A 54,895-nucleotide genomic window follows, 5' to 3' on the forward strand; every position below is an offset into this window, starting at 1 on the left:
AAGGATCGGGATGGACATCGACGCGACGAGGGGCATCAGCATGCCCGCCGGGAGCCACCCGGAGCCGGTCCGAGCCGACAAGGCTCAGGCGACCGGCGAGTTCGCGAAGGTGTTCGACCTCGCCGAGGCCCGCAGGCGGCGCCTGACCGGCCCCGATCGCATCCCGGACGAGGTCTGGGATGACATCACCCGGGCCGGGCAGCTGGCCGACGACCTCTCCGCGCGCGGGCAGAGCGTGCGCTTCGACACCCACCGACTGACCAACCGCGTCGTCGCCTCGCTGGTCGACACCCACGGACGCACGCTGCGCCCCGTCGACCTCGGCGAGATCTTCGGCGGCGACTCCGACCCGGATCAGGCGGCCTAGGACTCCCATGGCAGGAATTCAGCTCAGCGGTCTCGTCTCCGGCATCGACACCCAGTCGATCATCGCGCAGCTGATGACGATCGAGCGGGCGCCGCGGACCAAGATCACGCTCGATCAGGACGCGACGACCAAGCGCCAGAGCCTCCTGCAGGACCTGTCGACCAAGGTCACCACGCTGAAGTCGGCCAACGACGACCTCAAGTCGGTCCTCAGCTGGCTCGACACGCAGACCGTCGAGACCGGCGACGCGACGAAGGTCACGGTGTCGCGGACCGGCGGCGCGCCTCCCGGCGGCTATGACGTTGCGGTCAACCAGCTCGCCTCGGCCGAGCGCCAGACGTTCTCGTTCGTGAGCCCGTCGGCCGACGGCACGCTCGACATCGCCAACGCCGACGGCTCGGCCCGCACGTCGGTCGCCCTGAAGGCCGGCGCGACCGTCGACGACGCGGTGTCGGCCATCAACGGCTCCTCCACCTCCCAGCTCTACGCGGTCAACGTCAACGGCAGCTTGGTGCTGAGCGCCAAGACGACGGGCGACACGAGCGGCTTTGCGATCACCGGTGCCGGCGTCGGCACCCAGACCGAGCGCGTCGCCGGCCAGAACGCCAAGGTCACGATCAATGACGTCGCCTACGAGCGCCAGAGCAACACGATCACCGACGCGCTCCCCGGGCTGCAGCTGACGCTCAAGGGCAAGACGGCGGTCGGCTCGACCGTCGGCGTCACCGTCGGGAGCCCCGGGCCCGACAAGGACGCGATCGTCACGAAGGTCAAGGCGTTTGTCACCGCCTACAACGACGTCGTCAAGACCGCGCGCGCCGACCTCACCGAGAAGCCGGTCATCAACGGCTCGACGACCGCCGACGTGCAGACGGGCACGCTCTTCGGCGACTCCGGCCTCAACATGATGCTGTCGCAGTTCCGCTCGACGATGTCGGCGCCGATCGCGGGGCTGACGGGCCTGACGTCGATGGCCGACCTCGGCGTCTCGACCGGCGCGGCGAACACCGGCTCGACGATCAACCAGGACTCCATCGACGGTCTCCTGACGGTTGACGAGACCAAGCTGCGCACAGCGCTGGACACCAACCCCAACGGGGTCCGCGCGCTGCTCGGCGGCGTGAGCGGCACGACGGGCTTCGGCCAGACGTTTGCCAGCGCGTTGTCCAACTACCAGGGCAGCGCTGGTCTCGTGCAGTCGCGGATCCTCTCCGCGACCTCCGACCTCTCGGATCTGGCCACCAAGCTCACGAACTTCGACGCCCGGATGGACGCCAAGCAGGATCTCCTGCAGAAGCAGTTCACGGCGATGGAGACCGCGCTGAACGCCAGCCAGTCGGCTGGCAGCAGCCTCGCGGGCCTGATCTCGTCGGATTCGTCGAACTAGCCTCAAGTACTGCACGAAAACAGCGAATACTGAGATGTCCCCCCTCCCTCGGAAGCGAATCGCATGAACCCCTACGCCAGCCCGCAGGCCTACCGCGACTCCGCGGTGCTCACCGCGTCGCCAGAGCAGCTCGTGGTGATGTTGTACGACGGCGCCGTGCGCTTTCTGCGCCAGGCCGAGGTCGCCATGAGCGAGGGCGCCTGGCTGCACAGCTTCGAGAAGCTCAGCCGCGGCGAGGCCATCCTCGACGAGCTGCTGGCTACGTTGAACATGGACACCGGCGAGATCGCCGAGCGCCTCCAGGCCATCTACATCTTCTGCAAGAAGACGCTCATCGAGTCGCGCGTGCAGCGCAACGCCGAGAAGATCGGCCAGGTCATCGCGCTGCTGGTCAACCTGCGCGAGGCGTGGGCCCGGCTGGCCGAGCAGGCCTCTGCCACCGCACCCGCGTCAGCATGAGCGCTCAGCTGTTCAGCGCGCTCGTCGCGCTGGGCCGCGAGGAGCACGCCCTGGTGACCGATGGCCGCTGGGAGGACTTGGCCGACCTCAACGCGCGCCGTGAGCGCGTGCTGGCCGCGCTGCCCGCCAGCGCGCCGGCCGAGGCGATGAACGACCTGCGCGAGGCCGCGCGACTGCAGGCGCTCAGCGCCGCCGCCCTGCGCCAGGGCATCGCCGAGACGGGCTCCGAGCTGCGCCGCCTGGGCACCTCTCGCACGGCCGTCGCCGGCTACGCCGCCGGCACCGGTGCGCTCGCGCCGCTCGGCGCCTACGACCACGTCGGCTGAGCCCGGTGGGTGGGCCAGGTCCCGACCTGGACGCATTCTGGACGAGGCCCTCAAGCGCCCGTCGGTTCGGCCGAAAACCGTGAGTGGGTGGCCAAGGCCGGCGACCTTTCTCAGAGCCCAAGGACGGGCGCGTTGAACTTCCGCACGTCCCCATGGATCTCTTCGACACCACCCAAATCGGCCTCGAGCGCGCCCTCTCGGGCTCCTCGCTGCGCCAGCAGGCGATCGCGCAGAACCTCGCGAACGTCAACACCCCCGGCTACCGCCGCCAGGACGTCGACTTCGCGTCGGCCCTGCACGCGGCATGGGACCAGGGGACGAGCAAGGTGGAGTCGGTCGACCCGACCGTCCAGACCGATCAGAGCGCGGTCATGCGCGCCGACGGCAGCTCGGTCGACATCGACACCGAGGCCGCGGCCCAGTCCAAGAACGGCCTCCAGTACGAGGCCGTCTCGACGGTCATGAAGACCCGCGTCGCCATCCTGCGCTCCGCGATCGGCGTCGGCTGATGGGTCTCTTTGACGCCATCGACGCCTCCGGCTCGGGCCTCTCGGCCGAGCGTCTGCGGATGGACGTCACCTCCGAGAACCTCGCCAACGCCGAGACGACCAAGGGCGCCGATGGGCAGCCTTACCGCCGCAAGGAGGTCGTCCTCCAGCAGGCCGGGGAGACGGCTTCCAACCAACCCACGTCGTTCGCGTCGATGCTCTCCTCGATGCAGGGCGCCGGCGGCGCCAAGAGCGTCAACGGTGTGAAGGTCTCCGGGATCGTCGAGGACTCCTCGGCGCTCAAGCGCATCTATGACCCCGGCCACCCGGACGCTGACAAGGACGGCTACGTGACGATGCCCAACGTCAACACCGTCACCGAGATGACCGACCTGATCTCCTCGTCGCGGGCCTACGAGGCCAACGTCACGGCGATGCAGACGGCCAAGCAGATGTTCTCCAAGACGCTGGACCTCTTGCGCTGATGCCGACCATCCCCTCCATGGGCGGCATCTCAGGCGTTGGCGGAATCGGACCCACCCAACCCGGCGGCGACTGGAGCATCGGCGCGCTGGACGGCACGCCGACCACGGGCGCAACGTCGGGCGGCGGGAGCTTCGCCTCCGCGCTGGGCGATCAGCTCAGCGCGCTGGAGAAGACCCAGAACAGCGCGGCCGACGCCTCCCGGTCGCTGGCCGACGGCACGGCGACCGACCCGACCCAGGCGATCGTCTCCGTCGAGCGCGCGCAGTTGTCGATGCAACTGGCATCGCAGTTGCGCACCAAGGGCGTCGAAGCCCTCCAGGATCTCTTCCACACCCAGGTTTAGGCCTCACCCTCCGACCCGGAGCCCCTCCCTCCAATGGCTCTCTTCAACTCCATGTCCACGCGCGGCAAGATCACGCTTGCCGCCTGCGCCCTCGGCTTCCTCGCCGCCGCGCTCTTCATCGTCAAGATGGCCGGCGCGCCGTCCTACACGACGGTGATGACCGGCGTCGACCCCGCCAAGACCGCGCAGATCACCACCGCGCTGACCGCGGCGGGCGTCCCCTTCGAGCTGCAGAACGGCGGCACGGCGGTGGGCGTGCAGAAGGGCAAGGAGACCGCGGCCAACGTCGCGCTCGCCGCCAAGGGCCTGAACTCGGGCACCACGCAGCCGGGCTTCGAGATCCTCGACAAGCAGAAGCTGGGCGCCTCCAGCCAGCAGCAGCAGATCGCTTACCAGCGCGGCCTCGAGGGCACGATCGCCAACACGATCGGCCAGATCGACGGCGCCGGCGGCGCGCAGGTCCACCTCACGCTGGGTCAGGACAACCTCTTTGCCGACGAGTCGCAGCCCGCGACCGCGGCCGTGCTGCTGCCCCAGGACGCCAGCGGGATGGACCCCGCCTCGGTCAAGGGCATCGCCAACCTCGTGGCCGCCTCGGTCCCCAACCTCAAGGCCAGCTCGGTGACGATCACCGACGGCTCGGGCGCGATGCTGTGGCCCTCGGGCGGCGGCGCGAGCGGTGACGGCGGCGCCGACGGCCTGCCGAGCAAGACCGCGGCCGAGGCCAAGTACAACGCCTCCACGGAAGCCAGCCTGCAGGCCCTGCTGGACCGCACGCTCGGCCAGGACAAGGCGCAGGTCGTCGTCCACTCCGACCTCAACGTCGACAAGATCGATCAGCAGGCGCTGACCTACACCGGCAAGGTCGTCCCGCTCGCCGAGAAGTCGACCACCGAGTCGCTGAAGGGCACCGGCAGCACGTCGGGCGGCACCTCCGGCACGGCCAGCAACCTGCCCAGCTACGCGGCCAACGCCACGGGCGGCAGCGGCACCAACAACTACAAGAACACGACGACCGACAAGACCAACGGCGCCGACAAGACCATCACCAAGACCCAGAAGGCGACGGGCGGGATCAACCGCATGGACGTCGCGGTCTTGTTGGACAAGTCGGTCACCCTGCCGGCCGCGCAGATGACCGCGCTGAAGGCCAGCCTCGCCTCGGCCGCCGGCCTGCAGATCGCCCAGCGCAAGGACACGCTGAACGTCACGACCGGCCTCGCGTTCGCCAAAGTGCCGGCCACGGCCGCCAAGGCGGGTCCGATCCCGGCGGCCTTCGCCGGCATCCTCAAGGGCGTCGGCATCGGCCTCGGCGCGCTGCTGTTCCTCTTCTTCGTCACGCGCCACCTGCGCAAGCGGGAGCGCGGCGAGCTGATCGACGAGCCGTCGTGGCTGCGTACGCTCGAGGCCACGCAGCCCAAGGAGCTCATGGCGATGCCCGACCTCTCCGGCAACGGAGCGAGCGCGGCCGAGGTGTCGATCGCCAACGCCGACCCGCGGCGCCAGCAGCTCGACACGATCATCCAGGGTGAGCCCGAGCGCGTCGCCGCGCACCTGCGCTCCTGGATCACCGAGGACAGCAAGTGAGCGTGGTCGCCCGCACCGGCTCGGCGGGCCTGACCGGCCGACAGAAGGCCGCGGTCTTTCTCATCACGATCGGCAGCGCCCGCGCCGCCGAGGTGCTGAAGTTCCTCAGCGAGCGTGAGATCGAGGCGCTGTCCTCGGAGATGGCGTCGCTCTGGCGCGTCAAGGCCGAGACGGCCGACGCGGTCGTCCAGGAGCTCGCCGAGCGCTTTGACGGCACCAACGAGTTCGCGCTCGGCGGCCCCGAGTTCGCGCGCGAGGTCCTCGAGCACCTGCTCGGCCCCCAGCGCGCCGAGGAGATCCTCGGCCAGATCACCTCGACGGCCGAGCTGCGCCCGTTCGACTTCCTGCGCCGCACCCCGCCGGAGCAGATCGCGACCTTCCTGGCCGACGAGGCCCCGCAGACCATCGCCTTGGTCGTCGCCTCGCTGCACACGACGCTGGGGGCCAGCGTGCTCGGCGCGCTACCGCCCGAGACCCAAGCCAACGTCGCGATGCGCATCGCGACGATGGAGGACACCAACCCGGGCGTCGTCGAGGACGTCGAGCGCGGGCTGCGGCTCAAGCTCTCCAACGTCCTGACCCAGGAGTTCTCCCAGGCCGGCGGCGTCGACTCGCTCGCCGAGCTGCTCAACCGCGCGGGGCGCTCCACCGAGCGCACCGTGCTGGAGGCGATCGCCGAGACCGACGGCGAGCTCGCCGACGAGATCCGCCAAAAGCTCTTTACCTTCGACGACATCGTGGTCCTCACCGACCGCGACATCCAGCTGCTGCTGCGCGAGGTCGATCAGAAGGACCTCGGGCTGGCGCTGCGCGGCGTCACCGAAGAGGTCAAGGACACCATCTTCCGCAACATGTCCACGCGCGGCGCCGAGATGCTCCAGGAGGACCTGGACACCGCCCAGCCGCAGCGCCGGTCGGTCGTCGAGGAGGCCCAGAGCCGCATCGTCGGCGCGATCCGCCGCCTCGAGGATGCCGGCGCCATCACGCTCGGTCGTGGCGGCGAGGACGGCGAAGACTCCGAGGACGACATCATCTGATGGAGGCCTTCGAGCTTCCCACCCTGAAGGCCCCGCCGGGCCTGCGCGCCTACGCGGCGCCGGTCTCGGCCGAGCCCGCGATCGACCTGGAGGCCGAGGCGCGCGCGGCGCGCGACGCCGGCCACGAGGCGGGCTTTCAGGCCGGCTTGGCCGAGGCCCAGGAGCAGATGGCGGCAGGGGTCGCCGCCCTGCAGGCCGCCGTCGAAGAAGTCGCCGCCGAGCGCGGTCGTGTTGCAAATGCGGTGGAGGCTGCCGCCGTCGAGCTGGGGCTGCGGATCGCCGAGCAGGCGCTCGCTGCCGCCGTCGAGGTCCGGCCCGAGGCTGTCGTCGACGTCGTCCGCGGCGCGCTGCGCCGGCTGGTCGAGCGCGACCGCGTCACGATCCTCGTCAACCCCGAGGATCTCGATCTTGTCCGTGGCGCGTCGGACGCGCTGATGGCCGAACTTGGTGGCATCGAGCACTGCGACGTCCAGGCTGAGCGCCGGGTGGCGCGCGGTGGCGCGGTCGTCCGCACGGTCGAGGGCGAGGTCGACGCGACGCTGCAGACCAAGCTCGCGCGTGCGCGCGAGAGCCTTGAGGAGGAGCTACGCAATGCCTGAGCTCGTCCTGGAGCAGGGCGGCGCGGTCATCGCGCCGGAAGCGGCGGTGCTCGAGCGGATCTCGGATCTCGGGCGCGCCGTCTCGCGTGCCGATCTGCATCGCCGCCACGGCCGCGTCATGGACCTGATCGGGCTGATCGTCGAGGCGACCGGCCTGGAAGCGGAGGTTGGCGAGGTCTGCGAGGTCCGCACGGGCCGCGACGCCGCCACCGGCGGCTGGACGACGATTGGCGCCGAGGTCGTGGGCTTCCGCTCCGGTCGCACGCTGCTGATGCCGCTCGGCGAGATGCAGGGCATCGGGCCCGGCGACATCGTCACCGCGACCGGCCGCAAGGTGTCGGTCGCGATCGGCTCCGAGTTGCTCGGGCGCGTGCTCGACGGCCTCGGCAACCCGATCGACGGTGGCCCGTCGATCGAGGCGCTCGAGCAGCGGCCGATCGTCGGCTCGCCCCCTTCGCCGCTGGAGCGCCCGCGGATCACCGACCGCGTGACGCTCGGCGTGCGCGCGCTCGACTCGCTCGTGCCCTGCGGCCGCGGCCAGCGCCTGGGCATCTTCGCCGGCTCGGGCGTCGGCAAGTCATCGTTGTTGGGCATGATCGCCCGGTCGACCTCGGCCGACATCAACGTCATCTGCCTGGTCGGCGAGCGTGGTCGCGAGGTCAAGGAGTTCATCGACCGCGATCTCGGACCGGCGATCGGCCGCTCGGTCGTCGTCGTCGCGACCTCCGATCAGCCGGCGCTCGTGCGCATCAAGGCGGCGCTGGCGGCCACGACGATCGCCGAGCACTTCCGCGACCAGGGCGCCGACGTCATGTTGATGATGGACTCGGTGACGCGCTTTGCCATGGCCCAGCGGGAAGTGGGGTTGGCGATCGGCGAGCCGCCCGCGACGCGCGGCTACACGCCGTCGGTCTTCGCCCTGCTGCCCAAGCTGCTGGAGCGGTCGGGCACCAGCCCGGACGGGTCGATCACGGCGTTGTACACCGTCTTGGTCGACGGCGACGACATGAACGAGCCGGTCGCCGACTCGGTGCGCTCGATCCTCGACGGCCACATCGTCCTCACGCGCGAGCTTGCGCATGCCGGCCACTATCCGGCGATCGACATCCTGCAGTCGGTGTCGCGCCTGGAGCGCGAGATCGGCTCGCCCGACGTGCTGGAGGGCGCGACGCGCCTACGCTCGCTGCTGGCGGCCTACCGCGACAAGCGCGACCTGATCGCGATCGGGGCCTACGAGCGCGGCAGCGACCCGCTAACCGACAAGGCCATTGACTTGAAGGACGCGATCGACGGCTTTCTCAAGCAGAAGCCCGACGAGGCCGTGCCCGGCCCGGACTCCGACGATCAGCTGCTGCGCACGGTCGGCGTCATCGGCTCCACGGTGGGCGAATTAGCCGCCGGGATGCCCGAGGCCGAGCTTGCGGTCGCGATGGCGGACGTACCTGGACTAGACCCCGTTATGCCGACCGGGCCGTCCGCCATCCCGCCGCTGAACCTGGCTGTCTAGCGCACCCATCCGACAGTCGTCCAGCACGCTCAACAGACCCGCTATCCGTCCGACGAACCAGAACGAGATGTCTCGCCCTTTTCGATTCGGCCTTCAGCGTGTGCGCGAGATTCGCGCCCATGATGAGGACCAGGCGAAGGAACGCTTTGCGGCCAGCCTCAACGAGCGTGTGCGCGGCGAGGCGGTGCTGCGTGCGGCCGAAGAGCGCCTGCGCGACGCCCAGTCGGGTCCGATCGCGCAGGGTTTCGGTCCGCTGACTGGTGCTGCATTGGTGTCTCGCGAGGCGTGGGTCAATCGCTTACGCAACGACCGCGCTGACGCTGCGCTGCGGATGAACAGCTATGACAACGAGCTCCAGCGCCGCCGCGTCGAGCTGACGGATGCCAGCCGCGCCCGCGAGGTGCTCGACAAGCTCGAGACCCGCCAGCGCGAGGCCCACCGTCAGGCCGGCGAGCGTATCGCCAACGCCGAGCTCGACGAGATGGGCTTGCGCGCCCACGCGCGGCGGAGCGCGGCATGAGCGTCGAGCTGATCGGCGCGCGTGTCGCCGAGATTCAGCAGCAGATCGCGGCCGTCACCGGCCAGGCGACGGCGCCGTCCACCAGCTTTGCGTCCCAGCTCGCCGACGCGCAGTCGGGCACCGGCGCAGCGACGTCCACCGCCGCGACACCGGCCACGCTCGGCGGCGGCGCGGCGACGCAGTACGACGCGCAGATCACCGCGGCGGCCACCAAGTACGGGATCGACCCCGCGCTGCTCAAGGGCCTGATCCGCCAGGAGTCCAACTTCAACGCGTCCGCGCAGTCCGGCGCCGGCGCGCAGGGCTTGACGCAGCTGATGCCGGGCACGGCGTCGTCGCTTGGCGTCGATCCCAGCGACCCCGCCCAGGCCATCGAGGGCGGCGCCAAGTACCTCAAGCAGCAGCTCGATCGCTTCGGCGGCGACCCGTCCAAGGCGCTGGCCGCCTACAACGCGGGGCCGGGCGCGGTGGCCAAGTACGGCGGCGTGCCGCCTTATGCCGAGACCCAGAACTACGTGCAGAAGGTGCTCGGCTACGCGGCCGAGTACGAAGGCACGGCCGCGACGACCGCCGCGACGACATCGGCAGTTCCGGTGACCACCACGCCGGTGTCGGCGGCGAGCCTGCTGAGCAGCACCGACGACGGCAGCACCGACGACACCTCTTCCTCCGGCGCCCTGGACTACAGCACCGTCTGATGACCGCGCTTCCCATCATCCCGCCCTCGAAGACACCGGCCCGGCCCCCAGGGCCCAAGGGTGCGAGCCCGCCACCAGGAGCAGACGGCGACTTCGCCGCCCTCCTGAGCCAGACCTCGGCCCGGACCGCATCTGCGGAAGGCCCCAAGAACCGCCCCGCCCAGCCGGAGTCGCGACGTCGCGACGCGGCTGCGGCCAAGGACGACAACAAGGGCGCCGGCGCGCCCGAGGCGCAGGCTGCGGCCGCTGCTCAGCCGGCTCAGCCCAAGCCCGCGGCCGACGCGCAGGGCCAGACCCCCTCGGGTGCAGACGCGACGCACGACGCGCAGGGCCAGACCCCGCCGCAAAGTGGCGAAGTCGCACCGGCCGTGGCGACACCTGCTGCCGACACTGCCGGTGCTCCTGCGGCTGCCGCGCAGACCGCCGGTGCCGCGGCTGCTGCCGCGACGGCCACGGGGACGACGACCGGCACGGCCGCGCCACCGTCCACGGCCGCGCAGACTGCCGCCGCCGCGCTTGCCGCGCAGCCCGGCTCAGCGGACGGCGCACCGCCGGCCGACGGCGCTGCCGCTCCCGCCAACGGCACCCCCGCCGGCAAGCTGCAGATTCCCACCGAGCTCCTCAACGCCAAGGCCGACGCCAACGGCGGCCACACCAAGGACTTCAAGAACGGCGATCACCCCAAGGGCGACCTGCCGCCGGCTCCCACGCTGCCGCCGACCACCGACGCCGCAGCCGCGCCCACCTCGGCGACCGCCGCTGCGTCGACCTCCGCGGTGGTCGACCCCAGCGCCGCGACCGCGCCGGCGCCTGCGATCACGACGCAGGCCCAGCCCGCCGCCACGCCGCAAACGGCCGTTCCCGTCATGAGCGGCGGGGTGGGTGGGGCCGTTCTCACCCGCGCCTCCGTCCTCCAGACCGCCGAGCGCGTCCAAGAGCTGGTCCGGATCGCCACCACCCGCGCCGGCAACGCGCGGGCGACGCTCCAGCTGCGCCCGGCCGAGCTCGGCCAGGTCGACGTCCACCTGCGCACCACGCGCAACGGGCTGGTCGCGACGATCGCCGCTCACGAGCAGGTCGGCCACGACGCGCTCCAGCAGGCGGGCAACGAGCTACGCCGCACGCTCGAGGACAAGGGCGTGCAGCTGCACAGCCTCGACCTCCAGCTCGGCGCCGGCCAGCACGGCTTCTCCAACCAGGGCGACGCACGGCAGGCCAGTTCCGGCCGTCGCGGCGCTGCTGCATCGCACGACCTCGACAGCGACGACGACGTCGCCGAGCGCGAACTGACCATCACCCACGCCCCGTCGACGCCCGCAGGCGCGCTCGTCGACGTCCAGGCCTGACCCGCAGGACCGAGAGGACGGATCCTCATGTCGAGTACCGACGGCATCACCAACACCTACACCAACCCGGCGTACAACATGGCTGACAAGACGGTCAGCTCATCGCTGGACAAGGACGGGTTCCTGAAGATGCTCACCGAGCAGATGAAGAACCAGGATCCGACATCCGGGCAGGACCCCAACCAGTACTTCCAGACGATCTCGCAGATGACGACGGTCGAGCAGTTGACCAACCTGGCATCGGCGTCCACGGCGGCACTGTCGCGTCAGAAGGACTCCAATGCCACGCAGCTGATCGGCAAGACGGTCACCTACCCCGGCAAGGACGGCCTGCCCGTCACCGGTGTGGTGGACAGCGTCCAGCTGTCGGCGACCAAGGGGCCGTCGCTGACGGTCGCCGGGAACGCCGGCATCGATCCAGACCTCATCAACAACGTCAAGTAATCCGATGAGCGGCACGTTCAACCCAGCACTCGTCCCGCCCGGTGTCTCTGCGCCGACGAAGGTCGACGTGCGGACGCAGCCGGTCCGGCCATCCGTCCAGACGCCTCAAGGACCGGCGTTCGCGGACGTTCTCAGGGATACGGCGGGCACGAAGCCCGTCACGTTCAGCAAGCACGCCGTCCAGCGCCTGGAGCGTCGCAACCTCCCCGTCGACCAGACGGTGATGCAGCGTCTTCAGGACGGGGTCGATCGTGCCGCGGGCAAGGGTGCCCGCGACGCGGTGGTCCTCGTGGACGACACGGCATTCGTGGTCTCGGTCTCCAACCGCACGGTCGTCACGGCCGTCGGACGCGACCAGATGAAGGACCACGTGTTCACGAACATCGACAGCGCCGTCATCGCCTAGCGCGACCGACGGCTCAGGCAAGAACGCCAACAACACACCCGGCTGGACCCCATCGGGGAAGCCGGAGGACCCCACAGGAGCCTCCCAATGATCCGCGGCATGTACTCGGCCATTTCCGGCCTGCGCACCCACCAGACGATGCTGGACGTCGTGTCCAACAACCTGGCCAACGTCAACACGGTCGGCTATAAAGCCTCTCGCGTGACGTTCAAGGACCAGCTGCAGCAGACGCTGTACGGCGGCTCCGCTGAGGGCCCGAACACCGGCGGCACGAACTCGGCCCAGGTCGGCCTCGGCGTGCAGCTCGGCTCGATCGACGCCGTCATGAGCGACGGCTCGATGCAGAACACCGGCACCCCGCTGGACGTCGCGATCCAGGGCGATGGCTTCTTCCGCGTCGGCATCGGCGACCCGTCGACGACGCCGGCCACGATGCCGACCGAGATGAACTACACCCGCGCGGGCAACTTCATCCGCAACGACCAGGGCTACCTGACCACCGCGGAGGGCTACTACGTCATGGGTCGCGACGCGACCACGACGCCGGCCTCAGACACGTTCATCCAGATCCCGGACGGCGCCTCCGGCGTTGCCGTCGGCACCAACGGCGACGTCAGCTACGTCCCGTCCGGTGGCGGCGCGCGCACCACGGCCGGCACGATCAGCCTGGCCAAGTTCCCCAATGACGAGGGTCTGCTGCGTCTCTCGGGCAACCGCTGGGCGGCGCACCCGTCCGCCGGCCCCGAGCAGGTCGGCACCCCCGACGGCACGACCTTCGGTCAGACCATCGGCGGCACGCTGGAGATGTCCAACGTCGACCTGGCGTCGGAGTTCACCAACATGATCGTCGCGCAGCGCGGCTTCCAGGCCAACTCGAAGGTCATCTCCACGGCCGACGAGATGCTGCAGGACCTGGTCAGCCTCAAGCGCTAGCCAAAAACCCACGGCTGAGCCACGGCGCGGCCGCCCGCGCGAACGCGGAGGGCGTTCGCTCGGGCGGGCGTGACGTGGCTCAGCTGATTCAAGCCCCCAGGAGCACCCATGATCGAGCTGCACAAGCTCTCGCACGGACGGGAGCCGTTTCACCTCAACTGCGATCTGATCGAGCGCGTCGACGCTTCTCCCGACTGCCACGTCACGTTGACGACCGGGCAGCGGATCGCCGTCTGCGAGTCGGTCGACGAGGTCATCGCGAAGATCCGCGCGTGGCGCATCGACGTGCTGACGCAATCGTTGCGTCTCGCGCGCTGAATCTCGGCCTCCGATCTGCTCTCAAGGGCCCTTGGGCCCGGTCGATCACCGGGAAAGACCGTTCTTCCAATCGGAGTACGCATGCCTGAAGAGCCCCTCCAGCGGCAGCTCGTCGTCTTCTCCCTCGGGGAGGAGGAGTACGCGCTGCCGATCACGCAGGTCCACGAGATCATCCGCTACACCGAGCCGCGCTCGGTGGCGTCATCGGACCCCAGCGTCCGCGGCGTGATCTCGCTGCGGGGCAAGATCCTCCCGGTCTATGACCTCGCGACGCGCCTCGGCGTCGAGCACGCCGACGTCAGCGAGGCCAAGATCGTCATCGTCGAGACGGCGCAGGACATGGCCGGCGTCATCGTCGACGACGTCGAGGAGGTCATCACCATCGCCGCCGAGCAGATCGGCGAGGCGCCGACCATCGGAATCGGACCCACCCACCCCATCGACGGCATCGCCAAGATCGGCGACCGCCTCGTCGTGCTGCTCGATCCCGACCGCCTCGTCGGCGCTGCAGCCGTCACCGTCGACGCTTCCGAGGACGCCGACGAGTTGCGTACCGCCGCTTAGGTCGGAGATCGCGAATCCCTCCCGTGCTCGCCGCCGCCCGCACCGCCAAGCCGTCCCGGATCCTCGTCGCCGACGACTCCACGTTCATGCGTCGCCTGCTCACGCAGGCGCTGCGCGACGCGGGCTTCGACGTCGTGGGGGAGGCCGCCGACGGCGACGAGGCGCTCGCGCTCTACCGCGAGCTGGGGCCCGATGCCATGACGCTTGACCTCGCCATGCCGGGCATGGACGGGATCGGCGTGCTGCGCGCCCTGCGCGGCGAGCGCTCCTCCTTGCCGGTCGTGGTCGTCTCGGCGTTCTCGCCGGCCCACGGCGCCCGTGCCGTCGACGCGCTCGCCGAGGGCGCCTTCGACCTGGTCGCCAAGCCCGTCTTCGGCGAACCGCTGGAGCAGTTCGTCGCCGCGCTGCGCGAGAAGGTCACCGCGGCCGCTGCTTCCGCCGCGCCCAGCCGCATCCCGCTCTCCCGCGCGCCGGCCGTCTCGCGTTTGCGGGCGCGCCGCCTGCCGACCGCCGACAAGAAGGTCGTGCTGATCGCCACCTCGACCGGTGGCCCGCGGGCCCTGGCGCGCCTGATTCCGGCGCTGCCGTCGCCGCTGGGCGCCGGCGGGATGATCATCCAGCACATGCCGGCCGGCTTCACCGCCTCGCTGGCCGAGCGGCTGGACCGCAGCTCGAAGCTGACCGTGGTCGAGGCCGCCGGCGGCGAGGCGCTGGCGCCCGACACGCTGCTGCTCGCCGCGGGCGGCAGCCACCTGCGCCTTGACGACGATGGTGTCGCGCGGCTCACCGACGATGCGGCCATCGGTGGCCTGCGCCCGCGCGCCGACCTCACGATCATCGACGCCGCCAGGCTCTACGGCGAGCGCCTGGTGCTGGTCGTCATGACCGGCATGGGCAAGGACGGCCTCGACGGTGCTCGTGAAGTACGAGCCCGCGGCGGCCGGATCCTGGCCGAGGCCGAGTCCAGCTGCACCGTCTACGGCATGCCGCGCGCGATCGTCGAGGCGCAGCTGGCCGACGTCGTCGTCGGACTGGAAGAGCTGGCTGAAGCCATCACCGCGGAGGTGGCCGGATGAGCTCCGCGACCACCAGCGTCGTCACGCGACGCGACGCCGGCGACGAGTACGTGACGTTCTGCAGCGCGCTGCGCCGCGTCTGCGGCATCGACCTGTTGCAGTACAAGCGCGGCCAAATGGAGCGGCGCATCCGATCGTTCGTCGCGACGCGCGGTGGCGGCGACCTGGTCGCCTATGCCGCCACGCTGCGCATCGACAAGGACGAGCTCGAGAAGTTCCTCGACCGCGTCACGATCAACGTCTCGCAGCTCTGGCGCAACCCAGAGCAGTGGGAGACGCTCGAGCAGCAGATCCTTCCCGACCTCGCCGCGACGGCCGTCGTCGGCGATCGTGTCCGCGCCTGGTCGGCCGGCTGCTCCTACGGCGCCGAGGCCTACACCTTGGCTGCGATCGCGCGCCGCGCCATCCCGCGCGCCGTGGTCACGATCCTCGGGACCGACATCGATGCCCGGATGGTGCAGCGCGCCCGCGCCGGCGTCTTCTCGGCCCAGGACGCGCGCGACGCGCCGACCGCGACGCTCGCCGGCCACTTCGAGCTGACCGACGACGGCAAGTGGCATGCCTCCGACGAGCTCAAGCGGCTCGTGCGCTTCGAGCAGGGCGACCTGCTGCGCACCGAGCCGCGGGCCGAGTCCTTCGACCTCGTGCTCTGCCGCAACACCGTCATCTACTTCAACGAGGACGTGCGCGACGCCCTCCACGGCCGGCTCGCCGCGAGCCTCCGTGCCGGCGGTCGCCTGGTCGTCGGGGCCACCGAGCGCGTCTCGGATCCGTCCCGGCATGGCCTCGCGCCCGAGTCCCCCTTCGTCTACCGGAAGCTCTGATGGACACCTCCGAGTACCTTCCGATGTTCCTGGCGGAGTGCCGGGAGAACCTGCAAGAGCTCAACCTCGCCGTCGTGGCCCTCGAGGAGGCGCCCGACGATCGCGAGACCGTCGACGCGATCTTCCGCATCGCCCACTCCTTGAAGGGCATGGCCGCGACCATGGGCTTCGAGGGGATGGCGACCCTGACGCACAAGATGGAGGATGTCTTCGAGCTTCTCCGTCAGCGCGGCACCGGCCTGACCGGTGAGGTCGTCGATGTCCTGCTCGCTTGCCTCGACGCGCTCTCGGGCGCAGTGGACGCGATCGACACCGACGGCGCCGAGAGCCTCGATCCGGCGGCGCTCGTCGAGCGCCTGGGCGGGCTCGTCCGCGGCCGCGACGACCGCGACGCGACCGAGGAGCCCGAGCCCGAGGTCGTCACCCCGCCGGCCAAGCTCGCCCCGGTCGGCGGCGGGCACACCGTCCTGGAGATCCACGCCGCGCTGACGCCCGACGCGCAGATGCCGGCCGTCCGCGCCTTCCAAGTGCTGGCCGCCGCCGCCGAGCACGGCGAGGTGCTGCGCTCAACCCCGGCCGAGGCCGACGTCGACAGCTTCACCGGCCGCATCATCGAGATCCTGCTGGCGACCGCCCACGAGGTCGACGACGTCGCCGCGGCGGTGCGCGCCGTGCCCGACGTCGGCGACGCCCGCGTCGCCGAGGCCACGGCCGAGCCGGTCGAGGAGCCCGCGCCGCTGGCCGCGGTTGACGAAGACAACCTGCCGCTGCCCGCCGCCCCGATCGCCGGGCCGGCCGCCCCCGCCAAGTCCGGACGGGCTCAGCACCAGACCGTCCGCGTCGACGCCGAGCGTCTGGACCAGCTCATGCACCTGATGGGTGAGCTGGTCGTGCAGCGCACCCACGTCGAGGCGCTGTCGGCCGAGGCCCACGTGCCCGGTCTCGGTCAGGCGATGCAGGAGCTCACGCGCTCCTCGCACGCCCTGCAGGCCATGGTCATGCAGATCCGCATGATCCCGATCGAGGCCGTCTTCATGCGCTTCCCGCGGCTGGTGCGCGACGTCGCCACCCGTCTGGGCAAGCAGGTCGAGCTCGACATCGTCGGCAAGGAGACCGAGCTCGACCGCACGGTCGTCGACGCCATCGGCGACCCGCTCGTGCACCTGATCCGCAACGCGCTGGACCACGGCCTCGAGTCGCCGGCCGACCGCATCGCGGCCGGCAAGGCGCCGACCGGCAAGCTCACGATCGGCGCACGCCACGCGGGCGGCTCGATCGCGATCACGGTTTCTGACGACGGCCACGGCGTCGACCCGCAGAAGGTCGCCGCGGTGGCGGTGCAGCGCGGGCTGATCACGCGCGAGCAGGCCCCGCTGATCGACATGCGCGCCGCCGTCGAGCTGCTCTTCACGCCCGGCTTCTCGACGGCTGCGGAGGTCGGCGACCTGTCGGGGCGCGGCGTCGGGATGGACGCCGTGCGCGAGAAGATCCGCGAGCTCGGCGGGGAGGTGACCGTCACCTCGGTCCAGGGCGAGGGCACCATCAACGAGATTCGCCTGCCGCTGACGCTCGCGATCATGTCCGCCTTGGTCGTCGAGGCCGGCGGCCAGCCGTTCGGCATCCCGCTGCAGCGCGTCGAGCGCACGATGCGCCTCGACGATCACCCGATCCGCTCGGTTGCGGGCGCCAAGATGCTCGTCCTCGCCGACGAGGCCCTGCCGCTGCGCCGCGCGGTCGACGTCTTCGGCGGGAGCACCGCAGATGCCGAAGCCGACACCCACGTGGTGATCGTGCGCGGCCAGGAGGGCGCCGTCGCCCTCTCGGTCTCCAAGCTCATCGGCCAGCGCGAGCTGGTCACCCGTCCGCTCCCGGCGAACGTCGGTCAGGAGGCCGCGGTCTCCGGCGCGGCCGTGCTCTCCAACGGCGACATCGTGCTGTTGGCCGACTGTGACGCATTGACCCTGAACACCCACCCGGCGCTGTCCGTGTCTGAGCGCGTCGCTGCGCTCGGTGCGGCTGTCTGACGATCTGTAGGGAAGCCATGAACGCATTCACCGACATGCAGCTCGACGCCCTGCGCGAGCTCGCCAACATCGGCTCCGGCAACGCCGGAACGGCGCTGAGCTCGATGCTCGGCAAGGTCGTCGACATCTCGGTGCCGACGGCGGCGGCGCTGCCGCTGGCCGAGGCCGTGGCGATCGTCGGCGCGCCCGAGGATCTGCGCCACGGCGTCGTCGTGCCGGTCGTCGGTGACTTCGAGGCGATCGTCTTGCTGCTCTTCCCCGACCCCGACGCCCGCGCGCTCTGCGGCATCTACGGCCTGGAGCCCTCGACGCCGGACGGCCGGTCGATGCTCGGCGAGGTCGGCAACATCCTCGGGACCAACTACATCAACGTGCTCTCCCAGATGGTCGGCATGGTGATGGAGCCGGCGCCGCCGCAGGTCGTCGAGGACATGCTGGGCGCGATCATCTCGTCGGTCCTGCTCGGTCGCGGCGAGGATGTCGACGAGGCGCTGATCCTCGACTCCAACCTCATGGTCGAAGACGAGCAGTGCTCCCTGTCCTTCCTGCTGCTGCCCGACCACGGCGGCATCAAGCAGCTCCTGGAGCGGCTGGGCCTGTAGATGGAGACCGTCGTCCACATGGGCGAGGCATTTGTCTCCACGACGCCGGGCGACACCCTGGCGTGCATCGGCCTGGGCTCGTGCATCGGGCTGGCGCTGATCGATCGCGCCCGCGCCATCGTCGCGCTGGCGCACGTGATGCTGCCTGCCGCGACGCAGCCCGATCCGCCGCTGCCGCACAAGTACGCCGACTTGGCCGTCCCGTCGCTGCTGGAGCTCATGCTCGCCACCGGCGCGCGGCGCACCCGCCTGGAGGCGGTGCTGGTCGGCGGCGCCGCCATGTTCCAGTTCGGCGGCGGCAGCGGTCAGGAGATCGGGCAGCGCAACATCGCGGCCGTGACCGGCCTGGTCGAGGCCGCTCGCATCCCGATCCGTGCGACGCAGACCGGCGGCAACAAGGGCCGCACGCTGCGCATCCACGTCGGCACCGACATCTCCATCACCGTCCGCGAAGCCGGAGGCCGCGAGGAGCAGCTGCTCGGCGGCCGGGCCGGAACCGAAGCAAAGGCCGTATACGCATGAGTGGGTTCTTGGACGCCAACGAGATCGAGAAGCTCTTCGAGCGCGCGAGCGAGGGCAACCTGCCGGTCGACGCCGACAGCAGCCCAGGCCGCCGCGCCCGCTGGCTGCGCACGGTCGACTTCACCCGGCCGACGAAGTTCACCACCGATCAGGAGCGGCGGATCCGCCGCGCCATGGAGACCTTCATCGAGCGCTCAGCGACGCGCCTGGTCGCCGAGCACCGCACCTCGATCGAGCTCGAGGTCATCGACGTCGGGCAGTTCACGTGGACCAACGCGTTCGCACAGCTTCCCGACCACTCCGTCCACATTCAGATCGACACGGCGCCGCACGAGGGCCGGATGCTGCTCAGCGCCGAGCTGCCGGTCGTCCTGGTCGCGCTGGAGCGGATGCTCGGCGGGCGCCCCGAGACCGCATCGCGCGACCGCGAGCTGACCGACATCGACCTGATGGTCGTCCAGCGGATGTTCGGCACGATCGTCGAGGCGCTCTCCTCGGTCTGGTTCGAGGTCTCCGAGATGACGCTCGAGATCGCCGAGGTCGACACCCAGGCCGAGACGATCCAGGTCGCCTCGGGCTCGGAGCCGACGCTCGTGCTGACGCTCGAAGCGCGCCTCGACGGCCTGTCGTCGACGATGGCGTTGTTGATCCCCTACGCGGCGATCGCGCCGGTCGCCTCGGCGTTCTCACGCCACGACGAGGAGTCAAAGACGCGCGACCCCGTCGTCGCCGCAGCCGTCAACGCGGGCCTCAGCCACGTCGAGGTCTCGCTGCGCGCCGAGGTCGCCGACACGCAGCTGACGCTCGCCGAGATCCTCGCGCTGGCGCCGGGCGATGTCATCCGCCTCGATGCCGACGCCGACACCGAGCTGACGCTCTTCGCCGACCGCACGCCCGTACTCCACGCCCGCGGCGGTCGCAGCGGCAAGCACCGCGCCGTCCAGATCACCGGACCCGTTCAGGAGACCCCATGAACGCCGAACAGGCCCTCCTGCGCCTCGGCGCCTCGACCGCCGAGGCCGTCCAGGGCGTGCTGCAGATGTTCGCGCCCGACGGCGTGACGCTCGGGACCGTCGAGGTCATCCCGCCCGACCAGTCGCCGTTTGCCGACGCGATCTTCCCCGCGATCGGCGCCGACGTCTCCTACGTCGACGGCGTGACCGGCGGCAACGTGATGGTCATCGGCATCGAGGGCGCCCGGCGCCTGGCGGCGGCCATGATGGGCGTCGACCCCAACGAGGTCGAGGCCGGCGGCGAGCTCTCAGAGCTCGAGTTCTCCGCCGTCGGCGAGGCGATGAACCAGATGATGTCGGCCGCCGCGGTGGCCACCAGCAAGGTGCTCGGCGAAGAGGTTGAGATCGCGCCGCCCGACATCCGCCACCTCGCCGACGCCGACGCCGGCGGCACCGGCTGGGAGCACCCCGGCCACGCCACGGCGGTGACCTTCAACTTCTGCGGCGTCCCCTGCCTGCTCGTGCAGCTGGTCCCCAACGCGTTCATCGTGCGCATGACGCGCGCGCTGGACGGCCTGACCGAAAGCCACGACGACGCCCCGCTCGGCGACGCGCTGCGCGACATCAGCGTCCGCGTCTGGGCCGAGCTCGGCCGCACGCGCATGCCCTCGGGCCGGATCGTGGCGCTGCCCAGCGGTGCGGTCGTCGAGCTCGACCGCGCGGTCGAGGCGCCGATCGACCTCTACGCCGACGGCATGCGCTTTGCCACCGGCCGCCTCTTGGTCACCGACGACGGTGGCTTGGCGGTGCGCATCGAGACGGTGCTCGGCGGCGGCGACGGCGCTGAGGGCGGCGCGGAGAACGGCTGCGAGGACTTAGTTACCCCGACCCCAACCACACCCACGGAGGTTGCAGTCTGATGGCTCGCGTGCTCGTCGTCGATGACGCCGCGTTCATGCGCAAGATGGTGTCCGACGCCCTCACGGGCGGCGGTCACGAGATCGTTGGCGAGGCCGCCAACGGTGCCGAGGCGGTGCAGCGCTTTCAGGAGCTGCGCCCCGACATCATGACGCTGGACATCACCATGCCCGAGAAGGACGGCCTGACCGCGCTGAGGGAGATCATCGCCGTCGATCCCAGCGCGAAGGTGGTCATGTGCTCGGCCTTGGGCCAGGAGTCCAAGGTGCTCGAGTCGATCAAGCTCGGCGCCAAGGACTTCGTCGTCAAGCCCTTCCAGGTCGATCGTGTCCTGTCGGCGGTGGAGAAGGCTCTGGGCTAGTACCAGCGCCCTGAAGTCCGGCAGACCATGGCCGACGACAGGGGGTGACACTTATGAAGGCCGCCACCGCAATCGGAATTGGAATCGCCGCTGCCGCCATCATCATGGCCGGCATCATGGAGGGCGTCGCGCCGCCGATGCTCCTCAACATCAACGCGCTGATCCTCGTGCTCGGCGGGACCGCGGGCGCGGTCTTCGGCGGCGTGGGGATGAAGCGCTTCATGGCGATCCCCAAGCTGTACATGAAGGCCATCATGAGCGAGCAGCCTGACCTCGGCGCGCGCGTCAAGACGCTGGTCTCCTTCGCCGAGCGGGCGCGCAAGGACGGCCTCCTCGCGCTGGAGGAGGAGATCGAGGCGATCGAAGAGCCCTACATGCGCAAGGGCATGCAGTTGATCGTCGACGGCACCGACCCCGACCTCCTGCGCGAGATCCTCGACGCCGAGATCGACGCGATGGCCGCACGCCACAAGCTCGGCTTCTCGGTCTTCGAGAAGGCCGGCGGCCTGGCCCCGACCATCGGCGTGCTCGGCACCGTCGTGTCGCTCGTGCACGTCCTCTCCAACTTGAGCGCCCCCGAGACGCTCGGCCCCGCCATCTCCGGCGCGTTCATCGCGACGCTCTATGGCGTGGGCTCGGCCAACGTCGTCTACCTGCCGGTCTGCTACTCGCTGCAGATGCTGAGCCAGAAGGAGGTCGACGAGCGCTCGCTGGTGCTCGAGGGCATCCTCGCCATCCAGGCCGGCGACAACCCGCGCATGGTGCAGCAGAAGCTGCTCAGCTACCTCGCCCCTGACGAGCGCGAAGCGGTCGAGGCCGACGACGCCAAGCCCAAGCTCCAGGCCGTCGAGGATGCGGCCGAGGCCGCATAGGTCCAGACGATGTCCGGACACGGCGGCAAGAAGAAGCGCGGTGGCGACCACGGTGACCATCCGGACGAGCGCTGGCTGGTCACCTACGCCGACCTGATGACGCTGCTCGTCGCGCTGTTCATGGTGTTGTTCTCGATCTCAGCGGTCAACAAGACCAAGTTCGAGACGCTGCAGCATTCGTTGCAAGACGCGTTCTCGGGCAAGATCTTGCCGGGCGGCCAGTCGATCAAGAACGCGGGCGGCACCACGAACATCAAGACGCCGTCGGCAGCCCCGAAGGAGTCCAGCCTGCAGCCCTACGTCGGCGCGCCGAAGGACACCGTCAAGTCGGGCGGCGCCACCAACGTCGAGCAGAAGAAGTTCGAGGCGCTCAAGAAGAAGATCGACCACGTCGCGGCCAAGAAGAACCTGTCGGGCAAGATCAAGGCGACGGTCACCAAGGACGGCCTGCTGATCCGTCTGCTGACCGATGACCTGCTCTTCGACAGCGGCTCGGCCGTGCCGCGCCCCGGCTCGCTGCCGCTGCTCAAGGACGTCGCCAACCTGCTGGCCACGACCCAGGCCGACCACAAGCTGATCGTCTCGGGCAACACCGACACCCAGCCGATCCACAGCGAGCAGTTCATCGACAACCTCGACCTGTCCACCGAGCGAGCCAACGCCATCTTCCGCACCTTCGCCCACGACGGCATCTCGCCGCTGCGCATGACGGCCGCCGGCCGTGGCGCCTATGCGCCGATCGCCACCAACAAGACCGCCGGCGGCCGCTCGCTCAACCGCCGCGTCGAGATCCTCGTGCCGCGCATCACCGAGGTCACCACGACCGGCGCACCGTCGATCAAGCCGGAGGCGCAGGCCGCCACCAAGTTCCCTTCCATCAAGCCGAACTTCGCCCCGAAGCCATGAAGAACATCAAGATCATCATCCCCGTCCTGCTGCTCGTCCTCGGTGGCGTCTACAAGTTCGTGATCGCCAAGCCCGCGCCGGTGCCCAAGCCCAAGATCGCGGGCGAGGTGTACATCATGCAGAAGGACTTCTTGATCAACCTCAAGAGCGGGCGCTTCGCCAAGCTCAATGCCGCGCTGGTCCTCAAGGAGGGCTACCTCGAGGCCGAGGTCGCCAAGCTGGGCAAGGAGGCGCCGACGCCGCCCGACGGCTACGGCCTGCTGCCCCAGGAGGCCGCGGTGCGCGCGATCATCACCGACACGCTCACCGACATCCCCTCCAGCCGCCTTCAGCACGAGAAGTCGCGGCTGAAGGTCCAGAAGCTGGTCCTCAAGCGCGTCCAGCGAGAGACCGATGTCAAGGCAGAAGACGTCATGTTCACCGACCTGGCGATCCAGTAAGTCCCGCAAGGAAGCGAGAGCATCACCATGACCGACGTCGAGTTCACCCCGCTGCCCGAAGGCGCCGCCGCTGCTGCAACGCCTGGCGACGCAGACCTCACCCGCCTGACCGACGTGACCGTGGAGCTGACCGTCGAGGTCGGCCGCACGCGCATGTCGCTCGGCGAGACCATGAGCCTGGGCCAGGGCTCGGTCGTCACGCTGGACCGCCTGGCCGACAAGCCGGTGGACCTGCTGGTCAACGGCCGCCCGATCGCCCGCGGCGAGGTCGTCGTCATCGACGAGCAGTTCGGGCTGCGCATCACCGAGGTCAACGGCGCCGAGCGCGGGCTGGCGGCGGTACCGGCACCTGTGGCCTTCGAGCCGGCCGAGCTGCCGGCGGGCGAGCCGCCCGCCGCAGTGCCCGAGGCTGCATAACGCCTTAGCCCGACCGTTCGGGTGCTGACCCCTCGAACGGTCGTCCAGACACACCCCTCAAGTCGTATACGCGCAGGCCGATCTATGTGACTGGCTGGTCGTCCCTCCCGACCTACCGAGTCCCTCCAAGTGAAGCCATATCGCATCCTCACGGCCGCCCTGGCGGCCGCACTCCTCTGCGTCCTGTTGGCGCCGGCCTACGTGCTGGCCGCCGGCAAGGACCCCTACGGCGAGAACACGCCGTTGAACCTCCCGAGCGATTCGCCGGCGAAAGTCGCCGACGTCGGCGGCGGGACCAGCGGCGGGTTGGCGCGCACCTTCGTCGGCCTGGCCGTCGTCGTGGCCGTCATCTACGGCCTGACCTGGGTCCTGCGCCAGATGAAGAAGTCCAGCAGCGCCTCGGAGCGCTCGCACGGCTTCGGGCTCAGCACCGAGGCGTCGATGCCGCTGGGCCCCAACCGCTCGGTGCACCTGATCCGCGCCGGCCGCGAGCTCGTGCTCGTCGGCAGCGCCGAGCACGGCATCGTCCCGATCCGCACCTACACCGAGGACGAGGCGCGCGACCTGGGGCTGTTGCAGCTCGGCAGCGGTGACGTCGACGGCGACGCGACCGTCGTTGCCGTCAATGGTCCCGTCGAGAAGGCCAAGCTCCTCTTCAGCGACACGCTCGACCGCATCCGCGACCGGACCGCGCGATGATCATCGCCGCGACCAACGGCCTGTCGGCCGACGGCGGCAACGCCGTCCAGCTGCTGATCCTCGTCGGCGCCGTCACGCTCGTCCCGGCGCTGCTGTTCTGCGTCACCGGCTTCACGCGCATCCTCGTGGTGCTCGGCTTCATCCGCACCGGGCTGGGCACGCCGACCGCGCCGCCCAACCAGGTCCTGGTCGGCATCGCGCTCTTTCTCACGATCTTCGTCATGGCCCCGACCTTCACCAAGGTCAAGACCGATGCGATCGACCCGCTGAGCAAGAACGAGATCACCCAGGCCCAGGCGCTGGACCGCGGCCAGAAGCCGCTGCGCGAGTTCATGTTCCGCCAGACCCGCACCAAGGACCTGGCCTTGTTCGTGGGCCTCTCCAAGCTCAAGCGCCCGCAGACGCGCGCCGACGTGCCGACCTACGTCCTGATCCCGGCCTTCATCATCTCCGAGCTCAAGACGGCCTTCCAGATCGGCTTCTTGATCTTCCTGCCGTTCCTGGTGATCGACCTGGTGGTCAGCTCCACCCTCATGTCCATGGGCATGATGATGCTGCCGCCGGTCTTCATCAGCCTCCCCTTCAAGATCCTGCTGTTCGTCCTCGTGGACGGCTGGGACTTGGTCACCCGCTCGCTCGTGGAGTCGTTTCACTGATGAACCAGGACGTCGTCATCTCCCTTGCGACCCAGGCCATGAGCCTGGCGCTGAAGATCTCGCTCCCGCTGCTCGGCGTGGGGCTGATCGTCGGCGTGCTGATCTCGATCATCCAGGCCGTCACCTCCATCCAGGAGCAGACGCTCGCCTTCATCCCGAAGGTGGTGGCGATGGCCGTCGTGCTCGTCATCGGCGGGCCGTGGATGCTCAACCAGCTGCTGAGCTACACCTCGGAGCTGTGGACCTCCATCCCCAACATGGTGGGGTAAGTGGGACCGCAGCTCCAGAACTCCGCGGCGCAGCTGATCACCGACTTCGGCGAGCAACGCGTGCTCGCGTTCTTCCTCGTGCTCGGGCGTCTGTCGCCGCTGTTTCTGCTGGCGCCGCTGTTCTCGAGCAAGATGGTCCCCGCGCGCGTGCGCGCGGTGATCGCCGTGTCGCTGGCCATCGGCCTCTCGCCGGTCGTCGCGTCGGGCACGCACCTGCCGACCGACATCATGGGGATCGGTTCGCTGCTGGCCAAGGAGCTGCTGGTCGGCAGCGCGTTCGCCTACGCCTTGGCCGCGACGTTCGCGGCGCTGGCCGTGGCCGGCACGTTCCTGGACACGACGATCGGCTTCTCCTACGGCGGCCTGGTCGACCCCGTCAACGGCAACCAGTCCGCGGTCCTGAGCACGGCCTACAGCATGATCGGGTTGATGGTGTTCATCGCCATCGGCGGCGACGCCTGGGTGATCAAGGGCCTCGCGCGCACCTACGACATCGTCGATCTCACCCAGTACCCGTCGCTGGCCCACATCGTCAACGGCGCCAGCGGCGCGTTCATCCAGGTCTTCACCAGCGCGATCGAGGTCGCCGGCCCCGTCCTGCTGGCCCTGATCCTGACCGACGCGGCCTTCGGCATGGTCACCCGCGTCGTCCCGACGCTGAACGTCTTTCAGGTCGGCATCCCGGCCAAGGTCGTCATCGGCCTGCTGCTGATCGGCGCCTCGATGCCGTTTGTCGCCGGTTGGATCGGCGACCAGCTGCAGACCGACGTCGGCGCCGCCCTCAACACGTTGCGGGTGGGGTGATCGCCGATGTCGAACGCTGACAAGACCGAGAAGGCCACACCCAAGCGCCGCGAAGAGGCGCGCAAGAAGGGCCAGGTCGCCAAGTCCACCGACCTCAGCGGCGCGGCCGTGGTGCTCGCCGGGCTGCTGACGCTGGGTGTCACCGGCTCTTCGATGGTGCAGCGCATGGCCGACGGCATCCACGACTCGCTGACCGCCGGGGCGCAGCGCGACCCCGTCACCATCAACACCATCAGCGATCTGATGATGCAGTCGGGCAAGAACGCCGCGATCTGCCTGGCGCCGGTCGTGGCCGCCTGCGCGCTGGTCGGGATCGTGGTCAACCTCGCGCAGGTCGGCATCCGCCTGAAGTCCCAGGCGCTCAAGCCCAACTTCCGCCGGTTGAACCCGAAGACGGGCTTTCAGAAGATCGCCGGCAAGCAGAGCCTCGTCGAGCTCGCCAAGAACATCGTCAAGATCGGCATCGTGGGGTGGGTGGTGCTCAGCGCGCTGCTGCCTCACATCCAGGACTACGCGTCGATGGTCGGCATCTCGCCGTTGCAGTTCGGCAGCACGGTCGCCGCGCTGGTCAAGCACATTGCCTTGCGCGCGACCTTCGCCTACCTGTTCATCGGCGCCATCGACTTCATCTACCAGCGCTACTCGCACGAGAAGTCGCTGAAGATGAAGAAGGAAGAGGTCAAGGAGGAGGGCAAGGGCCAGGACCTCCCGGCCGAGGTCAAGAGCGCGATCCGCCGCCGTCAGCGCGAGGCTGCCCGCGCCCGCATGATGGCCGACGTCCCGACCGCCGACGTCATCGTCACCAACCCCACGCACTACTCCGTGGCGCTCAAGTACGACGGCCACTCGGCCGCGCCGACGGTGGTCGCCAAGGGCAAGGACCTCATCGCCCTGCGCATCCGCGAGATCGCCAAAGAGGCTGGCGTCCCGATCGTCCCCGACCCGCCGCTGGCGCGCGCCATGCACGCCAACGTCGAGGTCGGCCAGCAGATTCCCGAGGAGCTGTTTGCCGCCGTGGCGCAGATCCTGGCCTACGTCTACCGCGTCGCCGGCCGCCGCCGGCTCGCCACCGCCTAGAGGACCACGCGCATGGCTACGTCGATGCAGAAGCTGGGCAAGTACACCGACCTGATCGCCGCCGGCGTCGTGGTCCTGGTCGTGGTGATGTTGATCATCCCGCTGCCGCCGATGCTGCTGGACCTGTTGATCACGCTGAACATCAGCTGCGCGCTGGCGATCGTGGTCACGACGCTCTACGTCAAGAAGGCGCTGGAGTTCTCGGTCTTCCCGTCGCTGCTGTTGATCACCACGCTCTTTCGGTTGGCCATCAACATCTCGGTCACCCGGCTGATCCTGCTGCACGGCGACGCGGGCAACGTCGTCGAGGCGTTCGGCAAGTTCGTCATCGGCGGCAACATCGTCGTCGGCCTCGTCGTCTTCCTGATCCTCATCGTCATCCAGTTCGTGGTCGTCACCAACGGCGCCGGGCGCGTGGCCGAGGTCGGCGCGCGCTTCACGCTGGACGCGATGCCGGGCAAGCAGATGGCGATCGACGCCGACCTCAACGCCGGGCAGATCACCGAGGACGAGGCGCGCAAGCGCCGCGCGGAGATCTCCGAGGAGGCCGACTTCTACGGCGCGATGGACGGCGCCTCGAAGTTCGTCAAGGGCGACGCGATGGCCGCCGTCCTGATCACGGCGATCAACCTCATCGGCGGCATCGTCATCGGCGTGGTCATGCAGCACCGCCCGATCGGCGATGCGGTCCAGCACTTCTCGCTGCTGAGCGTCGGCGACGGCCTCGCCGCCCAGATCCCCGCGCTGCTGATCTCGGTCGCGACCGGCATCATCGTCACGCGCGCGGCCAGCTCGGAGGACCTCGGCTCGCAGGTCGTCACCCAGATCGGCGCCCAGCAGCGCGCGCCGATGGTCGCCGGCGTCGTCATCTGCTTCTTCGCGCTGATCCCGGGCCTGCCGAAGATCCCGTTCCTGGTCATCGGCGGCCTCTTCATCTTCGCCGGCCGCGCGCTGTCCAAGACCGCCACCGCGACCGAGGCCGCCGAGGTCGAGCGCCTCGCCGCCGCGGCGGCGCTGCCCCCGGTGCCATCGTCGCCGCGCGACCAGGTCCAGGACGCGCTGTCGCTCGATCCGCTGGAGCTGTGCATCGGCTTCGGGCTCGTGCCGCTGGTCGACGGCAGCTCCGGAGGGTCGCTGCTGCAGCGCGTCAGCGCGGTGCGCCGCCAGATCGCGGCCGAGGTCGGCACGATCATCCCGTCGGTCCGCATCCACGACGAGATCGGGCTGCAGAGCCACGAGTACTCGGTCAAGGTGCGCGGCACCGAGGTCGCGCGCGGCCAGATCATGGCCGGCCACCAGCTGGCGCTGGACCCGGGCGACGCGTTCGGCAACCTCGACGGCATCCCCACGCAGGATCCGGCCTACGGCATGGCCGCGGTCTGGATCACCGATGCCCAGCGTGCCGAGGCCGAGGCGCTCGGGTACACGGTGGTCGACGCCGAGAGCGTGGTCGTCACGCACCTGACCGAGACGATCCGGCGCCACACCGCCGACCTGCTCACCCGCCAGGACGTGCGCACCCTGCTCGACAGCCTCAAGGAGCACAACGCCGCCGTCGTCGACGAGGTCGTCCCCGATCTGCTGTCGGTGGGCGAGCTGCAGCGCGTCTTGCAAGCGCTCTTGCGCGAGGGCGTCTCGATCCGCGACCTCGGGGCGATCGTCGAGGCCTCCGGCGACCGGGCGCGCGTCACGCGCGATCCGGAGCTGCTGGCCGAGTACGCCCGCCAGGCACTGGGCCGCACGATCGTCTCGCCCTACCTCGACGCGGAGCGCACGCTGCGGGCGATCACGCTCGATCCGCACCTCGAGCAGGAGGTCTCAGACGCCATCGCCCAGACGCCGGACGGGGAATACCTCGCGATGGATCCCACCCGCGCGCAGGCTTTGGTCCACCAGTTGTCGAACCATGTCGAGCAGGCCGTCACGCGCGGCCGGCGGCCGGTGTTGATCTGCTCCTCTCGCGTGCGCCGGCATCTGCGCCGGCTCTGCGAGCAGGCGCTGCCTCAGCTCTCGGTCTGCGCGTATAACGAGATCGCACCCGGGATCGGCGTGGAGACGATCGGAGTCGTGACTGCCTGATGGCACCGCAAGAGGACCAAGACACCTTCACTTACCGCGGACGCTCGCTCGAAGAGCTCGTCCCGCGCATCCGCCAGGAGTTGGGCGACGACGCGGTCATCGTGTCGCGCCGTGAGACCAGCAGCGGCGGCGTCGGCGGCTTCTTCGCCAGGCGCGAGATCGAGGTCGAGGTGCGTCCGGGCGAGAACGCGGCCCCGGCCGGCCCCGATATCTCCGCGGCCTTTGCCGCGCAATTGGCTGAGGCGCATGAGCGCCAGCAGCAAGCGCGCCCGGCGATCTCGCCCGAGGTTGACGCTTTGCCCGGCGCGACGAACGTCACCGTCGACGATCTCTTCCCGCCCGCGCCGCCCCAGCAGGGCGGCTTGGCCTCGCTGTTCAACGCGGGCCTGCCGCCGGCGGAGCCCGAGGTCGCCCCGGCGCCTGAGCCCGTCGCGCCGCGCGCCGAGATCATCGAAGACGACGAGTACGACGACGACGAGTGGCTCGACGAGGACGAGGAGGACGAGCCCGCGCCCGCGGCCGAGCTCGGTCCGGTCGAACAGCCCACCGGCATGTTCGACTACCTCGGTGGCGAGCAGGAGCCGGCGTCTGTTCACGAGGTCGATCCGCTAGCGCCCACGTCGGCAGGGCCTGCGCCCGAGCCGGTCGCGCCTGTGCCTGCGCCCGCATCGGCAATGCCGGAGCCCGAGCCGGTTGCCGCGGCGCCGGAGCCCGAGCCCGTTGCGCCTGAGCCTGAGCCGCAGGCCATCGAGCCCGAGCCAGTCGCTGCTGCGCCGGAGCCCATCGCGCTCGAGCCCGAGCCCGAGCCCGAGCCCGAGCCCGAGTCCGTCCCGCCCGTCCCGCCCGTCCCGCTCGTCCCCGCCGCGGCGCCCGTCTCCGGTCTCCCGGCCGCCGCGCTGGTCGCGGCCGAGCGCCTCGTCGCCCGTGGCCTGCGCGCGAGCCTGGCCGAGGCCATCGCCCACGAGGCCATCGCCGGCCTCGCCCCGCTGCTGCCCGGCGCCGATCCCAAGGAGCTCGTTACCGACGCGCTCGCGCGCCGGATCCCGATGCACCCGCTGCGCAGCGGCCCCGGCGTCATCGGCTTCGTCGGCCCCGGCGGCGCGGGCAAGACGCGCTGCGTCGCCCGTCTCGCCGCTGCCCACGCGCGCCACGGCACCCTGTCGGTCAGCGTCATCGCGCTGCGCTCCCCTGACGGCGGCGCCGAGCTGCGCCGCCTGCTCGCGCCCTACGGCGTCGCCCTGCACGCGGTCGAGAGCGGCGCGGAGGGCGCCGCTCGGATCGCGAGCCTGCGCGGCGACGGGCTGATCATCGTCGACACGCCGGGCGTCAGCCCGCGGTCGACCGGCGAGCTGCGCTCGCTCGGCGCCGAGCTCGACGCGCTCGCACCCGACGAGCTGCACCTCGCGGTCCCGGCGACGATCGGGCCCGCCGCGGCCCAAGAGCTCGTCGGCGGCGTGCGCGAGCTCGGCGTGGGCGCGCTCGTCCTCACCCACACCGACGAGACCGAGATGATCGGGACCGTCATCGGCCTGGCGATCGACTCCGGCCTCCCGCTCTCCTACCTGGCGCGCGGCCAGGCCGTCGAAGCCGGGCTGCGCCCTGCCTCGGCGACCGAGCTGGCGCGCGATCTCGTGCCATGAGCCGTCTGCTGCCCAGCATCGGCGACGAGCTCCTGCTCGCGGTTCCGCAGACCGAGCAGGTGCTCGCGCGCGTCACCGACGCCGGCCCCGGCTTCTTCGATCTCGCGCTGCTGGAGCAGCCGACGACGCCCACGCCACGGCTGGAGCGCAGCGCGCTGATGATCGAGTTCATCAACGACGACGGCATCGCGCGCATGCACGGCCGCCTCGACGTCCCGCAGCACCGCCGCGGCATCGGTCGCGGCTATGGCGAGAAGGACACCGTGCGCTTTGCCCACCGCGGCAGCCCGCAGCTGCTCAAGCGCCGCGAGTACGTGCGTGCGACGGTGGACCTCCCGCTCACGCTCGTGACGGCCGACGCCGATGAAGATGACGTGACGACGCACGCGCACGCGATCGATCTCTCCGGCGGCGGCATGCTGGTCAAGGGCCTGCAGGCGCCCAAGCTCGGCGACGAGCTGCGCTTCGCGCTGGAGCTCGGCGATGGCGAGGCTGCGGTCACTGGCTGTGGCCGCGTCGTGCGGCTGGAGACCTACGATCGCGTCGGCCTGCAGTTCTCCGACGTCGCCCAGCCTGATCGCATCCGCCTGATGCACCTGGCCTTCGAGATGTCGCGCGAGCAGCGGCGGAGGTTCGCCTGATGGCCAAGAAGGACAAGAACGCCGAGAGCGCCGACGCCAGCGACGGCGCCGCCGGCATCCGCCTCTCCGCGCACCCGCGCGCTCGCCGTCATATCGCCATCGCCAAGGGCTGGGGCGGCCTCATCGCCTTCGCCGTCGTCCTCAAGCTCGCCCGCGGCGCCGGCCTCCCGTGGCCCGACGCGATCGAGCGCGGGGTGCTCGGCGGCATCGTCGGCTACCTCGCCGCGTGGATGATCGTGCAGACGATCTGGCGCCACATCGCGCTGGCCGAGCTCGAGGGGTTGCGTCGGCGCCTGATCACCAGAGCCGAGACCCAAGCCGCCGCCCGCGAGACCGCATCCCGCCCGCCCGCCGAAGCCCAGAAGGCCGCCCAGGCGGCCATGCCCCAGAGCTGACAGGAGGCTGAGCCGTGGACCGCATCCAACCGATCGGGCCGCGGCCGCCGCAGCCGCCGGCCATCCCGGCGGTCCGTCGCTCCGATGGCTCCACCGAGAAGCGCGACCGCGAGCGCTCCCAGCAGCAGCGTCGCCGCCGCGCCCCCGTGCCCGACCTTCCGCCGCCGCCCGATGACGGGCGCCCGCACATCGACGTCCGCGTCTGACTGACACTCTCGTCCAGGCAGGACTGGACAGACCTCAAGCGCGCCACACGGGCCGCCGATCATTCGGCCTAGCAGCAAGCAGCGACAAGGAGTCGCTGTGGGACCCCAACACAAACGTCATCAAGGAGATAGACGAATGTCCCTTCGCATCACGCACAACGTCGAGGCGCTGAACAGCTACAACAGCCTCTCGAAGACGTCGGCCGCCATCTCGAAGTCGATGCAGCGCCTCTCCTCGGGCTACCGCATCAACAGCGCGGCGGACGACGCGGCCGGCCTCGGTATCTCCGAGTCCATGCGGTCGCAGATTCGCGGCCTTGGTCAGGCCCAGAAGAACATCCAGGACGGCGCTTCCATGGTGCAGACCGCGGAAGGCAACCTGGACGAGGTTCACTCGATGCTGCAGCGCATCCGTGAGTTGGCCGTGCAGTACAAGAACGGCTCGCTCGACACGACCGCTCGCACGTCGATCCAGAACGAGGTCAACCAGCTGGCGTCCGAGATCACCCGCATCGGCAGCTCGGCGCAGTTCAACGGCATCAACCTGCTGAACAGCTCCGCCACGGTGTCGTTCCAGGTTGGCGCCAACGACGGTCAGCAGATCGGCATCGCGCTGGTGGACCTGGCGACCACGGTCGGCACGAGCTACGCCTCGCTGTCGACGGCCGGCACCACGGACATCTCGGAGATCGACCTGGCCATCACGGCCGTTTCGACCGCCCGTGCGTCCTTCGGCGCCGTGCAGAACCGTCTGGACCACTCCCTGTCGGTGGCAGCCTCCTACCAGGAGAACCTGACCTCCGCTGAGTCGCGGATCCGCGACGTGGACATGGCCGACGAGATGGTCGCCCTGACCAAGAACCAGATCCTCTCGCAGGCCGGCACGGCCATGCTCAGCCAGGCCAACCAGGCCCCGCAGAGCGTGCTGCGTCTCCTGGGCTAGGACTGACACGAAGCACATTCGTCGGGTCTCCGACGCTGGGGGGCGGCCTTCGGGCCGCCCCTCGGTCGTTGTCCTGACGCCCGCGGGGTGAAGGATCGGCGCACACGACCGATCACGGTGGAGATGAGCGTCGAGAACGTGCTCGCACGGATCGCCGAGCTACACCAGGGCCTGGTGCCGCCGTCGACCGCTGCGCAGAGCGCGGTCAACGGCGCGCAGTTCGCCACGATGCTCCAGGGCCAGAGCTCCTCGGCCGGTGTCGCCGCCCCGGCGGGCGCCGCGACCACGCTCGGCTTCTCGGGCGCGACGGCCACCACCGCCGGCCAGCGCGCGCTGGCGTTCGCCCAAGGCGAGGTCGGCCAGACCGAGCAGCCGCCCGGCTCCAACGACTCGCCGCGCATCGCCGACTATCGGTCCTCCACGGCCGGCAGCGGCATCGGGCCGTGGTGCGCCTACTTCGTCTCTTATGCAGCACAACAGGCGGGCGCGCCGCTCGGCGAGGCCGGCCAGGGCTTTGGCTCGGTCAGCGCGGTGTCGGCGTGGGCGCAGCGCACCGGGCGCTGGAACCCCGCAGCGTCGGGCACGCCGCCGCAGGCCGGCGACCTGATCGTCTGGGGCGGCGAGCACGTCGGCATCGTCGAGTCCGTCGATCCCGACGGCAAGATCCACACCATCGAGGGCAACTCCTCCAACGCGGTCACCCGCCGCACGCACGACGCATCTGGCGATGGCGCCACCGGCTACGTCCGGCTCGGCTGAGCCCGTTCAAGTCGGTCGGCTCGATGCCGATTTCCGGGAGTGGATGACTCCCTCCCCGCGCGTAACGCTCGGTGTCGCCACCTACTCCCGCGACACCTACCTGGCCGAGGCGGTCGCCTCCTGCCTGGCTCAGGACTACCAGGACCTCGAGGTCTTGGTCGTCGTCGATGGTTCGAAGAACCCCAAGATCGACGAGGTCCTGGCGCGCTTCGACGACCCGCGGCTGCGGATCGTGCGCCATGAGACCAACCGCGGGATCGCCGAGGCCTACAACACGATCATCCGTGAAGGCCGCGGTGAGCTGATCGGCATGCTCGGCGACGACGACGTCTGCCTGCCCGATCGCATCTCGCGCTCGGTCGCCGTCTTCGATGCGCATCCCGACACGGGCGTCGTCCACGGCGACGCTCACATCATCGATGCCGACGGCACGCAGCGCGGCCGCCAATCGGTGGCGGACTTCAAGACCACCGCCTTGCTCGAATGCCTCTGGCGGATCCACAACGTCATCATCGATCCGACGCGGCTGGTGCACCGGCGCGTCTATGAGGCCGTCGGTGGCTATCACCCCGACTACACGCTGGCCCAGGACTTCCACTTCTGGCTGCGCGCCGCGCCGCACTTCCGCTTTCGCCACGCCGGCGACGAGCCGCTGATCAAGCTGCGCCGCCACGGTGACAACTTCTCCGACGAGTCGATGCGCCATCTGGAGATCGACCAGGTCGAGGCTGCGCTGTGGGAGTCGCTGGAGCGTGAGTCGCTGGAGCTGCTCGTGCCCGAGATCGACTGGCCGCTGCTGTCGGCGGTCGATGGTGAGCGCGAGGCGCTGACGCGGTTGGCCGGCCAACTGACGCACCGTGCGCTGCCGCTGCCGCGGTTGGCGCGTCGCGTGTTGGAGCGCGCCCAGGCGCTGCCGGCCTGCCCGCCGCCGGCACGCAGCAAGGGCAAGTTGTTGATGACGGCCTTCGGTTGGGATGACGCCGGCGGTGGCACGATGCTGCCGCGCTTCGCCGCCCGTGAGCTCGTGCGCCGTGGCTGGGATGTCACGGTCTTTCATGCCGCCGTCGCGCCCGACCCGTCCGGCGTGCCGTACGCGCTGCGCGAGTGGGAGGACTGCGGCGTCCGGCTGGTCGGCGTGCACAACCGACCGCACGGGTTGCTCGACATGGCCCACCCCGACCGCGAGCTCGACGATGCGCCGATCACGGCCGCGTTCGAGGACGTCATGGATCGCTTGCAGCCCGACGTCGTGCACTTCCACAACCTGCACAACCTCGGCGCGGCGCTGCTCGACGTCGCCCACGCCCGCGGCGTGCCGTCCTACTTCACCACCCACAACTACTGGCTGGTCTGCCCGCGCGCCTACCTGCTGCGCGGCGACAACAGCCTCTGCGGTGGCCCCGGCGACGCCGGCGCCGACTGTGCCACCTGCATCGGTGGCGACGCTGCCGGACCCGACGCCTACAAGAACCGCTTGGCAACGATCCGCGAAGCGTTCTCGCGCGGGATCACCGCGTGCCTGGCGGTCTCGCACGGCGTGCGCCGCACGCTGATCGACCAGGGCTATCCGGCCGAGGCGCTCGACGTCGTCCGCCAGTCGGTGCCTGCCGAGGAGCTCGCCTGGGAGCGCGTGGGGCGCGACCGCGCGCCGGGGCGTGTTGACGACCGTGCGCTGACCGTCGGCTTCTTCGGCTCGGTCTACGCCCACAAGGGTGCGCAGCTGCTCGTGCAGGCCGCGCAGCTGGTCGACGCGCCGCTGCGCGTGCAGATCCACGGCGAGGTGTCCGACGCGATGGCCACCCGCCTGCGCGCGCTCGACGTTCGCGGTGTCGTGGAGATCTGTGGCAAGTTCGCCGCCGCCGAGCTCCCCGACCACCTTGGCGGCGTCGACGTCGCCGCGCTCCCGTCGTTGTGGTGGGACTGCGCGCCGCTGGTCGCCGGCGAGTGCCTGGCCGCGCGCGTGCCGGTGTTGGCGCCGCGCATGGGCGGGCTGGCCGAGGCGATCCGCGACGAGGTCGATGGGCTGGCCTTCGACGGCGGCGACGCCGCGGGGCTGGCATCGCAGCTGCAGCGACTGGCGACCGAGCATGGGTTGTTGGAGCGCTTGCAGGCGGGCATCGAGGCACCGCGGGGCTTTGGCGCCTACGTCGATGAGCTGGAGCAGTACTACGCCGGGCAGCGTCCGTCGCGGGTGGTCGACGAGCCGTCGACCGTCGTGGCGTGGGTCGGCGAGCACGACGCGCCGACGAGCCTGGGGCGGATCAACCGCTCGGTTTGCGGCTCGCTGCAGGACGACCCGTCGCTGATCGTGCGCGCAGGCGCCACCGACCGCACGGCGGCCCCTACGCCGCTGCCGCATGCGGCCGACGTCGAGGTCCGCCACCAGTGGCCGCCGGACTTCCGCCCGCCGGCTTCGGGCCACCTCGCGCTGATCCAGCCGTGGGAGTTCGGGTCGATCCCGACCGCCTGGGTCGCGCCGCTGCAGACGGTGGTCGATGAGCTGTGGGTGCCGTCCGAGCACGTGCGGCGCATGTACCTGGAGGCCGGGGTCGACGCCGACCGCGTGGCGGTCGTTCCCAATGGTGTCGACTTGGCGCACTACTCGCCGGAGGGTCCGGCGATGGAGCTCGACGGGGCGGGCGGCTTGCGCTTCCTCTTCGTCGGTGGCGCGATCTCGCGCAAGGGCATCGATGTGTTGTTGTCGGCCTACGGCGAGGCGTTTGCCGGGCGCGACGATGTGTCGTTGATCGTCAAGGACTTCGGCGCCGACGGCGTCTACCGTGGCGGCGATCGCGCAGAGCTGCTGCGTATGGCGGCCGACGCTGACGGACCGCGGGTCGTTCACCTCACGGACACCCTCACCGACGACGAGGTCGCCGCGCTCTATCGCGCCTGCGATGTGCTGGTCCATCCCTACCGCGGCGAAGGCTTCGCGATGCCGGTCCTCGAGGCGATGGCCTGCGGGCTGCCGACGATCGTCACCGAGGGCGGCCCGACCGACGAGTTCTGCCCGGCCGACGCCGGCTGGCAGATCCCATCGGCCAAGGCGCTGCTGCCCGGGCGCCGGATCGGCGACCTCCCGCTGGCCGGCGAGGCCTGGATGCTGGAGCCCGATCGCGACGCGCTGGTCACGCTCTTGCGCGAGGTGGCTGTCGTGGGCGAGCAGGAGCGTGCACGCCGGGGCGCTGCGGCCCGCGCGGCTGCCGAGTCGCTGGGCTGGGACGCCGTGGCCGCGCGCTACGCGGAGCGGATTCGCGCGCTGAGCGACCGTCCCGCACGCATCACCCAGCTTCCCGCCGTCGATCTCGACCTCGCCGCTGCGGCGCGCCCGCGCCTGCTCGCGCTCCCGGCCTACCGCGGCAGCGACGAGCTCGCCGCGCTGCTCGGCGCTTGGGCCACCGTCGCGCCCGCCGGCACTCCCGGCACGCTGATCCTCGTCGCCGACCCTGCCCGCGACGGCACACCCGAGCAGATCGAAGCCCACATCCTCGCCGCCGCGACCACCGCCGGCATCGACCTCGACCACTGCGCCGACATCGAGGTCCGCTTCCTGCACGCCACCCCCGGCCGCGACGCCGCCCTGCACGCCGCCACCGACGCCTTCATCGGACTCCACGGCGCCTCCACCGGCCACACCCGCCTCGCCACCACCGCCGGCAACGCGGTCCTCGAACCCACCACCGAGTCCCTCCGCGCCTTCTTCACCACGCCCGCCGCTGCGGCACCGGTCCTCGCCACTGCTTAGCTGCGCCCGCGTACGGCCTATTTACACTGATGTGCCGTGTCTCTGCTCACGCGGCTCTTGCAAGTCTTGGACCACCCGTTGGTTACACGAGGCGGGAGTGCGGTGACCCTGTTCGGCATCGCAAGTGCTGTCTATGGCCTGGCCCGAGCCCACGGAGGTTGGACGGTCGGCGGGTATGTGTTGATAGCAGCCGGACTTGTTGTGTTGTTGAGCGGACATACCCAGAAGAAGCGGCGTCAGGATCGTTTTCCGCGCCGGTACGACATGCCAGACCGTGTTCGGATCGCTACCGAGCTGCGCGCGTGTCAGCACGAGTTCACGAGCTACTTACGCAGCCGAGCGTTGGAAGCAGCTGCGCTGTCCGGCATACCGTCAGTTGCCGAGCGTCTGCCGGATTGGACTTCGTGCTTCTCTGGCGATCAACGGTGGCAGGACCAGACCATCGCGGAATTCACGCGGACATATCGACCGACGTTGTACAAGCTGCTCGATCAAACGCATGAGGTAGGTGTCGCGGTAGCCGAACCAATGGAGCTGTTGCGACTGGCCTCGTCGGTCAGCGAAGTCTGGCTGTTCCAGCGGGGCCTGTACGACCTCGAGATGGCCTTGCGCGAGGGGCCCTTCTGACAAGCCTTGCGACTTCTCGGGTGTAGCGTCTACGCTAGACGACATGACGCTACGTGGCTCCAAGCTGAAGGCCGAGGTCGGCGTTCGCGAGCTGCATGACCAGCTCAGCCGCTACGTGCGCCACGCTGCCGAAGGGAGCGAGGTGTTTGTGACGATGCGGGGCCAGCGGGTGGCGCGGCTCTCCCCGCTGGAAGTCAGCGACCCCCTCGCAGACCTGCGCGCACGTGGGCTCGTGCGCGAGGCAACGCGGCCGAGGCGCAAGGTCGGCGGCCGCAAGCGGCTGGTTGCCGAAGGGTCGGTGTCCGACCTCGTGGCCGAGCAGCGACGCTGATCGTCTACTTCGACACGTCGGCGCTGGTCAAGCTCGTCTTCGAGGAGCCCGGCTCAGATGTGGCCGCGGAGCTGTGGGATCGGGCGGAGGGCGTCACCTCCAGTCAGCTGGTCTATCCCGAGGCGCGTGCCGCGGCGGCCGCCGCATATCGGGCCGGTCGGATCGATACGCGCATGCTGCGTGCCGCGGTGAGGACCATCGAGGAGCTGTGCGACGACCTCGACGTCGTCGGACTCGACGAGGCCCTAGCCCGCGCTGCCGGCGATCTTGCCGAGCGTCGCGGCCTCCGCGGCTACGACGCCGTGCACCTCGCGTCGGCGAGTGCGATCGGCCACCCCGAGCTGGTTCTGGCCACCTGGGACCGTGATCTCGCTTCGGCCGCCGTCGCAGAACACCACATCGTCGTCCCAGCAGAGCAGTAGCGGGCCTACTCGACGGCGGCCACCGGCATTTCGGTGGGCAGCCTGCGGACTTGGTCAGAAATTCAGTAACAAGGACCTAGGGGTTCTGAAGGCGCTCGAGTGCGGCGGAAATGGCCGCCCAGCCTTCGGCCGTCCGCCATCGGCTTGGGTCGTCCGCGGCGGCGGCGACCAGGCCGGCGTCGTGGAGGATCGCGAGGTGGTGCGCGATCGTTGGCTCCGCGGCGTTGAGCGCCACGGCTAGCTCGCTCGGCGCCTGCTCGTGATCCTCCAGTGCCACGAGCAGGGCGAGGCGCAGAGGGTTCGCGACGGCCCGGAGGACGTCGGCAGGGACGGGCTCGGACATCGCAAGAGACGATAGACCCACTGTGAAAGATCTGCTCAACAGTCACCGACGTGATACCCGCATGGGTGAGCACGAGGACGTATGGTCGGGCCCCGGCTCCATGCTCGATCCCGATTTCCTGTCAGCACTTGGGCATCCTGCCCGCCTCCAGGCCCTCGTGCTGTTCGAGCAACGGCCAGCCTCTGCGCGCGAGCTGGCGGCGCTCGTCGACCTCTCGCCGAGTGCGACGCTTTACCACGTGCGAAAGCTGCGCGATGCGGGGCTCATTGAGCAGGTCGACTCCCGTCAGCGTCGCGCGTTCGTTGAGCGGGTGTGGCGCACGAGCACTACCGGCTGGGCTGATGTCGAGCGCATGCTCACCGACGTGGCGGCGCGCACGCCCTAGCGGTGTTGAGCGCGAGATCTCCAGGGCAGCGCGCCAGCCGATCCTGTTCTTTTCAATCCTAAAAGGCTAAAGAAGCGCCAATACGGCTGATCTGTCGAGCACCGGCAGATTCTGTCCTCCGTAGCGTCGCGGGCGAGTGCTCGAGCAGGAGGAGATCAGGCGGCGCATCCGGGCCGCGATGGCGTTGGCCGACATCGGCAGCTGGGAGCAGCTGGCCGAGCAGACGCCGCTGAGCCGCTCGACGCTCAAGGACCTCGGCACCGTCCGTGGTCGCGCGGAGGAGACGCACCTGCGCGTCATCGCCGCGGCCTGCGATCTCCCCTACGCATGGTTCACCGTCGCCGACATCGGTGGCGCGGTCACGCGGGAGGACGAGGATCCGGCGATCGGGGAGCGCCTCGAGGCGCTGGAGCGCACGGTCGCAGCGCTGGTCCGCCGTGTCGGCGAGATCGGCGGCGGAGCTAGCGCAACGGGTAGCTGAGCTGCCCGCGCCGAGCCTCGTCGGCGACTTCGGCGTCTATCGCAGCGGGTAGCTGAGGCCCAGGCCCGGCACGGTGATGGTCCCGACCTGATCGGTGACCGTGCCGACGCGGCGGGCGCCGGGATGGTGGCCGGCGAGGATCGCGGCGGCATCGTCGGCGTCGGCCTCGGGCACGATCGCGACGAAGCCGCAGCCCATGTTGAAGACCTCCCACATCTCGGCGGTCTCCACGGCGCCGAGGCGGGCGACGAGGTCAAAGATCGGCGTGACCGGCAGCGGATCCTCGATCGCGTAGCCGGCGCCGAGGCGCAGGATGTTGGTCAGGCCACCGCCCGTGATGTGGGCCAGCCCGCGCACGTCGACGCTGGAGCGCAGCAGCTCGAGCACGGCGCGCACGTAGATGACGGTCGGCTCGAGGAGGGCGTCGGCGACCGAGGCGCCGCCGATCTCGGCGGGTGTGTCGTCGAGGCCTAAACCGCCTTGCTCTTGCAAGGCTCGCCGGGCCAGCGTGTAGCCGTTGGAGTGCAGCCCCGACGATGGCACGCCGATGATCGCGTCGCCGGCGGCGATCCGATCGCCCAAGATGATGTCCTTGATCGCGACCGTCCCGATCGCCGTCGCGCAGAGGTCGAAGCCCTGCGGCGACGGGTGGCCGCGGATCAGCTCCGGCAGCACCGCCAGCTCGCCGCCGGGGACCTCGCAGCCCGCCGCCTCGGCACCGACCTTCAGGCCCATGCCGATGCGTGCCAGCCGCTCCGGGTCGACCTCCTCGACCGCGAGGTAGTCGACGAGCGCGATCGGCTCGGCCCCGACGCAGACGAGGTCGTTGACGTTCATCGCCACGCAGTCGATGCCGACGGTCTCCAGGCGGTCGGCCTGCTCGGCGACGACGAGCTTGGAGCCGACGCCGTCGGTCGCGATCGCGATCCCGAGCTCGTCGGTGACGCGCAGCACCGAGGCGTAGTGGCCGCTGGGCACGACCGACCGGGACGGCGTGCCGGTCTCGATCGTGCGCAGGACGGAGACCAGGGCGCCGACGCCCTCGTCGGCCTGGTCGGTGTCGACGCCGGCGGCGGCGTACGCATCGCTCATAGTGGGCGATGCTCGCAGATGAGGCCTACGAGCGATGTGGCCGCATCGCTCATGCCTGCGATCGTCGCAGACGGCGCAGCGCCAGCGCCGCCAGCGTCACGCGCTCGGCCGCGGGGGCCAGGACCGACGTTGCTCCGCGCAGCGGTGCAGCAGCCAGCGTCGAGGCCAGCGCCGCCGCCATCCCGGCTGCGAACGCCACGCGCAGCTCCGGCGCCGGCGGCCGCCGGGCCAACCGCCACGCTTTCAGGCCCGTGGCGCCCGCGATGACCGGCAGCCCCGCGCGGCGGCCGAGGTCAAACGCGGCCTCGCGCCGGAAGCCACGCAGCCGCGCGGCGGCGACAGTCAGTCCGAGGCGCGACACGCCCGGCCACAGCGCGCACGCCTGCGCGAGGCCGAGCACGGCGGCGTCGGCCAGCGTCGCCTCCTCGGCACGACGCGAGCCCGATGCCGCCGCGTCCGCCGCGACCAACAGCGCCGAGCCCGCCAGCAGCCCGACCGCCGTCGCGCCAATGCCGCCCAAGCGCTGCTCGATCGGTCCCTCCAGCAGGAACCCGATCACCGCGGCGGGCCCCGTCGCCACCGCCGCCCAGGCCACGCCCGGCAGCGGGACCAACACCAGCAGACCGCCCAGCGTTCCCGCATGCAGCGCGACCTCGAAGGCTTTGCGGACGTCGTCGTCCAGCCGCGCCGACGGCCAGTCCAGCAGCTGCGGGATCAGCGCGACGTGCGCCGAGGAGCTGATCGGGATCAGCTCGGCCGGGCCGTGCAGCGCGCCGAGCGCGACGGCGTGGCAGAGCGGAAACCCCGCGCGCTCAGGCGGCGGCATCGGTCGCCAGACGCGCCCGCCGCGCGCGCCACCAGCGCTGCCCGAACCACGCTGCGGCCAGCACGATCAGCACCGCCACGCCGTAGTCGACGTAGTGCAGCCGGTCCTTCCAAACGTCCCAGTTGTCGCGCGCGGCCTTGCCCACAAGCGTCAGCATCAGGATCCACGGCACGCAGCCGGCCAGCGTCAGCGCCGAGAAGCGCCAGAACGGCATCCGCGCCACGCCCGCCGGCAGCGAGATGAACGTGCGCACGATCGGCAGCATCCGGCTGAAGAAGACGGCCCACGAGCCCCAGCGTTCAAACCAGCGCTCGGTCATCGCCAGGTGCTCGGGCTTGACGTGGAAGACCTTGTAGCGCTCCAGCAGCTCGGGGCGGCCGTAGTAGCCGATCGCGTAGGCGATCCACGAGCCGACGAGGTTGGCGATCGCCCCGACCGCCACCGCCGCGAAGAGGCTGTACTTGCCCTCGCTGACGTTGAAGCCCGCGAAGAGCATCGTGGCCTCTGAGGGGATCGGGATGCACGCGCTCTCAGGCACCATCAACAAGAAGATCCCGGGCAGCCCGAGATCACCGACGACGTTGGTGGCGAAGTCGGCCAGCTTGTCGGTGACGGCGGCGAGGACGAGGGCGAGGGCGATGGGCATGCGCGGGGAAGGCTAAAGGGTCGACCTTGCAGCGACCTGAAGGCTCAAGCACCTGCAGGCGATGCCGATGACCGGGGGGTGGACGCTCCCTCCCCGGCCCTGGTAGCCGCGCGTCGGCTTGCCCGCCACGCGGCCTGCCCCATCCTGCCCGTCGACGGCGTGCTCGCGCCAGAGCACGACGGCAGGGTCCTGCTCGTCGACGCCGAGCCGTCCGAGGCGCTGCTGAGCCAGCTGGCCGCCGCGCTCCCCGCCGTTGAAGCGCTTGTCCTCTGGGTCCCGGGCTGGGACGTCGCCACCGCGGCCGAGGCGCTCGGCCGCCACCACTTCGAGCACGGGACGGTCAGCGGCGTCGACATGCCGACCCCTGGTGTCCTGGCCGTGCTCACCGCCTCCGAGGCGTGCGCCGAGGTGCACGCCGCCGAGCTGGCCAAGGTCGAGCGGCCCTTCCGCGCGCTGGCCGTCATGCCCGCCTACAACGAGGGCGACGTCATCGGTGCCGCGATCGGCGCGCTGATCGCCGAAGGCGTCGACGTCTACCTCCTCGACCACCGCTCGACCGATGGCACGGTCGCCGCCGCCACGCCGTGGCTCGGCCGCGGCCTGGTGCGCATCGAGCGCTTCCCCGACGAGTCGGGCTTCGACGCGCGCAACGAGGACGAGATGGTCTGGCGCGACATCCTCAAGCGCGTCGAGCAGGTCACCGGCGAGGTGCAGGCCGACTGGTACCTGTTCGTCAACGCGGATGAGTTCCGCGAGTCGCCGTGGCCGCACACGACGCTGGCCGATGGCCTGCGCGAGGCCGACGAGCTCGGCTTCAACGCCATCAACTTCGAGCTGGTCAACTTCCGCCCGACGCCCGAGGACGCCTTTGTCGCCGGCACCGACGTGCGCGAGGCGCTGCGCTTCTACGAGGAGCCGGGCCCGTATGACCTGTTGCAGGTCAAGGCCTGGAAGGGGCAGCCGGCTGGACCGGTCAACCTTCACCAGCACGGCGGCCACGACGTCCTCTTCGAGGGCAAGCGGGTCTTCCCGGTGCCGTTCGTCCTGCGCCATTACCCGATCCGCAGCGCCCAGCACGGCCGCCGCAAGGTGATCGCCGAGCGCCTCGGGCGCTTTGCCGCCGAGGAGCGCGCGGGCGGCTGGCATGTCCAGTACGACCACTACGGCGACGACAGCGACTACCTCCACGAGCGCGCCGAGCTTTCGGCGTGGGACGGCGATCGCTTCCGCGCCCAGCTGCTGGCCCGCGCGACGCGCCAGCTGCTGCTGCTGGCAGCGGCCGGTGGTCGCGACGTCGGTGCTGAGGAGATCACCGTCGAGGGCCTCGCCGGGTGGCTGGGCCGTCGTGGCCACGGCAACCTCGGCGCTCCCGAGATCGCTCGCTTCCAGCAGCACCTGCTGTCCACGGCGCCGGCCGGCCCGGACCTGGAGGCCGCCGCGCGCGACCTCGGCCAGGTCGTCGAGGCCCAGGCGCGCGTCCGTGGCGAGATGCAGGCCGTCGCCCGGTTGGGCGACGCCCGCGACGCGCGCAGCGCGGCGGCATAACCCCTCCACGACCAAGGCCATCATGATCGCGATCCCCGAACCGACTGACCTCTGCCGCCTGGCCGAGCGCCACGACACCGACAAGGGCACCACGTACACCCAGGTCTACCACCGCTGGCTGGCGCACGTGCGCGAGCAGCGGCTGCGGATGCTGGAGATCGGGCTCTACAACGGCGGCTCGCTGCGGATGTGGCGCGACTACCTGCCCAACGCGGTCCTGCACGGGATCGACATCGACGCGCGCACGCTCGCCTACCAGGACGAGGTCCCCAACTCGCAGGTGCGCCTGATCGACCAGGGCAATGCCGCGGAGCTCGACGCGTTCGTCGCCGAGCTGGGCGGCAACTACGACTTCATCCTCGACGACGGCGGCCACACGATGGTCCAGCAGATCGTCTCCTTCGAGGTCCTCTGGCCGCAGGTCATGCCCGGCGGGATCTACGCGATCGAGGATCTCGGCACGTCCTACTTTCCCCACTATGGCGGGCAGGACCTCGGCGGCCCCGACACGGCCGTGGCCTACGCCAAGGAGCTGGTCGACGCGGTCAACCGCCAGCACGCGCTGCTCCCGCCCAACGGGCTCGCCTCGGCGGTGTCGCCGATCGCGGCCGCCAAGATGCGCCGCGACGTGGCGAGCATCCACTTCCACCCCGGGATCGCGCTGGTCGTCAAGAAGTTCTAGGCGACGAGCTCGTCGGCCACGAGCAGGACGGCCGTCGAGCGCGCGAGGTCTGCGCCGCCGGTGCCCGCGAGGGCGTCGAGCAGGCTGCCCTTCTCGGAGCGGCCGTGTCGTGCCGTGCTGGCGAAGCCGCCGACCGCCTCGAAGGCTGACCGGCGAACGGCGAGCGCCAGCCACTGCGACGGCGACTGCAGGCCGCCGTCAGGACGTACCGACTGCGGCAGTGCAGCGGCGGGCGTGGGCTTGGCGTCGAGCGCAGCGCTGAGCGCCTCCAGCCAGCCGGAGACCGGCAGGGCCGCGGCGTCGAGGAAGACGAGTTGCTCACCGGTCGCGACGGCGGCCGCCTGATCGCACGCGGCGCCGAAGCCGGCGGAGGTCGCGTTGCGCAGGACGCGCACGTCGCCTTCCAGCCCGCCCAGCAGGTGGGGCGTCGCGTCGGTCGAGCCGTCGTCGACGATGACGACCTCGAAGGTCGGCGCCTCGCCGAGCTCGGCGAGCGCCTGCAGGCTGTGCAGCGTGTGCGCGAACTGGTTGCAGACGGTCAGGACGACCGAGGCCTTCGGCGGCGCGGTCGCGACCGGGGGAGTGGGAGCGGGCGCCTCGGCGCGGTAGTGCTCGCCCCAGAGGTTGAAGGTCGCATCGTCCCAGGCCGTCGTCTCGACGATCGAGGGGCCTTCGAGGTAATTCCAGTCCGGGTTCGGGGTGCGCCAGTCGCCGTAGAGGGCCGTCAGCTCCACGTCGGAATCGCGCGCGTGTAGCCATGTACGGCCGGCCAGGCGCAGCTCCTTTAGCGGCTGGGCGGGGATGGTGCAGCGGTTGCGGAGCGACCGCTCGGGCGTCTGGCCGTAGTGATGGAAGACGAACTCGTCGCCGACGAGGTCCAGGCGGAAGAACTCGAACTTCGCGCCGTCCTTGGTGAAGGAGTGCTCGGTGGCCTCGCCGGTGAGGCCCGGGAAGCGGAAGTGGGGGTCAAAGCCCGCCTCGATCAGCGCCGGGAAGCTCGCCTCGAGGCGCTCGGCGTCCTCGCCGAGGTAGGCGAAGTCCACGTCCTTGGTGTCGTGGAGCATGATCTCGCCCTCGCGCACGAGGCCGAGGTCCAGGCCACCGAAGATCCAGGTCCGGCCGGCGATGGGGGTGTCGGCGAGCGCGTCGTGGAGCTGGCGCAGGTTGTCGATCAGCAGGTCGCGGCTGGCCTCCTGATCGGCGCGCCGCAGGTCGATGGTCGCGACCGCGGCGGGGCCCAATTCGACCACGCCGGCGGGCGCGTCGCGCAGGGTGGCGACGAGATGGTGGAAGTGGGTGTTGTCGTAGGTGTTGAACTCGGCCGGGTACGGATCGCGGACCTCGACGTCGAAGCACTCCGACAGCAGCGCGACCTCGGCGGCCAGCCACGGGTAGACCGCGTGGTAGCGCGAGCCGAGCGCTTCGGACTCGGTATCGATCACGACCTCCTCGCGGACGCCGAACTGCGCCTTGACGAACAGGGTCCCGCCGGGCGCGAGCATCGCGGCGCAGCGCCGGTAGAGGTCGCGGCGCTCGGCTGGATCGTCGAGGTAGGTGACGACGCCCAGCAGCAGGATGAGGTCGTGCCGTTGAGGGTCGAGGTAGGTCCGCACGTCGCCGTGGGCGGTGGTCAGGCGGGGGTGGTCCTCGGCTTGGGCCAGGAACGCCGGCACGTAGTCGACGGCGTGGACGATCGCCTGGGTGCTGTTGACCAGCTCGTTGGCGACGACGCAGGTGCCGCAGCCGAGGTCCAGGACCGACGCGCCGGGCGGGCAGAGCGCGCGGATCGCGGGCAGGTCGTAGTCGTCGTGGCCGCCGTGGAAGCGGGTTGCCCGCGGGCCCTCAACGGCCGTGCGGCCCTCCCAGAACTGGCGGGTCTCTTCAGCGGCGTTGGGGGCGGGGGTCACGCTGCACGCTCCAGGGTGTCGGCCGGGATCGCGGCCATGCGGGTCAAGGTGGTGACGAGCGCCGCGTTCTCCTCGGCGCGGCGGACCGCGATCCGCAGGCGCGGCCGGCCGTCGGCGAAGGCGGCGGTGACGTCGGGGACGTCGATGGCGCCGTCGATCAGCAGGTGCTCGCGCAGTGCGCTCGCCGCCGAGGCGGGACCGCGCAGGCCGACGAGCAGGAAGTTGCCGCCGCTGGGATGCACGTCGGCCACGAGGCCGATCCGCAGCAGCGCGAGCCGGAACCAGTCGCGGTCGGCGCGGCAGCGCTCCAGCGACGCGGCCAGCTGCGGGCGCGACTTGAGCAGGATCTCGATGAAGTGCTCGGCCGTCGAGCTGAGGTGGCGGCGCGGCAGCTGGGCGGCGACGCCTGCGCGCAGCTCCGGGTCGCTGCTGTGCAGGTAGCCGATGCGCAGGCCCGGGACGCCGAGCGAGGCGCCGAGGCTGCCGACGACCACGACGTTGGGCAGCGGCGCCGCGTCGAGCCGGGCGCGCAGGCTCGCGCGACCGCTGAACGGCGCGTGGGTCTCGTCGACGAGGAAGGTCGTCTGCGGGTGACGGGCGGCGAGCTCGTGCAGCCAGGCGGGGTCCAGCACGGTGCCGGTCGGCGTGTTCGGGTTGGCCAGCGCGACGACGTCGACCTCGCCGGCGAGCCGCTCGAGGTCGGCCGTGGCAATGCCGGGCACGTCGAGGAAGGTCGTCGCATCGGCGAAGACGCGCGCCAGCTCGTCGTAGGTCGGCGACGGCACGGCCACCGAGCGCTCGCTCCACAGGCGGGCCAGGATGGGGAGGACCTGTGAGACGCCGCTGAGCGCCGTGATCCGCTCACGCGGACTCTCTAAGAACCAGGCGAGCTTCTCGTCCAGGACCGCCTGGGAGGAGCCGGCGCCGGTCACGACGGCGGTCAGCGCGTGGCGGGTGGCGGCCAGCATCGACTCGGTCGGGAAGTGGGGGTTGCGCGCCAGGTCGAAGTCGACGAGGTCGAGGTTCCAGCGTCCACCGCGCGACTCGGCGAGGATCTCGCCGCGGCTCGCGGGCTCGAACAGGAAGCGGGCGGCGGCGAGGTCGTTGGGGTCGTCGACCTCGGCCCACGGCTCGCCGTCGACGACCTCGGCGGCGATCGCGTGCGACGTCAGGTCGCCCAGGCGGGCGAGGACCACCTCGTAGTAGGAGGTCTCGTCGACGTCGGCGAGGTGCTCGTGCAGCAGGGGCCGCAGCGTGTCGCGACAGAAGGCGGCCGAGAACCGGTAGATGTTGAGCGTCTTGTAGGTGTTGCGGTACTCGAAGTCGTCGCCCTGCAGGTAGGGCGGAAAGACTTGGGTGACCAGGCCGTCGGCCACGGTCACGACGGTCCCGTCCATGCCGGTCCGGTAGCGGTCCACGACGGCCAGCGTGCCCTGGCGGTGACGGGCCAGGCGGGTCAGCAGGCCGCGGGAGAGCAGCAGGTCGCACTCGACGAGCAGGACGTCCTGCTCGGGGTCGACGCCGTCGAGCGCCAGCGCCAGCGAGACGATGTTGTTGGTGACGTCGTAGCGGTCGTTGCGGTGGAAGCGGTAGCTCGGACCCGGCAGCTGCGCCGTCAGGTAGGCCTCGACCTCCTCGGCGCGGTAGCCCGTCGCGACGTGGATGTCGGTGACCCCGGCGTCGGTCAGCTCCTCGACGATGCGGGCGAGGATCGTCGTGCCGCCGATCTCGAGCATGGCCTTGTGGCACACGTCGGAGAAGGGGCGCATGCGGCGTGCCGAGCCGGCGGCCAGGATGACGGCCTGCACGGTCAGCCCTCGAGGTGGCGGCAGGAGGGCAGTGCGCGCCGTCGCGCGCAGAAATGAGCGGAGGGACTCATCACACCGGGTGATCGGACGCTGTGGCGGGCGGCTTGAGCCTTCTCAGAGCACGTCTCGGGTGCGCGAACCCTCGACCTCTGACCGGGGACGCCCGCCGATCCATGGCTACGCTTGCAGCCGTGCCGGTTCCTCTGTTTGACCCCACCTCTCCCCAAGCGCCGCTGCGCGCCGACATCCGCGCCGCGGTCCATCGCGTGCTCGACGCGGGGCAGTTCATCCTGGGCCCGGAGGTCAAGGCCTTCGAGACCGAGTTCGCCGCCTATCTGGGCGCCGGTCACGCGATCGGCGTCGCCAACGGCACCGAGGCGATCACCGTCGCGCTGCGCGCCCTCGGCGTCGGGCCCGGCGACGAGGTCATCGTCCCCTCGTTCACCTTCTGGGCGTCGGCCGAGGCGATTCCCGCCACCGGCGCGATCCCGGTCTTCTGCGACGTCGACCCGGACACGATGTGCGTCACCGCCGAGACGGTGAAGGCCGCGATGACGCCGAAGACCAAGGCCGTCATCGCCGTGCATCTGTTCGGCAACGTCGCACCAATCGCCGAGATCGAGGCGCTCGGCGTCCCGGTCCTCGAGGACGCGGCGCAGGCCGCCGGCTCGACCTCGCCCGCCGGCCGCCCCGGCGCGTTGGGGACGATCGCGACCTTCTCGTTCTACCCCTCCAAGAACCTCGGCGCGTTCGGCGACGGCGGCGCGATCACCTGCCGCGACGCCGACCTCGCCGACCGCGTGCGCACCCTGCGCTACCACGGCTCCAAGGACAAGAAGGACTACGTCGACATCGGCTACAACAGCCGCCTCGACGAGCTGCAGGCCGCGATTCTGCGCGTGCAGCTGCCGCACCTCGACGCCTGGGCCGCGGCCCGCGTCGCCGCCGGCGACCGCTACGCCGAGGCGCTGGACGGCGTGGTGACGCTGCCCAAGGCCACCGACGGCAGCCGGCCCGCGTGGCACCTCTACGTCATCCGCCACAACGATCCCGACACGCTGCTGGCCGGACTGCAGGAGCAGGGCATCGGCGCGCGCCCCTATTACCGCGTGCCCGTCCACGCCCAGCCGCCGATGGCCAAGTGGGCACCGGCGCACGACCTTCCGGGCACCGCGGAGGCTGCGCGGACGCACCTCGCGATCCCGATGTCGGCGGCGCTGGACGCCGAGCAGGTGGATGAGGTGGTCTCGGCCATCCGGCAGACCGTGCTCACCACCGCGTAGCCCACAGTCTGACCATCGAGGGACGATTCGATCTCGCTGTACGAGATTCAGTCGTCCCTCGACGCGGTAGCGTCCTGCCGCTTGCGCGTCTGGTTCGACCTCACCAACTCGCCGCACGTCCTGGTCCTGCGCCCGCTGATCGCGGCGCTGCAGGCCGACGGCGCCGAGGTCACCGTCACCGCGCGCGACTTCGCCCAGACGGTCGCGCTCTGCGAGCGCTTTGGGATCGACTGCGAGGTCATCGGCCGCCACCGCGGCGCCAAGCTCGGGGCCAAGGCCATCGGGTTGGTCGACCGCTCGGCCGCGCTCGCCCGCTTCGCCCGCGGCAAGCGCTTCGACGTCGCGATCGGCCACGGCTCCAACGACGTGACCGTCGCGGCCTTCGCGCTGCGGATCCCGCGCACCACGATGTTCGACTACGAGTGGGCGACGGTCCAGCACACCGTCAACTGCCGGCTGGGCAACGCCGTCGTCGTGCCCGACGTCATCCCGTCCGAGCGCTTGTACAAGTACGGCGCGCGCGGCAAGTTGCAGCCCTACGCGGGGCTCAAGGAGGAGTACTACCTCGCGGACTTCGAAGCCGATAGCGCTGTGCTCGACGAGTTGAGCGTGGATCCGGCCCAGCCGCTGGCCGTCGTGCGCACGCCGCCCTCGGTCTCGCTCTACCACCGCTTCGAGAACGACCTCTTCGGCAACGTCCTGCTGGCGCTGCGCGAGCAGGCCCAAGTGGTCGTCCTTCCCCGCGTGGCCGAGCAGCGCGCAGAGCTGGAGCGCGCCGGCGGGTTCATCGTGCCCGAGCGCGCGATCGACGCGCAGTCGCTGATCGCCTACGCCGACCTCGTCATCTCGGCCGGCGGGACGATGAACCGCGAGGCCGTCGCGCTCGGGACGCCGGTGTTCACGACGTTCGAGGGCCGGCTGGGTGCGGTCGACGAGGACCTCATCGCGACGGGGCGCATGCGGCAGCTCACGTCGGCGGATGATGTTCAGGTCGTTCGACGCGATCCGGGCGCGGCGGTCGCCGAGCGCATCCGCCGCGACCCGCGCGAGCTGCTGGCGCTGGCGCTGGCGCCGCTTCGCTCGTAGTCCGTAGCGTCGTGGCGCTCAGTGCGGGCGCTGGTCGCGCTGCGCGGCGGGGTCTGTCGGCCCCGAGGGAGTGAGCGGGAGTGGGGTTCGCGGCGCCCCGGGTCGTCCGCGTGCGCCTGGCGGGCGATTCGGGGCCGAACTCCACTCAACGACATCGAACCCGCGCATATCGCGGGTTCGATGTCGCCGGTGATGGTTCGGTGCCGAATCCTGAGCTTCGTCGCCGTAGAACGCGTGGAACCCGCGGTATACGCGGGTTTCGTGTGCTCTGAGGCTCTCACCGGTCACCTGCGCCCTCGGGCGACGCCAAGATCCCCGCCCCGGGCGCTCGCGGACGACGGACCCGCGCCCCGAGGTCCCGACCCCGCTCGCTCCCTCGGTGCCGACGAACCACGCGCCGCACCCCGACCCGCGCCCGAGCTGAACGCCCAGACGCGGCGCGCAGCGCACCCCTACGCCGCCTGCGGCCCCCGGCGCATCGCCGGCCGATGCGCGATCAGCTCGATGCGCTTCAAAATCGCCAGCGCCGCCTCTTGACAGGCGATCGCCTGGCCGATGCCGACGTCCGGCGACGTGCGCCGCTCGTGATAGCGCAGAAACGCCGCGGCCTGGACGACGGCCGGATCCTCGAACGGCAGCTCGACGCGCTGGGCGATCGACTCGTGGCGGCCGACCTTGGAGGTCGTGCGGACCGCCTCGATCAAGCGGGTGTCAAGGTCGGCCATGATCTCGGCCGTCGTCGTGGTCACCCAGATGCGGCGGACATGGGCGGCGCCGGCACGGGAGGCGACGAGGCTGGCGACCAGGTCGTCCTCCATCACCAGCAGCGCCTGGGCGTGGTCGATGGGCCCGCCGCGGCGGATGCGCCGGCCGGCGGCCTGGGTCGCGGCGATCGGCTCGCCGGTGAGCGCCATGACGAACTGCAGGTCTTGGGCCATCAGCTCGGAGACGACGTCGAGCTCGGGCGTCGGGCCGGCCGCGGCCGGGTTCATCCGCTCGGCGTGGACGGCGATCAGCGTCTGGTCGGCGACCAGCGCGCGCAGCTCACGGACGGTCGGGTCGAAGTGCTCGTCGAAGGCGACCTGCGCGATCGGCCGGCGCGGGGCGCGCACGATCGCCGACAGCAGCGAATGGGCCAGCTCGACGGTCGGCGCCAGCGGCGGCTCGATCAGCACGTCCAGGCCGCGTTCCAGCGCGGCGCGGGCCAGCGCCGGGCGCTGCTCGGCGGTGCCGCCGACGATCGCGACGTGGGCCTCTTCGAACGCGGGCTCCAGCGTCTCGAGCCACGGAATGCCGAGCTCCATGGCGAGCTGCTTGGCCGCATCGGCGTTCGGGTCATAGACCCCTGCGAGGACGCAGCGGTCGGCGAGCGCGCGAAACGCGCGCGCATGTCGCTCACCGGCAACGCCGGCGCCGAGGACGATGGCCCTCACCATGTCCCCTGTGATCGGAACCCCGAACAGGGGCTTGAGGCCGGTGGTACGCCTACAATGCGGCGAATGCGCCAGCGCTTACGCTCCGCTGCGCTTCGCCTCCATCGCCACTCGGTCCCGCAGCTGGGCATCGACGCGGCGCTGGTCGCGCTCGCCTACATCCTTGCCTTCCGTCTCCGCTTCGACGGCGGGATCCCCAACGACTACGCCGATCTGCTGGCCGCGACGCTGCCCTACGTGGTCGCGGCGTCGCTGCTGATCTTCACGCTCTTCGGCCTTTATGAGAAGTGGTGGCGCTACGTCGGCCAGCGCGATTACGTCGGGATCGGCCAGGCGGTCATCGTCGCGACGCTGTTCGTCCCGGCGTTCAACGCGCTCACGCACCCCGAGGTCATCCGCTCGGGCCGCGGGGAGGTGACGCTCAGCGTCCCGACCGGCGTCCTGGCCTTTTTCTTCCTGCTGACGCTCGTCTTCGTCGGCGGCTCGCGCTTCGTCGCCCGCACGGTCTACGAGCGTCCGCTCAGCGGCTTCCGGCCACAGCCCAACGCGCGCCGCGTGCTGATCATCGGCGCCGGCGATGGCGGCCGCCTGGTCCTGCGCGAGATCGTCCGCAACCCGGACCTCGGCATGAGCCCCGTCGGCTTCGTCGACGACGACCCGACCAAGCACCGCATGCGCATCGACGGTGTGCGCGTGCTCGGCCGCACCGACGAGCTGGCGCGGATCCTCGACGAGGCCGAGCCCGACGAGGTCACGATCGCGATCCCCTCGGCGCCGGGCACGCTGCGCGCCCGGGTGGTCAGCGCCTGCCGCGCGCGGGGCATCGCGGTCCGCACGCTGCCGACGGTCTTCGAGCTCCTGCAGACGGGTACCGGCAATGTCGTGCGCCAGGCGCGCCCGGTCGAAGTCGAGGACATCCTCGGCCGCGAGCCCGTGCGGATGGAGCTCGACCGCGTCGGGCGCTACCTGCAGAACGAGGTCGTGATGGTCACGGGCGCGGGTGGCTCGATCGGCTCCGAGCTCTGCCGCCAGATCTCCCGCGTCGCCCCGCGCAAGCTGATCCTCCTCGACCACGCCGAGGACAACCTCTTCCGGATCATGCGCGAGCTGGAGGACGACCGCCACGTCCATCCCTCTTCGATGGCCGTCGTGCTCGCCGACTGCAAGGAGGGCGAGCGGATGCGCGAGGTCTTCGCCGAGCACCGGCCGACCGTCGTCTTCCACGCCGCCGCCTACAAGCACGTCGGCCTGATGGAGCTCAACCCGGTCGAGGCCGTGCGCAACAACGCGCTGGCGACGCGGCTGCTGGCGCGCGTGGCCGGCGAGCACGACGTGCGGCGCTTCGTGCAGGTCTCCACCGACAAGGCAGTCGCGCCGGCGACCGTCATGGGCGCCTCCAAGGCGCTGGCCGAGTTCGCCGTCGAGGCTGCGCAGGACCGGTGGCCCAACACGCGCTACGCGATCGTGCGCTTCGGCAACGTGCTGGGCTCCTCGGGCTCGGTCGTCCCGATCTTCCGCCGCCAGATCGCGCTCGGCGGCCCGCTGACGGTCACCGACAAGCGCATGACGCGCTACTTCATGACGATCCCGGAGGCGGTCCAGCTGGTCATCCGCGCCGGCTCGCTAGGCACCGGTGGCGAGATCTTCGTGCTGGAGATGGGCGACCCGGTCTCGATCTGGCAGCTGGCCGAGACGATGATCGAGCTGTCGGGCCTGCGGCCCGGCGAGGACATCGTGATCGAAGAGGTCGGCCGCCGGCCGGGCGAGAAGCTCTTCGAGGATCTCTTCAACCCCTACGAGCGCACGCAGCCCACGCCTGCCGACAAGATCCTGCGCGCCGAGCGCGACCGCTTGGACGTGCGAACTGTCGAGACCATGTTCGACGAGGTCGGCCTCCTGGTGCTGGAGGGCGACGCCGCGGCGCTGGCGGCGAAGGTCTCAGAGCTCTCGGAGCTGCGCAGCCTTAGCGCGCCAGATGGCGTGCAGGACGAGGGCACGGCGGGGACGGACCGGGCCGTTCTCTAGCATGGCGCCCTGCATGTCGTCGATTCTGGCCCTCTCGGTCTCCGACAAGATCGACCAGTACGGCGCCTACGCCGGCTTCGCGTCGGTCCTCGGGCTTGCCGTGCTGTCCCTGCTCTACTTCGCCCAGGCGCGGGAGGTCAAGCGTCTGCGTGAGTGGGCGGGCCGCTCGCCCGAGCGCGCGGCCGAGATGCAGGACCGCGCGGTTGCCGCTGCCCAGCAGCGTGCGGTCGTGGCGCCGCGTCCTGCGACGCCCGTTGGCGCGCCTGCGCCTGTCGTAGCTCCTAGTGCCCGACCCGCCGCGGCGACGCCGGCCGGGCAGGCCCAGAACGC

At 70.6% G+C, this 54,895-nt stretch carries 62 protein-coding genes (1 of these 62 cut by a window edge); 55 read left to right on the forward strand and 7 right to left on the reverse strand.

Annotated elements, in window-relative coordinates; genetic code table 11:
* The 47 genes from VGO10_RS15265 to VGO10_RS15495 all read left to right on the forward strand — a co-directional run.
* On the forward strand, nt 1–367 hold a 367-nt coding region (locus VGO10_RS15265), incomplete at its 5' end, for a hypothetical protein (RefSeq protein ID WP_327469843.1).
* A gap of 7 nt (nt 368–374) precedes the next feature.
* Nucleotides 375–1,754: a flagellar filament capping protein FliD gene (gene fliD, locus VGO10_RS15270; RefSeq protein WP_327469845.1), complete on the forward strand. Its 1,380-nt coding sequence runs from the start codon at nt 375–377 to the stop codon at nt 1,752–1,754.
* Between the two features lie 63 nt (nt 1,755–1,817).
* A complete protein-coding gene (fliS, locus tag VGO10_RS15275; protein ID WP_327469847.1) occupies nt 1,818–2,213 on the forward strand; it encodes a flagellar export chaperone FliS in 396 nt (131 codons plus the stop codon).
* Nucleotides 2,210–2,539 (forward strand): hypothetical protein, encoded by a 330-nt coding sequence (locus VGO10_RS15280; RefSeq protein WP_327469849.1) that lies wholly within the window; start codon nt 2,210–2,212, stop codon nt 2,537–2,539. Before fliS ends, VGO10_RS15280 begins: the two co-directional genes overlap by 4 nt.
* Nucleotides 2,540–2,691: 152 nt before the next feature.
* On the forward strand, nt 2,692–3,048 hold the full coding sequence (gene flgB / locus VGO10_RS15285; protein ID WP_327469852.1) for a flagellar basal body rod protein FlgB: 357 nt from the start codon (nt 2,692–2,694) through the stop codon (nt 3,046–3,048).
* Nucleotides 3,048–3,512: a flagellar basal body rod protein FlgC gene (flgC, locus tag VGO10_RS15290; protein WP_327469854.1), complete on the forward strand. Its 465-nt coding sequence runs from the start codon at nt 3,048–3,050 to the stop codon at nt 3,510–3,512. The genes flgB and flgC overlap by 1 nt, the downstream gene beginning before the upstream one ends.
* The gene (locus VGO10_RS15295; RefSeq protein WP_327469856.1) at nt 3,512–3,856 is read left to right on the forward strand and encodes a flagellar hook-basal body complex protein FliE; all 345 of its coding nucleotides are present in this window, start codon (nt 3,512–3,514) and stop codon (nt 3,854–3,856) included. Before flgC ends, VGO10_RS15295 begins: the two co-directional genes overlap by 1 nt.
* A 33-nt stretch (nt 3,857–3,889) precedes the next feature.
* Nucleotides 3,890–5,443 (forward strand): flagellar basal-body MS-ring/collar protein FliF, encoded by a 1,554-nt coding sequence (gene fliF / locus VGO10_RS15300; protein ID WP_327469858.1) that lies wholly within the window; start codon nt 3,890–3,892, stop codon nt 5,441–5,443.
* Nucleotides 5,440–6,480, forward strand: a complete 1,041-nt coding sequence (gene fliG, locus VGO10_RS15305; protein ID WP_327469860.1) for a flagellar motor switch protein FliG — start codon at nt 5,440–5,442, stop codon at nt 6,478–6,480. The genes fliF and fliG overlap by 4 nt, the downstream gene beginning before the upstream one ends.
* Entirely contained in the window at nt 6,480–7,079 is a 600-nt protein-coding gene (locus VGO10_RS15310; RefSeq protein ID WP_327469862.1) for a FliH/SctL family protein, read from the forward strand. Before fliG ends, VGO10_RS15310 begins: the two co-directional genes overlap by 1 nt.
* Nucleotides 7,072–8,586 (forward strand): FliI/YscN family ATPase, encoded by a 1,515-nt coding sequence (locus tag VGO10_RS15315; protein WP_327469864.1) that lies wholly within the window; start codon nt 7,072–7,074, stop codon nt 8,584–8,586. Before VGO10_RS15310 ends, VGO10_RS15315 begins: the two co-directional genes overlap by 8 nt.
* Before the next feature lie 100 nt (nt 8,587–8,686).
* Nucleotides 8,687–9,106, forward strand: coding sequence for a flagellar export protein FliJ (locus VGO10_RS15320; RefSeq protein ID WP_414642244.1), 420 nt, complete (start codon nt 8,687–8,689; stop codon nt 9,104–9,106).
* On the forward strand, nt 9,103–9,804 hold the full coding sequence (locus tag VGO10_RS15325) for a lytic transglycosylase domain-containing protein (protein ID WP_327469866.1): 702 nt from the start codon (nt 9,103–9,105) through the stop codon (nt 9,802–9,804). The genes VGO10_RS15320 and VGO10_RS15325 overlap by 4 nt, the downstream gene beginning before the upstream one ends.
* Nucleotides 9,804–11,150 (forward strand): flagellar hook-length control protein FliK, encoded by a 1,347-nt coding sequence (locus VGO10_RS15330; RefSeq protein WP_327469867.1) that lies wholly within the window; start codon nt 9,804–9,806, stop codon nt 11,148–11,150. Before VGO10_RS15325 ends, VGO10_RS15330 begins: the two co-directional genes overlap by 1 nt.
* 27 nt (nt 11,151–11,177) lie before the next feature.
* A complete protein-coding gene (locus tag VGO10_RS15335) occupies nt 11,178–11,594 on the forward strand; it encodes a flagellar hook assembly protein FlgD (RefSeq protein WP_327469868.1) in 417 nt (138 codons plus the stop codon).
* Between the two features lie 4 nt (nt 11,595–11,598).
* Nucleotides 11,599–12,000: a TIGR02530 family flagellar biosynthesis protein gene (locus tag VGO10_RS15340; protein ID WP_327469869.1), complete on the forward strand. Its 402-nt coding sequence runs from the start codon at nt 11,599–11,601 to the stop codon at nt 11,998–12,000.
* Nucleotides 12,001–12,087: 87 nt separating this feature from the next.
* On the forward strand, nt 12,088–12,933 hold the full coding sequence (locus tag VGO10_RS15345; RefSeq protein ID WP_327469871.1) for a flagellar hook-basal body complex protein: 846 nt from the start codon (nt 12,088–12,090) through the stop codon (nt 12,931–12,933).
* A gap of 108 nt (nt 12,934–13,041) precedes the next feature.
* A complete protein-coding gene (locus VGO10_RS15350; protein ID WP_327469873.1) occupies nt 13,042–13,251 on the forward strand; it encodes a flagellar FlbD family protein in 210 nt (69 codons plus the stop codon).
* A gap of 81 nt (nt 13,252–13,332) precedes the next feature.
* On the forward strand, nt 13,333–13,815 hold the full coding sequence (locus VGO10_RS15355) for a chemotaxis protein CheW (RefSeq protein WP_327469875.1): 483 nt from the start codon (nt 13,333–13,335) through the stop codon (nt 13,813–13,815).
* A gap of 23 nt (nt 13,816–13,838) precedes the next feature.
* On the forward strand, nt 13,839–14,891 hold the full coding sequence (gene cheB, locus VGO10_RS15360) for a chemotaxis-specific protein-glutamate methyltransferase CheB (RefSeq protein WP_327469877.1): 1,053 nt from the start codon (nt 13,839–13,841) through the stop codon (nt 14,889–14,891).
* Nucleotides 14,888–15,715 carry a protein-glutamate O-methyltransferase CheR gene (locus VGO10_RS15365; protein WP_327469880.1) on the forward strand — a complete coding sequence of 276 codons (828 nt, stop codon included), beginning with the start codon at nt 14,888–14,890 and terminating at the stop codon, nt 15,713–15,715. Before cheB ends, VGO10_RS15365 begins: the two co-directional genes overlap by 4 nt.
* On the forward strand, nt 15,715–17,739 hold the full coding sequence (locus VGO10_RS15370; protein WP_327469882.1) for a chemotaxis protein CheA: 2,025 nt from the start codon (nt 15,715–15,717) through the stop codon (nt 17,737–17,739). The genes VGO10_RS15365 and VGO10_RS15370 overlap by 1 nt, the downstream gene beginning before the upstream one ends.
* Nucleotides 17,740–17,756: 17 nt before the next feature.
* Nucleotides 17,757–18,341, forward strand: coding sequence for a chemotaxis protein CheC (locus VGO10_RS15375; RefSeq protein WP_327469884.1), 585 nt, complete (start codon nt 17,757–17,759; stop codon nt 18,339–18,341).
* Nucleotides 18,342–18,863: a chemotaxis protein CheD gene (locus tag VGO10_RS15380; RefSeq protein WP_327469886.1), complete on the forward strand. Its 522-nt coding sequence runs from the start codon at nt 18,342–18,344 to the stop codon at nt 18,861–18,863.
* Nucleotides 18,860–19,837, forward strand: a complete 978-nt coding sequence (locus VGO10_RS15385) for a flagellar motor switch protein FliM (protein WP_327469888.1) — start codon at nt 18,860–18,862, stop codon at nt 19,835–19,837. Before VGO10_RS15380 ends, VGO10_RS15385 begins: the two co-directional genes overlap by 4 nt.
* Entirely contained in the window at nt 19,834–20,736 is a 903-nt protein-coding gene (locus VGO10_RS15390) for a FliM/FliN family flagellar motor switch protein (RefSeq protein ID WP_327469890.1), read from the forward strand. Before VGO10_RS15385 ends, VGO10_RS15390 begins: the two co-directional genes overlap by 4 nt.
* Nucleotides 20,736–21,095 (forward strand): response regulator, encoded by a 360-nt coding sequence (locus VGO10_RS15395; protein WP_349258950.1) that lies wholly within the window; start codon nt 20,736–20,738, stop codon nt 21,093–21,095. The genes VGO10_RS15390 and VGO10_RS15395 overlap by 1 nt, the downstream gene beginning before the upstream one ends.
* A 53-nt stretch (nt 21,096–21,148) precedes the next feature.
* On the forward strand, nt 21,149–21,967 hold the full coding sequence (locus VGO10_RS15400; protein ID WP_327469892.1) for a motility protein A: 819 nt from the start codon (nt 21,149–21,151) through the stop codon (nt 21,965–21,967).
* A 9-nt stretch (nt 21,968–21,976) separates the two neighbouring features.
* Nucleotides 21,977–22,873, forward strand: coding sequence for a flagellar motor protein MotB (locus tag VGO10_RS15405; RefSeq protein WP_327469894.1), 897 nt, complete (start codon nt 21,977–21,979; stop codon nt 22,871–22,873).
* Nucleotides 22,870–23,313, forward strand: a complete 444-nt coding sequence (locus VGO10_RS15410) for a flagellar basal body-associated FliL family protein (protein ID WP_327469896.1) — start codon at nt 22,870–22,872, stop codon at nt 23,311–23,313. Before VGO10_RS15405 ends, VGO10_RS15410 begins: the two co-directional genes overlap by 4 nt.
* Nucleotides 23,314–23,340: 27 nt before the next feature.
* Nucleotides 23,341–23,730: a flagellar motor switch protein FliN gene (fliN, locus tag VGO10_RS15415; RefSeq protein ID WP_327469898.1), complete on the forward strand. Its 390-nt coding sequence runs from the start codon at nt 23,341–23,343 to the stop codon at nt 23,728–23,730.
* A 129-nt stretch (nt 23,731–23,859) separates the two neighbouring features.
* Entirely contained in the window at nt 23,860–24,429 is a 570-nt protein-coding gene (locus tag VGO10_RS15420; protein ID WP_327469900.1) for a flagellar biosynthetic protein FliO, read from the forward strand.
* Entirely contained in the window at nt 24,426–25,085 is a 660-nt protein-coding gene (fliP, locus tag VGO10_RS15425) for a flagellar type III secretion system pore protein FliP (protein WP_327469902.1), read from the forward strand. Before VGO10_RS15420 ends, fliP begins: the two co-directional genes overlap by 4 nt.
* Complete coding sequence (gene fliQ / locus VGO10_RS15430; protein WP_327469904.1) at nt 25,085–25,354, forward strand: flagellar biosynthesis protein FliQ; 270 nt, start codon at nt 25,085–25,087, stop codon at nt 25,352–25,354. Before fliP ends, fliQ begins: the two co-directional genes overlap by 1 nt.
* A complete protein-coding gene (locus tag VGO10_RS15435) occupies nt 25,355–26,158 on the forward strand; it encodes a flagellar biosynthetic protein FliR (RefSeq protein WP_327469906.1) in 804 nt (267 codons plus the stop codon). It abuts the gene before it with no gap.
* 6 nt (nt 26,159–26,164) lie between these two features.
* Nucleotides 26,165–27,235 (forward strand): flagellar biosynthesis protein FlhB, encoded by a 1,071-nt coding sequence (flhB, locus tag VGO10_RS15440; protein ID WP_327469908.1) that lies wholly within the window; start codon nt 26,165–26,167, stop codon nt 27,233–27,235.
* A 12-nt stretch (nt 27,236–27,247) separates the two neighbouring features.
* A complete protein-coding gene (flhA, locus tag VGO10_RS15445) occupies nt 27,248–29,314 on the forward strand; it encodes a flagellar biosynthesis protein FlhA (protein ID WP_327469910.1) in 2,067 nt (688 codons plus the stop codon).
* Entirely contained in the window at nt 29,314–30,954 is a 1,641-nt protein-coding gene (locus VGO10_RS15450) for a hypothetical protein (RefSeq protein WP_327469912.1), read from the forward strand. The genes flhA and VGO10_RS15450 overlap by 1 nt, the downstream gene beginning before the upstream one ends.
* Nucleotides 30,951–31,595 carry a PilZ domain-containing protein gene (locus VGO10_RS15455; RefSeq protein WP_327469914.1) on the forward strand — a complete coding sequence of 215 codons (645 nt, stop codon included), beginning with the start codon at nt 30,951–30,953 and terminating at the stop codon, nt 31,593–31,595. The genes VGO10_RS15450 and VGO10_RS15455 overlap by 4 nt, the downstream gene beginning before the upstream one ends.
* Complete coding sequence (locus VGO10_RS15460; protein ID WP_327469916.1) at nt 31,595–31,990, forward strand: hypothetical protein; 396 nt, start codon at nt 31,595–31,597, stop codon at nt 31,988–31,990. The genes VGO10_RS15455 and VGO10_RS15460 overlap by 1 nt, the downstream gene beginning before the upstream one ends.
* A 14-nt stretch (nt 31,991–32,004) precedes the next feature.
* Complete coding sequence (locus VGO10_RS15465; RefSeq protein ID WP_327469918.1) at nt 32,005–32,196, forward strand: hypothetical protein; 192 nt, start codon at nt 32,005–32,007, stop codon at nt 32,194–32,196.
* A gap of 136 nt (nt 32,197–32,332) precedes the next feature.
* Nucleotides 32,333–33,139: a flagellin gene (locus tag VGO10_RS15470; protein WP_327469920.1), complete on the forward strand. Its 807-nt coding sequence runs from the start codon at nt 32,333–32,335 to the stop codon at nt 33,137–33,139.
* 123 nt (nt 33,140–33,262) lie between these two features.
* On the forward strand, nt 33,263–33,898 hold the full coding sequence (locus VGO10_RS15475) for a CHAP domain-containing protein (RefSeq protein WP_327469922.1): 636 nt from the start codon (nt 33,263–33,265) through the stop codon (nt 33,896–33,898).
* Nucleotides 33,899–33,941: 43 nt separating this feature from the next.
* Nucleotides 33,942–37,643 (forward strand): glycosyltransferase, encoded by a 3,702-nt coding sequence (locus tag VGO10_RS15480; protein ID WP_327469924.1) that lies wholly within the window; start codon nt 33,942–33,944, stop codon nt 37,641–37,643.
* Between the two features lie 102 nt (nt 37,644–37,745).
* On the forward strand, nt 37,746–38,270 hold the full coding sequence (locus VGO10_RS15485) for a hypothetical protein (protein ID WP_327469926.1): 525 nt from the start codon (nt 37,746–37,748) through the stop codon (nt 38,268–38,270).
* Between the two features lie 43 nt (nt 38,271–38,313).
* Nucleotides 38,314–38,601, forward strand: coding sequence for a hypothetical protein (locus tag VGO10_RS15490; RefSeq protein WP_327469928.1), 288 nt, complete (start codon nt 38,314–38,316; stop codon nt 38,599–38,601).
* Nucleotides 38,601–39,023, forward strand: a complete 423-nt coding sequence (locus VGO10_RS15495) for a type II toxin-antitoxin system VapC family toxin (protein WP_327469994.1) — start codon at nt 38,601–38,603, stop codon at nt 39,021–39,023. Before VGO10_RS15490 ends, VGO10_RS15495 begins: the two co-directional genes overlap by 1 nt.
* Before the next feature lie 76 nt (nt 39,024–39,099).
* Here VGO10_RS15495 and VGO10_RS15500 read toward each other — a convergent pair whose 3' ends face one another.
* Nucleotides 39,100–39,366, reverse strand: coding sequence for an ArsR/SmtB family transcription factor (locus tag VGO10_RS15500; RefSeq protein WP_327469930.1), 267 nt, complete (start codon nt 39,364–39,366; stop codon nt 39,100–39,102).
* Between the two features lie 22 nt (nt 39,367–39,388).
* Between VGO10_RS15500 and VGO10_RS15505 the strand changes: the two genes are divergently transcribed.
* A complete protein-coding gene (locus VGO10_RS15505; RefSeq protein ID WP_327469932.1) occupies nt 39,389–39,751 on the forward strand; it encodes a winged helix-turn-helix domain-containing protein in 363 nt (120 codons plus the stop codon).
* 136 nt (nt 39,752–39,887) lie between these two features.
* Nucleotides 39,888–40,232, forward strand: a complete 345-nt coding sequence (locus tag VGO10_RS15510; protein ID WP_327469934.1) for a hypothetical protein — start codon at nt 39,888–39,890, stop codon at nt 40,230–40,232.
* A 36-nt stretch (nt 40,233–40,268) separates the two neighbouring features.
* Here VGO10_RS15510 and purM read toward each other — a convergent pair whose 3' ends face one another.
* Genes purM through VGO10_RS15525 form a run of 3 tightly spaced genes read right to left on the reverse strand, consistent with a single transcriptional unit; the run spans nt 40,269 to nt 42,796 of the window.
* Nucleotides 40,269–41,324, reverse strand: coding sequence for a phosphoribosylformylglycinamidine cyclo-ligase (purM, locus tag VGO10_RS15515; protein ID WP_327469936.1), 1,056 nt, complete (start codon nt 41,322–41,324; stop codon nt 40,269–40,271).
* A gap of 49 nt (nt 41,325–41,373) precedes the next feature.
* Nucleotides 41,374–42,150: an undecaprenyl-diphosphate phosphatase gene (locus VGO10_RS15520; protein ID WP_327469938.1), complete on the reverse strand. Its 777-nt coding sequence runs from the start codon at nt 42,148–42,150 to the stop codon at nt 41,374–41,376.
* On the reverse strand, nt 42,137–42,796 hold the full coding sequence (locus VGO10_RS15525; RefSeq protein WP_327469940.1) for a DedA family protein: 660 nt from the start codon (nt 42,794–42,796) through the stop codon (nt 42,137–42,139). The genes VGO10_RS15520 and VGO10_RS15525 overlap by 14 nt, the downstream gene beginning before the upstream one ends.
* A gap of 78 nt (nt 42,797–42,874) precedes the next feature.
* On the opposite strand from VGO10_RS15525, the gene VGO10_RS15530 reads away from it, so the two are divergent.
* Nucleotides 42,875–44,341, forward strand: a complete 1,467-nt coding sequence (locus VGO10_RS15530; protein ID WP_327469942.1) for a hypothetical protein — start codon at nt 42,875–42,877, stop codon at nt 44,339–44,341.
* A 22-nt stretch (nt 44,342–44,363) separates the two neighbouring features.
* The gene (locus tag VGO10_RS15535) at nt 44,364–45,023 is read left to right on the forward strand and encodes a class I SAM-dependent methyltransferase (RefSeq protein WP_327469944.1); all 660 of its coding nucleotides are present in this window, start codon (nt 44,364–44,366) and stop codon (nt 45,021–45,023) included.
* Here the strand turns inward: VGO10_RS15535 and VGO10_RS15540 are convergent.
* Nucleotides 45,020–46,930 (reverse strand): glycosyltransferase, encoded by a 1,911-nt coding sequence (locus VGO10_RS15540; RefSeq protein ID WP_327469946.1) that lies wholly within the window; start codon nt 46,928–46,930, stop codon nt 45,020–45,022. The two genes, VGO10_RS15535 and VGO10_RS15540, sit on opposite strands and share 4 nt — an antisense overlap.
* Nucleotides 46,927–48,738, reverse strand: coding sequence for an aminotransferase class I/II-fold pyridoxal phosphate-dependent enzyme (locus VGO10_RS15545; RefSeq protein WP_327469948.1), 1,812 nt, complete (start codon nt 48,736–48,738; stop codon nt 46,927–46,929). The genes VGO10_RS15540 and VGO10_RS15545 overlap by 4 nt, the downstream gene beginning before the upstream one ends.
* Before the next feature lie 191 nt (nt 48,739–48,929).
* Between VGO10_RS15545 and VGO10_RS15550 the strand changes: the two genes are divergently transcribed.
* Together VGO10_RS15550 and VGO10_RS15555 are read left to right on the forward strand one after the other, a co-directional pair.
* Nucleotides 48,930–50,021: a DegT/DnrJ/EryC1/StrS family aminotransferase gene (locus tag VGO10_RS15550; RefSeq protein WP_327469950.1), complete on the forward strand. Its 1,092-nt coding sequence runs from the start codon at nt 48,930–48,932 to the stop codon at nt 50,019–50,021.
* Nucleotides 50,022–50,102: 81 nt separating this feature from the next.
* Nucleotides 50,103–51,107, forward strand: coding sequence for a DUF354 domain-containing protein (locus VGO10_RS15555; RefSeq protein ID WP_327469952.1), 1,005 nt, complete (start codon nt 50,103–50,105; stop codon nt 51,105–51,107).
* A gap of 452 nt (nt 51,108–51,559) precedes the next feature.
* Here VGO10_RS15555 and VGO10_RS15560 read toward each other — a convergent pair whose 3' ends face one another.
* On the reverse strand, nt 51,560–52,543 hold the full coding sequence (locus tag VGO10_RS15560; protein ID WP_327469954.1) for a Gfo/Idh/MocA family oxidoreductase: 984 nt from the start codon (nt 52,541–52,543) through the stop codon (nt 51,560–51,562).
* 63 nt (nt 52,544–52,606) lie between these two features.
* Here VGO10_RS15560 and VGO10_RS15565 point away from each other — a divergent pair, with 63 nt between their 5' ends.
* Complete coding sequence (locus tag VGO10_RS15565; RefSeq protein WP_327469956.1) at nt 52,607–54,565, forward strand: nucleoside-diphosphate sugar epimerase/dehydratase; 1,959 nt, start codon at nt 52,607–52,609, stop codon at nt 54,563–54,565.
* 13 nt (nt 54,566–54,578) lie between these two features.
* Nucleotides 54,579–54,895 carry the start of a LytR C-terminal domain-containing protein gene (locus VGO10_RS15570; RefSeq protein WP_327469958.1) on the forward strand. Its footprint extends 787 nt past the window's final position, so 317 of the gene's 1,104 nt are visible here — the first part of the coding sequence; its start codon is at nt 54,579–54,581; its stop codon lies off the right edge, out of view.

It is taken from the genome of Baekduia sp. (assembly GCF_035996765.1).
Taxonomy (GTDB): domain Bacteria; phylum Actinomycetota; class Thermoleophilia; order Solirubrobacterales; family Solirubrobacteraceae; genus Baekduia.

Bases quoted from the DNA above. Each gene is read 5' to 3' on its own strand.
- VGO10_RS15280 (WP_327469849.1), top strand. From the start codon at position 2,210: ATGAGCGCTCAGCTGTTCAGCGCGCTCGTCGCGCTGGGCCGCGAGGAG.
- VGO10_RS15500 (WP_327469930.1), bottom strand. From the start codon at position 39,366: ATGTCCGAGCCCGTCCCTGCCGACGTCCTCCGGGCCGTCGCGAACCCT.
- fliN (WP_327469898.1), top strand. From the start codon at position 23,341: ATGACCGACGTCGAGTTCACCCCGCTGCCCGAAGGCGCCGCCGCTGCT.
- VGO10_RS15350 (WP_327469873.1), top strand. From the start codon at position 13,042: ATGATCGAGCTGCACAAGCTCTCGCACGGACGGGAGCCGTTTCACCTC.
- VGO10_RS15450 (WP_327469912.1), top strand. From the start codon at position 29,314: ATGGCACCGCAAGAGGACCAAGACACCTTCACTTACCGCGGACGCTCG.
- VGO10_RS15470 (WP_327469920.1), top strand. From the start codon at position 32,333: ATGTCCCTTCGCATCACGCACAACGTCGAGGCGCTGAACAGCTACAAC.
- VGO10_RS15375 (WP_327469884.1), top strand. From the start codon at position 17,757: ATGAACGCATTCACCGACATGCAGCTCGACGCCCTGCGCGAGCTCGCC.
- VGO10_RS15400 (WP_327469892.1), top strand. From the start codon at position 21,149: ATGAAGGCCGCCACCGCAATCGGAATTGGAATCGCCGCTGCCGCCATC.
- VGO10_RS15340 (WP_327469869.1), top strand. From the start codon at position 11,599: ATGAGCGGCACGTTCAACCCAGCACTCGTCCCGCCCGGTGTCTCTGCG.
- VGO10_RS15475 (WP_327469922.1), top strand. From the start codon at position 33,263: ATGAGCGTCGAGAACGTGCTCGCACGGATCGCCGAGCTACACCAGGGC.
- flhA (WP_327469910.1), top strand. From the start codon at position 27,248: ATGGCTACGTCGATGCAGAAGCTGGGCAAGTACACCGACCTGATCGCC.
- VGO10_RS15410 (WP_327469896.1), top strand. From the start codon at position 22,870: ATGAAGAACATCAAGATCATCATCCCCGTCCTGCTGCTCGTCCTCGGT.
- VGO10_RS15385 (WP_327469888.1), top strand. From the start codon at position 18,860: ATGAGTGGGTTCTTGGACGCCAACGAGATCGAGAAGCTCTTCGAGCGC.
- VGO10_RS15525 (WP_327469940.1), bottom strand. From the start codon at position 42,796: ATGCCCATCGCCCTCGCCCTCGTCCTCGCCGCCGTCACCGACAAGCTG.
- VGO10_RS15355 (WP_327469875.1), top strand. From the start codon at position 13,333: ATGCCTGAAGAGCCCCTCCAGCGGCAGCTCGTCGTCTTCTCCCTCGGG.
- VGO10_RS15460 (WP_327469916.1), top strand. From the start codon at position 31,595: ATGGCCAAGAAGGACAAGAACGCCGAGAGCGCCGACGCCAGCGACGGC.
- flgC (WP_327469854.1), top strand. From the start codon at position 3,048: ATGGGTCTCTTTGACGCCATCGACGCCTCCGGCTCGGGCCTCTCGGCC.
- purM (WP_327469936.1), bottom strand. From the start codon at position 41,324: ATGAGCGATGCGTACGCCGCCGCCGGCGTCGACACCGACCAGGCCGAC.
- VGO10_RS15380 (WP_327469886.1), top strand. From the start codon at position 18,342: ATGGAGACCGTCGTCCACATGGGCGAGGCATTTGTCTCCACGACGCCG.
- VGO10_RS15390 (WP_327469890.1), top strand. From the start codon at position 19,834: ATGAACGCCGAACAGGCCCTCCTGCGCCTCGGCGCCTCGACCGCCGAG.
- VGO10_RS15520 (WP_327469938.1), bottom strand. From the start codon at position 42,150: ATGCCGCCGCCTGAGCGCGCGGGGTTTCCGCTCTGCCACGCCGTCGCG.
- VGO10_RS15325 (WP_327469866.1), top strand. From the start codon at position 9,103: ATGAGCGTCGAGCTGATCGGCGCGCGTGTCGCCGAGATTCAGCAGCAG.
- fliP (WP_327469902.1), top strand. From the start codon at position 24,426: ATGATCATCGCCGCGACCAACGGCCTGTCGGCCGACGGCGGCAACGCC.
- flgB (WP_327469852.1), top strand. From the start codon at position 2,692: ATGGATCTCTTCGACACCACCCAAATCGGCCTCGAGCGCGCCCTCTCG.
- VGO10_RS15490 (WP_327469928.1), top strand. From the start codon at position 38,314: ATGACGCTACGTGGCTCCAAGCTGAAGGCCGAGGTCGGCGTTCGCGAG.
- VGO10_RS15535 (WP_327469944.1), top strand. From the start codon at position 44,364: ATGATCGCGATCCCCGAACCGACTGACCTCTGCCGCCTGGCCGAGCGC.
- VGO10_RS15315 (WP_327469864.1), top strand. From the start codon at position 7,072: ATGCCTGAGCTCGTCCTGGAGCAGGGCGGCGCGGTCATCGCGCCGGAA.
- fliS (WP_327469847.1), top strand. From the start codon at position 1,818: ATGAACCCCTACGCCAGCCCGCAGGCCTACCGCGACTCCGCGGTGCTC.
- fliD (WP_327469845.1), top strand. From the start codon at position 375: ATGGCAGGAATTCAGCTCAGCGGTCTCGTCTCCGGCATCGACACCCAG.
- VGO10_RS15330 (WP_327469867.1), top strand. From the start codon at position 9,804: ATGACCGCGCTTCCCATCATCCCGCCCTCGAAGACACCGGCCCGGCCC.
- VGO10_RS15310 (WP_327469862.1), top strand. From the start codon at position 6,480: ATGGAGGCCTTCGAGCTTCCCACCCTGAAGGCCCCGCCGGGCCTGCGC.
- VGO10_RS15455 (WP_327469914.1), top strand. From the start codon at position 30,951: ATGAGCCGTCTGCTGCCCAGCATCGGCGACGAGCTCCTGCTCGCGGTT.
- VGO10_RS15370 (WP_327469882.1), top strand. From the start codon at position 15,715: ATGGACACCTCCGAGTACCTTCCGATGTTCCTGGCGGAGTGCCGGGAG.
- fliQ (WP_327469904.1), top strand. From the start codon at position 25,085: ATGAACCAGGACGTCGTCATCTCCCTTGCGACCCAGGCCATGAGCCTG.
- VGO10_RS15295 (WP_327469856.1), top strand. From the start codon at position 3,512: ATGCCGACCATCCCCTCCATGGGCGGCATCTCAGGCGTTGGCGGAATC.
- VGO10_RS15405 (WP_327469894.1), top strand. From the start codon at position 21,977: ATGTCCGGACACGGCGGCAAGAAGAAGCGCGGTGGCGACCACGGTGAC.
- VGO10_RS15565 (WP_327469956.1), top strand. From the start codon at position 52,607: ATGCGCCAGCGCTTACGCTCCGCTGCGCTTCGCCTCCATCGCCACTCG.
- VGO10_RS15395 (WP_349258950.1), top strand. From the start codon at position 20,736: ATGGCTCGCGTGCTCGTCGTCGATGACGCCGCGTTCATGCGCAAGATG.
- fliF (WP_327469858.1), top strand. From the start codon at position 3,890: ATGGCTCTCTTCAACTCCATGTCCACGCGCGGCAAGATCACGCTTGCC.
- VGO10_RS15560 (WP_327469954.1), bottom strand. From the start codon at position 52,543: ATGGTGAGGGCCATCGTCCTCGGCGCCGGCGTTGCCGGTGAGCGACAT.
- VGO10_RS15365 (WP_327469880.1), top strand. From the start codon at position 14,888: ATGAGCTCCGCGACCACCAGCGTCGTCACGCGACGCGACGCCGGCGAC.
- VGO10_RS15335 (WP_327469868.1), top strand. From the start codon at position 11,178: ATGTCGAGTACCGACGGCATCACCAACACCTACACCAACCCGGCGTAC.
- VGO10_RS15345 (WP_327469871.1), top strand. From the start codon at position 12,088: ATGATCCGCGGCATGTACTCGGCCATTTCCGGCCTGCGCACCCACCAG.
- VGO10_RS15480 (WP_327469924.1), top strand. From the start codon at position 33,942: ATGACTCCCTCCCCGCGCGTAACGCTCGGTGTCGCCACCTACTCCCGC.
- flhB (WP_327469908.1), top strand. From the start codon at position 26,165: ATGTCGAACGCTGACAAGACCGAGAAGGCCACACCCAAGCGCCGCGAA.